The following is a 57,671-nucleotide window of genomic DNA, read 5'->3' as shown; positions in this document are numbered from 1 at the left end:
CTCGCACTGAGGCCCGTCGGGCTCTCATTGCGTTGCCTGCTGGGCGAGGCTGCGGGGCGGCCGTGGGCGTGCCAAGACCTCGAAGCGGGCCGGCGGAGGACGATGCTGCGCGTCTCAACCCGCCCTTCCAGGGCTGGCACTGGATACAGTCCTTTGAGGTACCTCGGAGGGAGTCTCATGCGCCGCCTGGCCGCCGTCCTGTTAGTTCTTTGCTCAGCCCTTGTCTCCTGTTCCTCGAAGGAGGGCGCGGCCTCCTCCACCTCGGCTTCGCCGTCAGTCGGCAAAGCTGATCTCAAGGCCGTGGAGCATCGGTGGGCGGGTCTCACGGAGCAGGAGCAGCAGCGCGTCTGTGCATACGCGGATGGAAACGCCGACATGGCTGCCGCGCTGGAGCAACTCCGAGAGTACGACTACAGCGAGGCTGAAGCCGCAGAGATGCTGCCGTATGTAGTGAACGAATGCACCTGACGCGACCAGGACAGTTGAGGCAGCGGCGGCTGGAGGCGGTGACATCAACCCTGCTTTGCCCACGATTGGTGACAGGTAGCGCGCCGTATCGGTGACAGCTACGGCGCTTCATCCGGGTGAAGTCGCAGCTCAGCGGCTCGCGATGGTGGTACCTATCGTGCTTCGACTCAGGTCACTGTACGAGCCGAGGAAGGCATCGGGGGTGAGGTGTGGCCGCAGGGGTGTTGCGAACCGTGCCGCTGGCCGGGGAGCTGACCGCGTCGCTGATCAGCCGGGTGGCTGCCCGCTACGGTCTCACAGCCAGCAGCGTGATGCGGCTGTGGGCGTGCCGCAACTCCTCCAGCCGGCACGATGGCGGCGGTGTGAGGGCAGATGCGGAGGTCGTCCTGAACGGGGCCGGGTGGGGTGTCCTCGCCGAGCTGTGCGGGGTGGAACCGGTGGTGCTGGTGCGCGCTCTTCTGTCGTTCACGGTGGACGATCCCAAGATCAGCAACAGCCGGGACGCCTCCCTGGCGCAGGCCCGGTGGCGGGTGGCGGCCGCGGTGGCGGGGGAAGCAGCGTTCGGCTGCCGCTTGTGCACAGCGCGGCGCACCGGGCAGGCGGTGCGGGCGGTGCGGTATCTGCCGCGCCGGCAGCGGGTCTGCCTGCGGCACGGGCGCTGGCTGCTGGACGCGGACGCCGACCAGCCGCTGGAACACCTCGATCTGCGCCTGCTGCCGGAGGTGGTGGCCGCGCAGCGGCGGTGGCCGGGCGTGGCACGGCGTGCGGTGCGCGCCGGGGTGGAGCCGGCGCAGGCGTTCACACTGGCGCATGCGGTGGTGGCCCGCTGGTGGGAGCAGGCTCTGTACTGGGAGCAGGGGGAGGTCTGGCCGCGCCGTCTGCACCACTTGGCGGGCGGCAACGCGGGATCACGGCTTGAGTGGTGGCGGGTCGTCGGCCGGGAACCGGCGATCTTCCCGGAGGTGACGGCCGTGGCACAGGCGCTGCTGGAGCCGGCCATGGCCGAGGTGGCCTGGCGGGCAAGCGGCGGGATGCAGCCTCGGGCGCGGGGCGCCGACGATGCGTTCTGTCACCGGCTGGGCGAGCTGGTAGGCCGCACATGGCTGGGACCCGAGGTTGCGGCTGACCACGGCAGCCCGCTGAACGACTGGAGGGGTGCGATCGTGCGCGCCCGCCGCCACGAGATGGGGCCGCCGGGGTGGCGGGAGGATCCGTGGCGGCTGAAGCGTGGGTGCCCCGCGCAGCCCAGCATCCGGCGGCTGCACCGATGTTGGATCAGCGACCGCCCCCGCGATGAACCCTACGGCTGGTGGAGCGAGTCCGAGCACTGGACGCGCCTGCGACGCTGTCTGCATGACGAGGCGCTGCCCCTGGATGTGCGGGTGACCGGGGCCCTCATGCTGCTGTACGGAATGCCGATCACACGCATCGCTGTTCTCATGCGCTCGGACCTCACGGGTGGCAGCACGCCTCATCCGCGCGTTGGTGAGCGTCCCGTGCCGCTGCCGCCCGCCGTCTGCCAGCTTCTGCAGCGTCAGGCCGACCGCACCGAGCCGATCTCGGCGGTGGGCCGTATCACGCCGCGTCCGGGCTGGCTTCTGCCCGGCTACGCCGCTGGAACTCACCACTCAGCTCCGGCCCTCGCGCGCAAGATGCGTCTCCACTGCTTGCCCGGCCGCCCCAGCCGGAGCACCGCTGTGCTCGCGCTGGCCGCGGACCTGCCCGCGTCAGTGCTCAGTGACACCCTCGGCATCAGCATCAGCGCAGCCCTGCAGTGGACCCGCAGAGCAGGCCCGCGACTGGAACAGCTACCTAGCAGCTCGCCCTACGGAGGAGACCGGTGCTGAGCGCCGTTTCACGGACCGTTTGTGCGAGTCCCTCAGGGGCATGCGGGTGATGCCTGCCCATTGCGATCGCCCTGCCTCGTAGGAGAGCTGGCAACGAGAGCGGGACAGACTTCACGCGCGCTTCTTCGGCAGAGAAGGGACGTGGCGGTGCAGGAACTCGATCTGGTCCGCGATGACGGTGGCGAACAGGGGCTCGACGTAGGGATCGAAGTGGCCACCCTCGTAGACGTGGACGGTGGAGTGCCGCATCTTGCCTGCTGCCCGTTCGGCGACGCGCTTGGGAGTGATCGCGTCCTGCGCGACGATCTGGACCAGGGCCGGGCACTGGATGTTCCCGGCCCAACGCTGGGGCGAGTAGAGGCCGATCTTCAACGCGATGCGGGCTGCGACGGTGTGGGGGTAGGCGTCCTCCTTCAGCCCCGATTCACGGAGGAGCGTGTGCATGCCCGGATAGGCGTCCGGCGAGGTCATCATCGCGGTGCGGCCGGGAAGACCGACGCTCTGGACGTACACGGGTTCACGACCGAGGCGGGAGGCGATCGCGTCACGCATCCCCGGCATGGTGACCCTGAGAGCGGCTCGCAGGCCGGTCGACCTCACCGCTGCCGGGCCGCTGACGTGCGGGACCTGAGCGATGACGGCGGCGAGGGGCTCTCCTTGGCCGGCGATGGTGATGACGTGACCGCCGGCGAACGAGGTACCCCACGCCACGACTCGGGTGTGGTCGATCCCCTCAAGTGACCTGGCGTAGCGGAGGGCGGCGCGCCAGTCCTCGTGCTGCATCGCGATGTCCAGGACCTGGCGCGGCTCACCCTCGCTCTCCCCGAAGTTGCGGTAGTCGAAGACCACGGCGGCGTATCCGGCGGCGGCGAAGCGCTCGGCGTAGGCGTAGAGCCGTAGCGCACGCACCGCGCCGAAGCCGTGTGCCATCACAATGACGGGCGACGGCTGATCTGCAGCGGTGGGCCGGTAGACGCGCGCGGCGCAGCGGGTGCCGCCGGAGTCGAACCACTCCTCCGACGTCGTGAACGTGCCGTCGAACGGCTCGGCCATGGTGCACTCCTCGTCTCGCTGTGTCGTCCTGCATGATGTCCAAGGCGATGGATGGGGCTCCAACGGTGGGCGCTGGTCCATGCCGCGAATGCGCGTCACGTCGGCAGTCGCCGCGCCACCGCGGCGTCATGGACGTTGCGGCGATCGTCCCGGAGGAGCCGGGAGCCCTCGCGAAGCACGCCCGTGTGCTGGTGGTTCTCGCGGTGCTGACAGCGTGACCTCCACCGTGGCGAGGCGCCCAGACTCGCTCGTGCAGACGAAGAAGTCGTCGGTCGGACAGAACAAAATGAGCGGCTGGCGCCGTGGTCGTGGACCAATTCGTCCTCAGCTGTACGGGGATCCGGTCGAGATCACGGAGATCGGGTGAGCACGGCAGGTCCGAGCCAGCGGCATGCGGCGAGCGCGAGCTCGAGGTCGAGCCGGTCCTCCTCGATCGGCCGCCCCCGCAGCTGTACTGCTTTGTCCACCCGGTACTTGACCGTGTTCTTGTGCAGGTGGACCTTCGCAGCGGTCGCGACAAAGCTCTGGTTCTGCTGAAGGAAGACGGTGAGAGTCTCCCGCAGCCGTGCGACACCTTCGTCGTCCTGCGCCAGCCCTCCGAGCATCGTGGTGACGAGGTCGCGGGCGAGGGCGAGGTCGCCTGCGAGGGCCGCGGCCGCCCTGACTCCGGGAGCGGTGAACGACGTGATCTGGTGGGCCCGTTCGGCCCCGATGACGGCGACCTGGTGAGCTCGCAGGGCCTGGCGGTGTGTCGCACGGAAGCCCGCGATTCCTGTCCCGACCGCGCCGACCGCGGCCTTCACTTCACTTCCTGCCTCACCGAGGACTCGGGTCAGGCGGTCGGGGTCGATGCTCGTGTCTGCTTGCAGTGGTATCCAGACCCAGCCGAGCGAGCGGTCCTGCGGGACGAACAGCGGCGAGGACTGCGAACCAACCTCCTGGGCTATGGAGCTGGTCAGCTGCCCGAGACGCTCCAGCGAGCCGGTTGATGTCATCCGTTCGTCCGCCCAGAGGACGAGTCCAAGGTGTTCCTGGCGGAGTCGGTAGCCAAGTACCTGCTCCGCCGCGACCACATCCATCTCGTCTCCGGCGAGGAGCGCGCTCAGCGTGGCCGTGCGGATCGTGTTGCGATTCGCCAGCCACCACTCCCGCTCGGTCTCGTACGCCTTGACGACCTGCTCGGAAACCCGGTCGATGTAGGCGAAGGCGGCGTCCTGGAGCATCTGCAACGCCGCGAAGGAGATCCTGCCGTCCGGCTCGACGCCGGCCAGTTCCCCGGCCACCCACTCAAGGGCGCGCCGGTGACCGAGGCGGTATGCGCGCAGCAGGGCGTTCGAGGAGATCTCGCGCTGCGCGAGGCGTCGCGCGTACTCGACGGCCGGCCACGGCGCCTCCACCGCATCGACCGAGACCCCGTACTGCGCGACGTGGAAGAACGTCTTCACGTTGCTCTCCACACTCGCGTAGAGGAGGTCGAGCATCAGCTGGTCTCCGCGAAGCTCCGAGATCGACTCGGCGAGCTCGGCCTGCAGCACGCGCGCCACCTCGTCGAGCTGCGTGCTGGAGGCCGCGGCGATGTCGGCGACGCGGGCGGCCGCACGGCGGGCGATGTCCTCGCGGTCCGCCCAGGGATCCATGGTTGACCTTTCAGCCCGTGTTGGTCCCCGGGCACAGGTGTAGGGGAGCGGTAGCCAGAAGCGGGAGGTACGGAGACCAATCCCTCCCCGCTCTTTTGGTTCGCGCGCACAGTGTCCCAGGTCTTCCCGTCTCCCTAAAGTCCGTGCGTCCGGATCGCGTGACGCGGCCTCGGAAGCCGACGGCGTGCCAACCCTGGCGGGCAGTGACCGATGCGTGCCGCCCGGGCCACCACCACGAGGAGCACCCATTGGGATTCATCAAACCGTCTCCGCAGCCGGTCGAGCCGACGGTGTTCCTGAGGCTTCCGCTGCGCGAACGTGTTCGCATCCTCAGCGCCCACTGGGTCGACGACGGCTTCGGCACACCGCGCGTGCTGCACATCGTGTACATCATCAAGATGCTCGGCCTCTACTTCGGCGTCGGCATCTGGATCGCGTCGGCGACGTCCGGGATCGAGTTCACCGACATCGGCAGCTGGTACCACAACATCGTCGTGTACCAGAAGCTCGCTGTGTGGCTGATGCTGTTGGAGGTGATCGGACTCGGCGGTGCGTTCGGTCCCCTGTGCGGCCACTTCCGCCCGATGATCGGCAACGTCCGGTACTGGATCCGTCCCGGCACCCTCCGCATGGCGCCCTGGGGCAGCCGCGTGCCGTTCACCGGCGGCGACGAGCGCACCTGGTTCGACGTCGCGCTCTTCGTCGGTGTGCTTGCCAGCCTCGCCTATCCGCTGGCCGCGCGGGCCGAGCCTGTGCCGAGCGAGTTCCTTCCGGCGGGCACCGGCACGCAGGAGCTCATCGCGCCGCACTGCTTCCTTCCGGTTCTCGTGCTCATGCCCCTGATGGGTCTGCGTGACAAGGTCGTCTTCCTGGCTGGCCGGTCCGAGCAGTACCTGCCGATCATGCTGTTCTCCGCGCTGCTGGGGACCGTCGGCAGCACCGCGGACTTCATCGGCCTCGTCGTGGTCTTCAAGATCGTGATCTGCGTCGTGTGGATCGGCGCCGGCGTGTCCAAGTTCGGTGCCCACTTCGAGAACGTCGTGCCGCCGATGGTCTCCAACAGCCCGGCCATGCCAGGACGAGCCGTCAAGCGTCTGCACTACCGAGACGCCCCGAACGATCTGCGCCCCTCCCGCGTCGCCTGGTTCATGGCGCACGTCGGCGGCACCGCCGTCGAGATCATCGTCCCGGTCATCCTGCTGCTCACGACGAGCGCGACTGTGGCGCTGATCGGCGCGCTGTGCATGCTGGCCTTCCACGTCTTCATCGCCTCGACGTTCCCGATCGCCGTCCCCCTGGAGTGGAATGTCTTCTTCGGGTTCATCGCGATCGTCCTGTGGGTCGGGTTCGATCCCGGCACGTACAACATCTGGAACTTCTCCGAGCCGCTCCTGCTCGTCCCGGTCTTCGCGCTGCTGATGTTCGGGCCGGTCCTGGGCAACCTGCGTCCCGACCTCGTCTCCTTCCTGCCCTCCATGCGCCAGTACGCCGGGAACTGGGCCTCGGCCGTGTGGGCGATGAAGCCCGGTGTGGAGGAGCGGCTCAACGAGCTGCCCGGCGTGGAGAACCAGATCGACCAGCTGCAGCGCATGGTCCCGACTCCGTACGAGCGTGACGATGCCGAGATGACGTTGCAGAAGGCACTCGCCTGGCGCTCGATGCACAGCCAGGGGCGCGGCCTGTTCTCGCTCCTGTACGCGCACCTCGACGACCTCGAGACACGCACCGTCCGCGAGGGGGAGTTCGTGTGCAACACCATCCTCGGTTTCAACTTCGGCGACGGCCACATGCACGACGCCCGCCTCGTCGCGGCCGTGCAAAAGCGCCTCGGCCTCGAGCCCGGCGACCTGGTCGTGGCCTGGGTCGAGTCCCAGCCCATCCACCGGCGCACCCAGCAGTACCAGGTGATCGACGCCGCGCTGGGCGTCGTCGAGCGGGGCACATGGAAGGTCGCCGACTGCGTGGCGCAGCAGCCGTGGCTGCCGGGCGGCCCCGTTCCGCTGAACGTCACCTGGACCGCCGCCGGCTACCACCGTCGGCAGCCGCTGGGAGCGAACGCGAACCGGTCCGACGAGACACCCGTCTGACCCCTCGCCGGCTGGCCCCTACCCTCGAAGGACGTTCCATGCACTTCGCATCTCTTCCCTCGGCGCGCGCCGACGCCCGGCCCGACAGCCCGTGTCTGTCCGACGAGACCGTCGGCACGCTCAGCAACCAGGCGTTCGCGGCACGGGTCGAGGCAGCGTCCTGCGTGTTCGCGGCCCACGGAGTGGCTCGCGGCGCGGTGGTCGCGGTCCGATTGCCGAACCGGACGGACCTCGTGGTCGCGATCTTCGCCGCCTGGCGCCTCGGTGCCGCCGTCACACCGGTGAACCCCGCCCTGGCCCGTGGTGAGGCCGAGTACCAGGTCGCCGACTCCGGGTCGCGCGTGCTGGTCACCCACGACGGCCTGTCGCCTAAGGGCGTCACGACGCTCGCGCCCGAGGACCTCACCGCGCCCGGTGCAGGAGTCGACGTGGGCCCGGCCGAACCGGACCTCGACGCCCTGGCCCTGCTCGTCTACACGAGTGGCACCACCGGACGCCCCAAGGGCGTCGAGCTCACCCACGCCAACCTCGACGCGATGACCGCGGCGATGGTCGAGGCGCTGGCGCTCGACGAGCACGACCACAGCCTGCTGATCCTGCCGCTGTTCCACGTGAACGGCATCGTGGTCAGCGTCCTGTCGCCCCTGCGCGCGGGCGGGCAGGCGACCATCGCCGGCCGCTTCGACCCTCAGACCTTCTTCGCGACCCTCGAGACCGCGCGTCCCACCTTCTTCTCCGGAGTCCCGGCGATCTACACGATGCTCGCGAACCTGCCCGCCGAGGTCGAACCGGACACCAGCTCGCTGCGCTTCGTCGCCTGCGGAGCGGCCCCGATGCCAGCCGCACTCATCGGTCGGGTCGAGGAACGCTTCGGCGTGGTGCTCATCGAGGGCTACGGCCTCTCCGAGGGCACCTGCGCCTCGACGAGCAACCCGCTCCACGGTGTCCGCAAGCCCGGTACGGTCGGCCTCGCCCTCCCCGGCCAGACGGTCGCCGTCATGGCCCCCGACGGCACCCTGGTGCCGCGGGGCGAGCGCGGCGAGGTCGTCGTCCAGGGGCCCACCGTGATGCGCGGCTACCTCAACAGGCCCGAGGAGACCGCCAAGGCCCTCAAAGGCGGCTGGCTGCACACCGGCGACGTCGGCGTCCTCGACGAGGACGGCTACCTGCGGATCGTCGACCGGGTGAAAGACATGATCATCCGCGGTGGCGAGAACATCTACCCCCAGGAGATCGAGCACGCCATCCACGCACACCCCGCCGTCCTCGAGGCCGCGGTGGTCGGCCGTCCCCACCCCGTCATGGGCGAGGAGCCCGTCGCGTTCGTCGCCCTGAAGGGCGGCGCGTTTCTCGACGAGGACGAACTCGTCGCGTTCCTGAGGCAGCGGATCGCGAAGTTCAAGCTGCCGACTTCGGTGACCTTCATCGACGAGGTGCCGAAGAACCCCGTCGGCAAGTTCGACAAACCGCGTCTGCGCACCACCACCGCGTCCACGGGCGCATCAGCCGTGAGCCGGGACGAGGAGACATCGTGACGACCGCTGTCGTCGTCGGCAGCGGTCCCAACGGCCTCGCGGCCGCGCTCGTACTGGCCGACGCCGGGATCCGGGTGTGTGTCATCGAGGCTGCCGACACCCTGGGGGGCGGCACACGCTCGGCGGAACTGACCCTTCCGGGACTCGTCCACGACGTGTGCGCAGCGATCCACCCCCTGGCGATCGCCACACGCTTCTCCAAGGCGTTCGACCTCGCCGAGCACGGCTTGTCCTGGGTGGAGCCGCCCGTGCAGTACTCCCACCCGCTCGACCACGGACGCGGCGCCGCCGCCTACCGCTCGGTCGAGGAGACCGGCCGCAACCTCGGCGGGCGCGACGGCCACACCTGGACCCGCGTGTTCGGCTCGCTGAACGACCGTTTCGACACGATCGCCGACGAGTTTCTGCAGCCGGTACTCCACGTCCCAAGGCATCCGCTCCACCTCGCCCGTTTCGGACTGTACGCCGGGCAACCCGCCTCGCTCCTGGCCCGACGCTGGCACCACGACGAGGCCCGCGCCCTGCTCGCCGGGCTCGCCGCGCACGCCTTCCGCCCGCTCGACGCCCTCGCGTCGTCCGCCATCGGCGTAGCGCTCGGCACCGCCGCCCACCGGTACGGCTGGGGTGCCGCCGTCGGAGGCTCGGCCGCCATCTCCACGGCGATGATCGCCGCAGCGCAGCAGCGGGGCGTGCTGTTCGAGACCGGACGCACAGTCACCAGCCTCGACGAGCTCGGACCCGTCGACCTCGTCATGCTCGACACCGCCCCCGGCGCCGCGGCCGACATCATCGGCGACCGACTCCCCCGGCGCATCGCGCGCGCGTACCGCGCCTACCGCCACGGCCCGGGCGCCTTCAAGGTCGACTTCGCCGTCGAGGGCGGTGTGCCATGGACGCACGAGCCGAGCCGGCACGCCGGCACGGTGCACGTCGGCGGGACGTTCGAGGAGATCGCGTCAGCCGAAATGGCCGTCGCCCGCGGTCGCATGCCGGACCGGCCATTCGTCCTGGCAGCGCAGCAGTACGTCGCCGACCCGTCGCGGTCCCTCGACGACGTGCACCCGTTCTACACCTACGCCCACGTGCCGGCCGGCTACACCGGGGACGCGACGGAGGCAATCGTCGCCCAGATCGAGCGCTTCGCACCCGGCTTCCGCGACCGTGTCCGCGGCACGGCCGTGTGCAGCACCACCGAGATGGCCCGCAAAAACGCCAACTACGTCGGCGGCGACATCGTGGCGGGCTCCAACCACCCGCTGCAGCTCGCGTTCCGTCCCCGCGTCACGCTGCACCCCTACGCCACCGGAGTCGACGGGGTCTTCATCTGCTCGGCCGCCACACCTCCTGGAGCCGGTGCACACGGTATGTCGGGATACTGGGCCGCACAGGCCGCCCTACGCAAGGTCAGAACCGCAAAGTAACGGCCCTCCGACGGGGCGGGAGCTGACGCTGAACTCGTCAACGAGACACGGCCACCAGGCCGCCGAGCCATGTCGCTGTATCCCGCACCTCAGTCTCAAACTCCAGCCAGGGCATGGTCGAAGGGGGTCGCAACGGGGACATCAGCGGCCCGACCACGCCGCACGCCGTGGTGGCCTCGGCGAACTCCGGAGCGCTGTGGAGGCCGACGCAACCCCTACCGCAACACGCAGCGCAACACTCGGTGCAACCTCTACCGCAACACGCAGCGCAACATGGCGCCCTATGCGGCGAAGCGGCTGTTGGGCGGGCTGGTCACGGTGTCGCCTGCGTGAGTCCCGAAGTGTGTGACTCCGGGACTCCCAGAGGGATTCCGGGCCCGGGCACTACTTGAGCAACAGGTGCAGGAGGCCCGCCACGCCGACGCCGACCAGGAGCGCGACGCCGACCGCGGGGTGAAGCAGGGCGATGTATGTGGCGATCCCGCTGGCCAGGAGCAGGAGCGCGGTACGCAGGTCGAGCCCGTTGCCGTTGTTCACTGGCCAACCGCCTTACGGGCGGCGGCACGGCCGTACAGGGCCTCGATCTCGCCCCGGGACGCCATGACCTTCGCGCGGGCGCGCAGGCGGGCCATGTGTCCCTCAACCATCCGGGACGTCATCCCGAGCTCGGCGCCGATCGCCTTCTGGGTCACCTTGGACTCCCAGATCAGACCGCAGATCGCGCGCACCTCGGGACCGGCGCCGTCCAGGATCCGCTGGATGGTCTCCTGGCTAGAGCTGGATGCAACTCCAGAGGATCCACGGCTTGCGCATCTGGGCCGGACCCGGATCGAGGCCGACGAGGACCGACGCCCACTGCCCCAGTTCGCCGTTGAAGGTGATGTGACCGTAGCCGACGCGCTCCTCGATCACTTCCAGTTCCCCTGCTCCGGAGAACAGCACCTGACCGTCGCGGGACACGAGTTGCTGCTCGTACGACCGTTCGGCGGTGCGGGTGAGGAACTCCTTCACGATGTGCAGATCCACGACGTAGATGCCGGTCATGGTGGGCTGCTTCATCGTCAGCTCGTATATGGTCCGCCGACCACCGCGCTCATTGGAGACCGCGACGGGAATCCAGAGGGCCGACCGTCCGAAGATCTCGCGTCGAACGGCGAGGTCGACCCCGAGGAGCGGCGCATCGCGGAACAGTGTCAGGGGGATGTCGACCGCCAGGTCGTTGGCCGTGAGGGTCATCTCTGCCTCCTGTCTCGGGTTCTCACCACTGGTAGAGGTACTGCCGCCACGAGCCGTGGTAGCCGGTCCCGTAGTAGGTCCAGGTGTCGGTGTCGAGCAGCAGGACGTGGCCGCCCCAGTACACGGACTCGTCGAGCTGGAAGACGGCCCACCATCCCGTGTGCGGCGTCGGTGTGTAGCTCGTGCGCACCGCTCGGTGCTGGAACCAGGCCCACATCTCCCGTGCCCGGATGGGCCGACGGGCGGGGGTGTAGCACCGGGCGTTGATGTAGGGGTTGGCGTTGGCGAGTTCCGTGTATCCCGCGCGGATGAACGCGTCCGACAGGAAGTGCGCGCAGTTGTTGGCGAACGTGTCGCCGCCCACACAGCGTCCCGTCCAGTGGCTGCCCACGGTGGAGAGGGCAGGGAGGACCATGAGGCCTTCCGCCTGGGCGATGTCCGGGCCCGCGTAGCGCGGGGCGCCCGGCAGGTTGTCGGACGGCGGTGGGGCGAGGTGCTCCATCTGCTCGGTGGCCGCCGCCGCGCCCGCCGGACCGGGGTCTCCCGCGCGTCGGGGGGAGGCCGGTGGTGCGATGTTCTCCATGGCGACGGTGAACGGGTCCGGGGGTTCTCCGGTCCGCACGCGGTTCATCCGGAAGGCGGTGGCTCCCGCCCGCACCCACACCCTGAGCCGGTCCTCGCCGAGCCGCTCGCGTTCCATGACGTCGGAGTTGGCGAACGAGTAGACGGTGTCCTCGGAGACCACCACCAGGATGTTCCCCGGGATGTTCCCGTCCTCGCGGCTGTATCCCTCGTAGGGAATGGTCGAACTGCGCTTCGACGCCTGTTCCATCAGCGTACTGAGGTCACTTCGTTGGGCCTTCGTGATGTTCTCAGCCATGCCCGGTGTCCTTCTCGTGGGGAGGTGCGTGGATCTTGATGGCCGTCACGGTCAGGTGGCCCCCTCTTCAGCGTGAACCCGCGCTCCGGGGTGCGCCACTCGGAGCAGTGTGCTTACCGTGGGCGGCTCGTGGCGCTTAGAGTTGTTGAAGCGTCATATGAGGCGGTGAAGTGGGTGACCGTCCCGGGGCGGGCGGGCGCCAGCTGGGTGAATTCCGTGCCGGACCGGCTCCGGCAGGCGGTTTCCGGCCGCTCGTGGCGCCGCCCCCGGCGCTAGCGTCGGACGCGTTTCGACCCCCCACCCGCTCTGACGGACCGCACACCTCTGGTGGTCGACGGGCGGAGATCGGCACCGACGACATGAACCCGCCCCGCCCCCTCACGGCCCGCTGATGACGGCGCCGCTGCCGCAGTTGGCGACCGAGCTCCGCACGGGACTCGGCCCCCTGCTGCCCCTCCTCCCCGGCATGTCCCAGACCGAGCGCAGGGAGCGGCTGGCGCAGGCCCTCGGGCTCTCGTCGCCCACGCTCACCCCGGACGACCTGCTGACACGGCTCGCCCTGCCGGACGTGGCGCCGCAGGGCGACCTGTGGCCGGTCCTCGTCGAGGTGCTGCGGGCGGCGCTGCGGAAAGCCCCGCCGGACTGGTCGCTGACGATCAGGAACGTGGTCTTCGCGAGCCCCGGCGAGGTGAAGCCGCTCGGCACCGTCGTGCCCGACACGATCGACGTCGGGTTCACGCTGAGCGGCCCGTTCCCGCTGGTGCCCGGTCTGGACGTACGCGACGGGGTGAGCCTCACGCTCTCGCTGCCCGCCGCCCAGCCGGACACGGCCGCGCTGTCGTTCCGCGCGGACGGCGTGGAACTGGCGTTCACCGGCCAGGAGTTGCTGAAGCTCCTCGTCCCCGGTGGTGTCGTCGTCAAGGGCTCCCTCGGGGCCCGGCTCGACAAGGACGGGTTGCGGCTGGAGGGCGGTGGCCGCGGCGGCAAGGGCGTCGCGCTGCCGGTCCACCGGGCCCCCGCCGGGCTGCGCGCGCCGTCGCTGTACGTGGCGGCGCACGACGGCGGGCTCCGGCTCACCATGTCCTTCCGTGCCTCGCTGCTCGGCGTCGCGGACGCGGCGGTCGACGACGCGGCGCTCGAAGTGCGCCCGACGGGCGGGGGTTACACCGCGACGCCGGTCGCCCCGAAGGGCGTCGGGCTCACCCTCGCCGTCGGACCGGCCAGGGGCGGGGGGTTCCTCGGCGAGCGGGACGGGGAGTACCGGGGCGCGCTCTCGCTGTCGCTGGGCGTCGTGGAGGTGAGGGCCTACGGCATTCTGCAACCGCGTCCGCCGTCGGTGCTGGTGGCGCTGAGCGCCGAGTTCACCCCGCCCGTCGAACTGGGTCTCGCCCTCACGCTCAACGCCGTCGGGGGGCTGCTCGGCATCGGGCGCGCCCTGGACCGTGACGGTCTGGCGGCCGTCGTGCAGGCCGGTCACCTGGACGACCTGCTCTTCCCTGCGGACGCCGCCGCGGCGGCGCCGCGCATCCTGGCCACGCTGGGCGCCGTCTTCCCGGCACGGCCCGGGAACACGGTGATCGGGCCGATGTTCCGGATCGGCTGGGGCCGCCCGGTCTCCTTCGTCACCGCCGATGTCGGGGTGGTCCTCGATCTGCCCGCCGGGGTGGTCGCCCTCCTCGGCCGGCTGCGGGTGGCGCTGCCCGCCCCGCAGGCTCCCGTCCTCGATCTGCGGGCCTCGATCGCCGGTGTCGTCGACGCCCCGAACGGCCTGGTCGAAGTCAACGCGAACCTCGCCGGTTCGCGGCTGCTGACATCGTCGGTGGAGGGCGGGCTGGCGCTGCGGGTGAAGACGGGGCAGGACGCCACGTTCATCCTCAGCGCGGGCGGCTTCCACCCCCGCTACACGCCGCCCGACGGCTTTCCGACGCCGAAGCGGCTCACGGTCCCGCTGGCGGACAGCCCTCTGCTGAAGGTCGTGTTCTCCGGGTACTTCGCGCTCACCCCCGGCACCGTCCAGGCCGGAGCGGAGCTGTCCGCCGTCATCGGTTCGCGGAGCACTGGCGTGTCCGGGCGGCTGTTCTTCGACGCGCTGGTGCGCTGGGAGCCCAGCTTCGGCGTGGTGCTCGACCTCGGCGGCGCCTTCGCGCTGCGCTTCGCCGGGGAGACGCTGTGCTCGGTCGGGCTGCGCGTCCGTGTGGAGGGGCCGACGCCGTGCTGGAACATCGCGGGCCGGGCCAGTGTGTCGTTCCTCTTCTTCGACGTCAGCTTCCCCTTCGACGAGCGCTGGAACTGCACCGGTGAGGCCAAGGCCCCGCCGCCCCCGGACGTCTGCCGGGCCCTGGAGCGGGCGCTGGACGATCCGCGCTCCTGGGAGCCGGTGCTGCCCGAGGGCGCCCGCGCCATGGTCTCGCTGCGCGCCGACGACGTGGGGGCCGCGGACCGTCTGCTGCACCCGCTCGGCCGACTGCGCTTCAGCCAGCGCGTCGTACCGCTCGGGACGCCCGTGGTTCGGTTCGGCCCGGGCCGACTGCCCAAGCCGCCGGACCAGGCTGGTCAGGTCTTCGACGTGGCGGTCAGCTTCCCCGCCGGGTCCGGGACCGTACAGCCGCTCACAGAGGATTTCGCGCGGGCCGACTTCTTCGACCTCACGGACGACGAGAAGCTCACCCAGCCCGCCTTCGAACGGCTGCGCTCGGGCAGCGAACTGACGCCGCCAGCAACGGCGGTGAACGCCACCCGGTACACCGTGCCGGTTGAATACGAGACGAAGTGGCTGGGCGGGGCGACGCCCACGCTGAGGCCCTCCTGGCCGATCACCGCCGCCGCCCTGAGCGCCGCGCTCCCCCACGGGGCCGTCGGCCGCAGCCTGGTGCACCGCCTGCGCAGCCGGTACGCCGTCCCCCCGCGCGAGCCGGTGCTGAAGGCGCGCGAGTACGCCATCGCGCACATCGGCACGCTCAAGGCGGAGACCGAGTTCCTGAAGAAGTCCACGTTCACCGAAGCCACCGCCCAGCTGAAGACCGTGACCGGCCGGTCCGGGCCGCTCCAGGTCGTACCGGCGCACGAGGTGAGGCCATGACCGCGTACACGTTCGCCTCCTGGGACCGGGCCGGTGCGGCGGCCTCGCTGACCGACGCCGATGACCTGATCCGCACCACCCCCGTACGCGGCTCGCTCGCGGCGACCGCCTCCGTGAACGGCCGCCCCGGGCGGCCGGTCCCGGTGCCCGCGCTGCGGCTGTACGGGCCCGGTGACGTCCGGGCGATCGTCCCCAACGAGATCGTGCGGGTCTTCCCGCTGCCCGGCACACCGGACGCGGAGACGACCCGTTTCCCGCTGCTGGAGTTCGAGCGCAGTGAACTGCCCTGGCTGTTCACCCCGCTCGCCCCCGGCCCGGCCGGACATCTGCGCCCCTGGCTCGCCCTGGTCTGCGTGCCCCTCGCGCAGGGCCGACCGCGGCGGAGACCGGGCGTACCGCTGCCGGTGCTGGAGGTCGACGGGACCGAACTGCCCGACCCCGCCACCCTGCACCTGTGGGCGCACGCGCAGACGCTCCCCGGGTACGAGAGCGACCCGCGGCGGTCGGTCTCCCGGCTGCTCGCGCCGCGCCGACTGCTGCCCCACACCGGCTACACGGCCTGCCTGGTCCCGTCCTTCGAGGTGGGCCGTCTGGCGGGACTCGGCGAACCGACCACCGGCGCCACCCTGTCCCCCTCGTGGGTGACCACCCCCGGCACCCGCTGTGAGCTGCCGGTCTACTTCTCGTGGACGTTCACCACCGGTGAGGCAGGGGACTTCGAGACGCTGGCCACCCGGCTGCAGGCACACCCGCTTCCGCCACGCGCGGGTCGTCGGCCGCTGGACGTGAGCCGCCCGGGACTGTTCGCCGACGGTCCGGGCCCGGTCGTCCAGGAGGTGGAGAGCGCCCTGCGTGCCCCCGGTACCCTGGCCCGGGACCCGTGGCCCACCGGTCAGCAGAGCGCACAGTGGCAGCGGCGGCTCGCCGACGCGCTGGTCCCGGTCGGCGACGGCACCGGCGACGAGGACCCGGACGTCCTGCCGCCGCTGTACGGCGGGTTCCACGCCCTGCGCGACAGTGCCGACCCGGCCTCGTCCGGCTGGCTCGACGCCCTCAACCTCGACCCCCGGTGGCGGGTCGCGGCCGGGCTGGGCACCCGAGCCGTCCAGGCCGACCAGGAGGCCCTCATGGCCTCCGCGTGGCGCCAGCTGGCGGACGTGCGGGCGGCCAACCGGTTCCTCGACCTGGCCCGGTTCGCCCGGCTGGTCGCGGGGCGGATGCATTTGCGCCATGTACGGCCGCTCTCCGCGGACGAGGTGCTGCGCCTGGCCACGCCGTTGCAGAGCCGGATCGCCCCGGGCGGCGCCACCACCCTGTGGGCGTCGGTCCGCGCGAGTCTGCTGCCGAACGCCATGGCCACCACGGTGTTCCACCGGGCGGTGCGTCCCATGGGCGTGCTCAGCCGACGGGTGGGACTGATCGCCGGGCGGGCGGCGGACGGGCCGCAGCCACCGCCGTTCGCCACGGTGCTGTCCCAGGTCGCCCCGGCCGGGCTCGCGGTGCCCCGACGCGACCCGGACGGCACGGTGGCCTTCGCCGTCGCACCGGAGCACGTCGTCGCGGCGGACCGACTGGCCGCCGTACGGAAGGTGTTCGCGCCCGACGACGGAGCGCCGGACGCCTGGCGGCGGGTCGCGGCCGACGCGATCGCCCGTGACCAGCGGCGGGCCGTGAGCACCGAGCAGCTCGCCGCCACCCAGCCGCTGCCCGCCGTGGCCCTCAACCGTGTCTTCCGGCTCGGCGCCCTGCCCGAAGTGGAGGCGCCCCGGGACTACCTGACGAGGACCAGGGTCGACCAGCACGGTGATCTGGTCTTCCCCACCACACCCCCGAGGACCGCGCCCGCCGGGCTCGGCCTGTTCACCCAGGCGACGGCCACGGGCACACCCCCAGGTCGGTTCACCGGCTCGTGGAGCGGGCCGTGGGACGGCGTCGGCGGCAAGGGCGGCGAGCCCGCGGGCCGCTGGCGGGGCTCGTGCTCCGGCACCTTCGAGGCGGGCCCCGAGCGGTCGGGGAGCTGGCGGGGCGTTTTCGAGGGCACCTGGAGCAACTACCCCGGCATTGGCGGCGGCGACGCCACCTGGCTGGCCCTGTACACGGGCACCTGGGAGTGCGGCGAGGAACGCGGGGTGTGGCGCGGCGTGTGCACCGGCACCTGGGACGGCGCCAACCTCTCCTCGGACGGCGTGTTCACGGGCACCTGGCGGTCCGGCCTCCGGCATGGCACGTTCCGTGGCGGCTGCCCGGGCAACTGGGACTGGGACACCCTCCCCAACAACGCGTCCGGCGAGTGGTGGGCGGACTGCTACGGCGAGATCCGCGTCGTCGGCGACGGCCCCGGCCCACAGCAGGACCCCTGGGAGCCGGAGCGCCTGAAGGATCTCGTGGCGGGCTGGCACGCCGACAACGGGTTCCCGCTGGACGCCTTCACCGGCGGGGGCCTGCTCGACCGGCAGCAGGACCTGCTGCCCGCACCCGCCGTGCTCGACGCCAGACCCGAGGACGTCAAGGACATGGTCGTCTCCGCGCACGACCGGGTCCTCGCGCCCACGGACGCCCCGGCGGTCCCACCCCGTGACCCCTTCCCCACCGGCAGCTCCCAGAGCGCGGTGGTGCGTTTGACGGACCCCTCGGTCACCGTGCCCGCGGTGGTGGACTCGCGGGTCGACCGGCCGTCCGGCGGCGCCGGGGACGCGCCCGTGCAGTGGGCGCCGGTCTTCCCCGACGCCATGTGGCCGCCCCTGTCCGAGCAGTCCGACGAATGGGTCTTCGGCGGGCTGGAGCACATCCCCGCGGACTCGGCGGTCCTCGCCCTCACCAACGCGCCCTTCGTGGCGGCGTACATGGTCGGCCTCAACCACGAGCTCGCGCGCGAGCTGCGCTGGCGCGAGTACCCGACCGACCAGCGCGGCACCTGCTTCGCGTCGTTCTGGGGGCACGGAACGGACCTGCCGCCCCTGCACACCTGGAACCCTGCCCTGCCGCTGGGCGCCCATCTCACCGCCCCGCCCGACCGGGTGGTCCTGCTGCTGCGCAGCGCCCTGCTGCGCCGCTACCCCGGCGCGATCATCTACGCGGCCCCGCTGCTGGGCACCGAACCCGACGAGGCCGGTGCCCGGCATCCGATCTTCCGCGGCGGCCTCGACCCCGAGACGGCCATGGTGGGCTTCGACCTCACCGAAACCGAGCTGAAGGCGTCCGCCTGGTGCTTCGTGATCGCCGAGCAGCCGACCGAGCCCCGGTTCGGCGTGGACGACCCGCCCGACGCGGCGCTCAGCGACCCGCCCACCCCGGACCTGTGGGGCCGCCGCTACAAGGCGCCCGACACCCCGGGCACCAGCGCGGACGACTGGAACAACCTCGACTGGACCCACCTCTTCGACACCAAGGACGCCTACCTGCGCGCCGCCCACGCCCCGGGGGCGGTGCGGCCCGGCGTCGTCGTCCCCGAGCAGCCCGAACTCGTGTGGGGCACGAGTGCCGCGGGCACCGCCCGACAGTGCTTCCAGCAGCCCGTCCGGGTCGTGCTGCCCGCCGACCAGTTGCTGGCCCCCTGAGGAGAGACCGACCGATGACAGATCTCGGCGCCCTGCGCCAGGCCGCCGCCACGGCCGAACGGCACCGCGCCCTGCTCGACGCCCGGGCCACCGACGACCAACGGCGCACCGCCCGGTCCCGGCTCCGCGACGCCCGGCGGGCTGTGGACGAGGAGGTGCGGGCCCGCGCCTCACGGGGGTTCGCGCCGCTGCTGCGCCAGGTGGACCCCGAGGTGCCGCTGGTGCTGCTGCCCGTGCGGCTGGAGACACGGCTGTGCCTGGACGGTCCGGGACCGGACCGGCTCCTCGTCCGTGTCTTCCCGGACGACCTCCACGTCGAGCAGCACGAGCCGCACCCCACCGACGGGGAGGTGCGGCAGGCCCGCCGCTACTGGCGGATGGTGTGGCGGGCGGGCCGCTCGGAGAACGCGGACGGTGACCGGGAGCGGCTGCTGCTCGCCGCCTGGGGGCAGTTGACGGGCGCGGTGGGCGCGCCCCGGGCACGGTGGCTCGTCCGGCGGCTGACGCCGCCGTCGGACACCCGGCCGCAGTCGCCCGTACCGGCCGCCGACGATCCGGTGCCAGAGCCGTCCTGGCCCGAGGTGCCGGTCCGCGGCCGGGGCTGGAACCGGGCGGCGACCGCCTCGACGCTGCCGGACATGTTCGTCGTACGGGCCTACCAGGGCGAGCGGCTGGTGGGCGAGCGGACCGGACGGGCGGTGCCGGACGTGGTGCAGCTGGGCCCCGACCCGGACGCCGTCCCCGCACCCGGCGGACCCGTCCTGGATCCGGCGCTGCGGTGGTTGACGGAGTACGGCGTGGCGGAGCAGCAGGGGCTGGCCGTCACGGTGGAGCTGCTCCCGGAGAACGGCTACGAGCCGGACCTGCGGCCCCTGCTGACCCGGGTGGTCGCCTTCGGGGTGTCGGCGTCGCTCGGCCCGGACGAGTCCGCCGCCCGGCTCGCGGCCCTGCTGACCGGCCGGGACGGGGACGGCGAGGCCGCCTTCGTGCTTCAGGGCACGCCGACCAACAACCTCCCGGGCGCCGGCGCGGTGGAGGTGGCGCCACCGGACGTCGACCGGCTGCTCGGGGTCGTGCCCGCCGCCCCGGCGGACCCGTGGGCGAACGGTGCCCGCAGCGCCGCCGCGCTCGGGGTGCCGGTCGGCACGCTCGACGCGCTGCCCGGCGCCGACGAGCCGGAGCAGGCCGACGCGCGCGCCCTGCAACTGGCGCTGTGGAGCGCGACCGGGGACTTCTACCTCGACGAACTCCTGGAGCAGGACAAGGGCGGTGCCGAACTCGACATCGACCGGAGCTGGCTGCGCCGCCACCATGTGGAGCACGTCCGCGCGCGTGGCCCGCTGCCGGTGCTCCGCGTGGGCCGCCAGCCCTACGGACTGCTGCCGGTGACCGCGACCGCGCGCTGGCGGGCCGATCCACGCGAACCGGCGGGCCTCGCGGGCCTGCACCGCGTCCTCGGCGTGCTGCGCCCGTTCTGGGAGGTGGGCGTGGGCACTCTCCCCCGCGTCGGCGGGCCGCGCCAGCCCGGGGAGACCCTCCCGTTGCCTCAGCCGGAACTGGACGTGCTGCGGGCGTTGGGCATGGCACCGGTGTCCCGGACGGTGTCGGTGCGCTCGGTCCAGGGCGGGGTGCTCGCCTGCTTCAAGGATCTCGGGCTCGGCATCCCGGGGATGAGTCTCAACGTGGGCGGGCAGTGCTTCGGGGGCACCGTGGAGGACCTGCACTCGCGGGCCCTCAACGAGGCGCTGGGCATCCGCCACCGGCCCCGGATCAGCCACCACGTCAACGGCCGGGCCACCCGGCTCTGGCTGCCGTACGCGCGCCCGTACCTGGCGGAGGGCGACCCGGTCGCCGCGCTGACCGACTTCCTGCACGGTGTCGTCGAGCGGTTCGAGCTGCGCAGGCTGAAGGTCGGCGACGACGCCCGCACCCTGCTGGAGGCGCTGCTGCGGCACAGCGCCAACCTGGAGTACGGGCGCGCCGCCGCCGGTGTGCGGGACCCCGGGCTGCGCTGGCCGCGGCTGCCCGTCGCCGACGTGCTGCTCCACCCGGACCGGGAGGTGACGACGATCGGCGCCGCCGGGCTCACGGCGCGGCCCTTCACCCTCTCCAAGATCATGCGGCTGGCCGTCGGCGCGGACGGTACGAGTGGTGCGGACCGGGGGACGACCGTGTTCCAGTCCATCGTCGACGCCCGGGTCTCCCTGGCCGGGCAGGTGCTGGAGGCGGCGACCCGCGGCCGGGGTGTCCTCGCCCTGCTGGGGACCGAGCGGCCGTGGAGCGTACGGCTCGGGGAGATCGACGCCGCGCTCCAGTACCTGGCCCGGCGGGTGGAGACCTGGCACCGGCGCGGGGACGCCTTCGGGCCGGTGGAGCGGCTGCTCGGCGAGTGCCTCGACCTGGTCTCCCACCGGCTCGACGCCTGGCTCACCTCCCTGGCTACCGCGCGGCTCCGCGCGGTGCGCGACCGGCGTCCGGCCGGTGTGCAGCTGGGCGCCTACGGGTGGGTGGAGAACCTGTCGCCGCACCCCGGCCACCGCAGCCGGGGCTGGGTGCTGGCGCCGTCACTGCCCCAGGCGGCCACGGCGGCGATCCTGCACAGCGGCTACCTGTCGCACCCGACGGACCCCGGCGCCTTCGCCGTCGACCTGTCCTCGCGCCGGATGCGTGTGGCGACGACCGTCCTGGAGGGGGTCGCCCAGGGGCAGCCGCTCGGAGCGCTGCTGGGGTACCGGCTCGAACGGCGCCTGCACGACGCGCGCGAGAACACCGACGCCCCGCTGGAACTGGACCGGTTCATCGCCCCGCTGCGCGCCAAGTGGTCGGTGCAGGGCCCGCAGCACCCGGGGCCGGGGGCGCAGGAGTTCATCGGCGCCCACGACGTGACGGACGGCGCGCGGCTCGCCGAGGTGCCGGAGGGCGAGGTGATCACCTACCTGCGGGCGAACTCCGGTACTCCGGCGATGACCGCCGTCGAGGAGAAGGCCGTACGACGTCATCTCACGGCGTTGCGGGACGACCTGGACGCGGTCGCGGACCTCCTTCTCGCCGAGAGTGTCCACCAGTTGGCGCAGGGCAATCCCGACCGGGCCGGTGCCACCGTGGAGTCGCTGGCGGCGGGTGGGCACGCGCCGCCCCGACCGCAGGTCCTCGACACCCCCCGGCGCGGTGTGCCGGTGGGCCATCGGGTCCTGGTCGTCGTACCGGAGGGAGCCGCCCGCGCGGCGGGCTGGGACGGTGCGGCACAGCTCGACCGGCCCCGGGCGAAGGCGGAACCGCACCTGGACACCTGGGCCGGGCACCAGTTGGGGGCCACCGCGCGCATCCGGATGCGGGCCGCTTGGGTACGGCCGGGGCAGGACCCCGGCGCGGGAACGGCGACTGTCACCGAGCACGCCTGGCCGCTGAGCGGGTACTGCGCCCTGGACGTGGTGGTGCTCGCCGCCGCGGGGCAGTTGCGGGCCGTGCTCGAACACGAGCTGCTCGACGAGCGGCCCGCGCACGTACCCGCCGGCGCCGTGCCGGTCCTCAAGTCCGGGCGGGCGCAGGGCTGGGCCCGCGGCGTCCTCGGCCTGGGCCAGGTCGAAGCCCTCGCAACGGCGGTCGCCGGGGTCCTCGCCGCCGCCCGGCCCGGGACGGCGGCCGATCTGGGCGCCGCGCACGACGGCGGGGCACCGGCCCCCGACCCGGATCTGGCGCGCCGGGCGACGGAAGCCCGCGACGGCCTCAAGGCGGCTCTGGCGTCCGGGAGCCTGGAGCGGTTGTCCGCGTACGGGGTGACCGCCCCGCCGTCCGGGGCCGCCGGGGAGCCCGCCGACCAGCTGGCCGGTGCGCGGCGCAAGGCCGAGGAGCGGCTCGCGCTGGCGGAGCGGTTGGCCGCCGACGGGGGTCCGGGTGCCGACTCGGCGGTGCTGGAGGCGGTCTTCGGCAGCGGTTTCCGGGCGGTGGCCCTCACACAGGTCCCGAACGCGGACGACCTGGACGCCTCCTTCGGACCGGACCTGGACCGCGGGGGCGACGCGCGGCTCGTCCCCGGCGACTGGGTGGAGCAGATGGGCACGGTCCGGCCGGGCACCGGCGCCCTCGCGGACCTGCTGCTGCACAGCGGGGCGGCCGGGACCGGCACAGGCCACGGCCTGCGGATCGGGCAGGTGCCGTTCGCGCCGCACGACCGCTGGGTGGGCGCCGGGCGCACACCGCAGGACGAGGACAAGCCCGCCACCGGGCTGGTCGTGCACGGCCCCACCCAGTCGCTCGCGGCGGGCAGGGCGGCCGTGTGCGTGGTGGACGAGTGGTCGGAGCTGATCCCCGCGCAGCGGCACACCGCGGGCGCCACCTTCCACTACGACGCGCCCGGTGCGCGCGCCCCGCAGGCCGTGCTGCTCGCCGTACCGCCCGTCATGCGGGAGCCCTGGACGCCGGACGTGCTGGCCGACACCGTCGGCGAGGCCCTGGACCTGGCCAGACTGCGGCTCGTGGACCTGGACGCGCTGGGCTGGCTGGGTCGCTATCTGCCCGCGGTCTACCTGCCGGAGACCGCGCTGGGCACGGCCCCCAGCGTGAGCGTGAAGGACCTGATGAAGCGGGCGGACCTGAAGCCCATCGTGAAGCTGTTGAGCGACGAGGAGTCCTGACGGTGTTCGATGTCCTGCACTTCGGCCAGTTCCACCGCGTGGAGCCGGTGGTCAGGCCGAGCGGCACCGGCGGCCAGCTCGACGACGCCCTGGCGGCCCGGGTCGCCGATCCGCTGTTCCTGCTGGCCCGGCAGTGGCAGGTGGCGGAGTTCGCGGGCGAGGACGGCGGCTCGCCCGTGTGGTGCGAGATCAGCACGGAGAGCGCGCCGCTCGGTTCGTTCCGGCCCTCGGGCACCGGGGCGCCCGTGCCGCTGCCGAAGGGCGTGCCGCTGGAGTTCCTGGCGGAGGCCGGGGCGACGGCGGGCGAGGCCGCGCGGCAGCTGACGCTGCGGGCCGTGGCCCGCGCGGGACGGCGCTTCCTCGCCACGCTGCGCACGGTGGGGCTGCCCGCCCCCGTCCTGGACGATGTCGACGCCGCGGTCCTCGCCAAGGCACCGCTGCCCAAGGCTCCCAGTGACCCCGCCGAGGACCCGCTGGGCCGTGACCCCGCCGGACGGGCGCTGCGCGAGGTACTCGCCCCGGGGGCGCCCGACGGGGCCGCGCTCGCCGGTCACCTGGGCGACGGCTGGCGGCCGCCCGGGCTCACCGGGGCCCAGCGGACCGCCTTCGACCAGGCCGCGCGGTCCTGGCTGGCCTGGTTCGAGGACCAGTACGTGCCGCCGGTGCCGTCCAGTTGGGCGCGGGAGCGGCTGGAGCACCGGTTCGCGGTGACCGGCTCGGTCGGTGACCGCCAGGTGACGCTGGAGGCGCCCGAGTACACCGGCGGCGCCGCCGACACCTACCACTTCGACCTCGACACCGGCGGCAGCGCGCTGCCCGCGTCCGGCGGTGACGGGTCCGTCGGTGTCCTGCCCACCCGGGTCACCTACCCCGGTATGCCCGCGGAGCGCTGGTGGGAGTTCGAGGACTCCGACGTCAACCTGCCCGCCATCGGCGCGGGTGCCCCGGACCTGGCCCGGCTGCTGGTGGTCGAGTTCGCCAACCTGTACGGCAACGACCACTGGATGGTCCCGCTGGAACTGGCCACGGGCGCCCTGCACCGGATCGCCTCACTGAAGGTCGTCGACACCTTCGAGGAGACGACCGTGATCGGCCCGGCCGACGACGCCCACTGGTCGGTCTTCCGGCTGACCGACGCCCGCAGCGGCACGCCCGGGCCGCCGCTGCTGCCGCTGCTGCCGACCGCCTCGGCCCGGCTGGAGGGCGACCCCGTCGAGGAAGTCCTGTTCGCCCGCGACGAGATGGCCAACCTGGGGTTCGCCATCGAGCGGATCGTGCAGAGCGCCACCGGCCGGCCCCGGGTACGGGGCGACGAACCGCCCGACGACGATCCGCAGGTCCCGCCCGCCGACCCGGCGGCGCTCGCCTACCGGCTGGTGTCGTCCGTCCCGGCGCACTGGATCCCGCTGGTCCCGGTGCCCCTGGAGGCCGGGTCGGCGGCGGTCTGTCTGCGGCGCGGGCAGATCCCCCGCTTCCGGCCGGACGGCACTCGGCTGCCCCAGGTCAGGGCCGCGGGCAGGATCCTGGAACCGGAGGTGAAGCGGGTGTTCTTCCGCGACGAGGAGGTCCCGCGCTCCGGGGTGACGGTGAGCCGGGTGCCGGTGGTGGCCCGCGGCGAGGACGGCCGGGTCCACCAGTGGGTGGGGCGGCGCGTCCGCGCCGGACGGGGAGAGGCGTCCAGCGCTCTGGCGTTCGACGCGGCCCTCCCGCCGAGAGGGCCGCGATGAGCCCGGAACGGCGCCCGCGGATCGTCAGGCGCCCGGTGGAGGACTCCGGGGCCGTGTTCCGGGTGGTCGGCGAGGTGGGCACGGGCGACGCCGAGTTGGTGGTCTTCGTCCTGACCTCGGACGACGCGGAGATCGTCGGTCTGGACTTCCTGGGGAAGGGCTACCGCTGGGACCGGCTGCTGGGACACCGGCTGTCCGGCCCGGTCCCCCTGGACGGCCGGACCGTCTGGGCGGTACTGCTCACCCCCGACGACCGGGAGATCGTCATCGGGTGCGGCGACGGCACCGTACGCCGCCTCGACCGGGTGTCCGGCAGCCCCCTGGCCGAGCCGTTCACCGCCCACCCGAGCCGGATCCGGGGCCTGGCCCGCACGCGCGACGGCGCCGAGGTCGTCACCGCCTCCCAGGACGGCACGGCCCGCCGCTGGAGCCGCGAGACGGGCGCCCCGCTCGGCGACCCGCTGCGGGGACACGCCGGTACGGTGCGGGCGGTCGCCCTCACCCCCGACGAGGACGAGGTCGTCACCGCCGGGCAGGACGGCACCGTACGGCGCTGGAGCCGCCCGGCGGACATCCCCGTCGGCCCGCCGCTCCTCGGCCACGGCGGGCCCGTGCAGGCACTCGCGGTCGCCCCGGACGGGCAGGTGATCGCCTCCGGCGGCCAGGACGGCACGGTCCGCCGCTGGAGCCGCGACACCGGCGGGACGCTCGGCGCTCCCCTCGTCACCGGCGCTCCTGTGTGGGATGTGCTGCTCACCAGCGACGGCGAGGTCACGGCGGGCTGCGCCGACGGCACCCTGCACCGCTGGGACCGCACGGGGCAGCGGATCGGCGCGGTCCTCGCGGCCCACGCCTACGGTCTGCCGTCGCTGGCGGTCACCCGCGACGAGACCGAACTGCTCACCTACGGCTGGGACGGGGCGATCCGCCGCTGGGAGCGCGTCACCGGCGTGCCCACCCGGCAGGCGCGCGGGCAGACCCGGATCGACCTCGTCCCCCGCCTGGAGATCAGCGGCACGACGCCGTTCTGACGCCCTGGATTCCGACCATCGACCCGGGAGAGCCGATGCCGTCCATCACCCTCGATGCGTCCGAGCTGACGTATCCCCTCGTCGCGGTCACCGGTGGCGGGACCGACTACCTCGCGGACGGTGCCGGTCCGCGGCCTGAGGTGACGCTCGCGCCCCGCGCGGGATACCGGCTGCGGCTGGGCGACAGCACGGTCGCCGCCGTGAGCTTCGAGGTGCGGGAGGACGGCGGCATCGACTTCGACCCGGCGTTCGACGCCTTCCTCGAGGGGCGCGGCGGGCGACGGCTGACCGTGCGCGGTGTCCCGGTCACCGTCGACGCGCGGTCACTGGACCATCCGCTCGTCCTCGACCTGCCCGAGGCGGCTCCTCTCGCTCAGCACCGGGTCCATGAACTCCGGCTGCTGCCCGCCGACGGGTACCGCCTGAAGGCGGCGGCCGGTACCGCCGACAGCTGTCTCGCCTTCTCCGTCTCGGGCGACGGCCGGGTACGGCTCGACCCGGCCGTCACGGACGGCGGCTACGCCGACGCCGCCGGGCGCACGCTCACGGTGCGCGGACGCACCATCGTCGTCGACGGGCGGTCCCTGTCGCACGGGCTGCTGCCCGTCGGCGCACCGGTGACCGGCACCGGCTTCCTGCCGCGCACGTCGGTGCACCGGCTCACACTGCTGCCGGGCTCCGGTTACCGCTTCCAGGCGGGTCCCGGTGTGAGCGCCGACTTCACGTACACCGTGGGCGCGGACGGTACGGTCGACTACCCGCGGTCCTGCGACGCGTTCCTGGCCGGGCGCGGCACGGACACCCTGGTGGTGGGCGGGTTCCCGGTGCTGCTGTCGACGGTCCGGGCCGACAGCGACCTGGGGGGTGTCACTGCTGTCGACGACCTCCCCCAGGCGCCCCGGGAACTGGCCGCCGTCCTGACCCCCGCGACGGGCTACTTCGCGCGGACGGCGCACGGCCTGTGCAGCGCCTTCCGGGTCGCCCGTGACGGCTCCCTCACCTTCGAGGACACGGGCGTCGCCTCGTTCACCGTCGGACACCCGGTCTCCGTGCCGCCGGAGGACTCCGACGAGCGGCCCACGACGCTGACGGTGCGGGTCGCGGCGGCGGTCCCGGGCGGCCGCCCGCCCCGGGGCGAGGTCACCTTCCGTGCCGGCGGACGGGTGCTGGGCACCGTACGCCTCGACGACGTCGGTGTGGCGACGCTGCGTACGGCAAAGCTGCCGACGGACGGCGCGGGGATCACCGTCTTCTACGAGGGGGACGACGAGCACCGCCCCGTCACCGCGACCGTGCCGTCCGACGACGCGGCGACGGCTCAGCAGTTGAGTCCGCCCGGGCCGCCGAAGAACAGGTAACTGCCCCACGACGAGCCGGAGTGGTTGGTCACCTCGAGGCCGTAGCAGTTCACGGACGTGGGCTCGGGCGTCAGGTTGGCGGACTCCGCTCCCGTGGGCAGGGCGATGACCACGTCGTGCTGGTAGGCGGCGTGACCGTACCCCGCGGGGGGACGCTTCCCCGATCCCATCGACGGGAACGACGTCCCCACCCCGCCCACCTCGCCGCCGAAACCGGCCCCGGCCGCCTTGGTGGCCAGCACGCCCGAGCCGAAGGTGGTGGTCGGGTAGTAGCCGACCCAGGCGCCGCCGACGCTGAACCACCAGCCGCCGCCCGTCAGGAAGAAGCCCATGCGGTACTGCACCGGGGCGCCCGGCCGGGAGGCGGTGAGCACCGTGCCGAGGACGTGCGAGGCGCCGTCCGCGTACACCCACCGACCGAGGTGGTTGTCGTTGTAGAACCAGGTGCTGTAGCCGTCCGGTGTGTAGAACACGAACAGGCGGGGCTTGTTGTCGAAGGGCGGGCCCAGCCGGTAGCCGCACTCCACGGTCTGGAAGGGGCTGGAGTGGGCGCCCGAGGTGTACCACTGCTGCGAGGCCGAGGACTCGACGCCGAACACCTGCGGGGACCACACGTTGATCCCGCTGGCGCCGCCGTGGTTGTCGCGCATGTCGTAGGCGTTGCCCCAGATCTTCCCGAACGGGTGCGCCACACCCGCCTCGTCACGCCGTACGCGCAGACCGCCCCGGAGGTAGTCCGTGAGCGTGGGGAAACCGACGAGCCGTTCGAGGGTGAGCCGGAGCATGGGTACGGTGCCCCGCGGGCACAGCATCTGATTGCCGTAGCGGTCGCGGCGGTCGGGCCGCAGCTGCGGGGGCGGCGCATGGGGCGGCTCGGTCACGAACTCCGGGGCGTCGGCGTGTTGTCTCCGGAGTTCGTACGGCGGGTCAGGGGTGGGCAGCGTCTTGGCACCGGTCCTCGCCAGGCCCGGCTGCCGCTCGGTCGGTACGCAGTCGACGATGTCGCCGTCGGTCTCCGTGAAGGAGTGCACGGCCTCCAGCGAGGCGTTCCGGTCGATCAGGTAGCGGCGCATCTCCTCGAATGCCGCAGCGTCCCGCACGGCGCTGTCGGGCCGCGAGGCGTATGCCTCGAATTCGGCCGTGTACAACGAAGCGACGAATTCGGAAAAGGTGGGTATCGCGGTGTGAACTGCCATGACGGGGTGTCCTGTTCGGCGTTTCGACCGCGTCTCGCGCGGAGCCCGTGCTGCGCCCCGGCACCTGCCGGTTCCTCGCCCGCCGGGCGCACCCTGCCGGTTCCTTCAGCGTACTGCGCGGTCCGGTGCCGGGCCATCGCGGCGGGGACGGCTCGGATGCGGCGTACCGCCCGCCGTGTCAATCTGAAGTTCGGGGCATGTGACGCGCAGGAAATCCGGGGGCCTGACGCGCAAACAGTTCGAGGAACTGACGCGTAGAAAAGTTGAACTTGAGACAGAGGTCGTCATGACAATGTCCAATGGTTCAGAGTCCAACGGTTCGGAATTCCCGCCCCCGCGCCCCGGTCGGCCCCAGCCCGCGCAGGAGCCGTCGTTCGCGCCCCGGGGCCGCCGGAGCGAGTTTCCCGTCCAGGGGCACGGCGAGATCCCCGACATCCTGCGCCTCACCGTCAGCCGTATGTCGGCGTCGGGGCCCCATGCCGAGACCTCGTACCAGCGGGCGCTCGGCCTCGCCCGCGGTCAGGACGGCACGGATGTCGCACGGGTGCTGTCGGAAGCCGTACGGGCGCTGCCGGAGGACGCCTACCTGGATCGGCTCTCCCTGACCCAGGTCGCCACGGACCTGCGGGACCCGGCGCTGGAGGAGTTCCTGCGGCGGACCGTGACGGCACAACTGCCTCCGGAACGCGGTACGGCCGACGGTCACGGCTTCAGCACCCGGGCCCGTGAAGTCCTCATCCGGATGGTCGCCGTGGAAGGGCTCGCAAGGCTGGCCGCGGACGGCTCGGACACCGCCGCGGCGAGCCTGCTGGACGCGGTCGGCCACGAGAACCGGACGGTCCGGGGCGCGGCCGTCGCCGCGGTGCGCGGGCTGGACGGCGACTACACGGGCGACCTGCGCGAACGCCTCGGGCCCGACGACGGGGACCTGCTGCAGACGCGCCGACTGCGGATCGAGGATGTCCCGCAGCCCACGGGCGGCACCTACGTCAACCACCCCGGCGCCGGAGACGGCATCCCCCCGCCGGACATCCCGTGACGGCGGCGCACCCCACCGCCGCCGCAGCCAGGAAGTGATGACCATGGCAGTGTGCGGAGCCACGGTGCCGAGCAAGGCCCTCAGTGGCGACGACTTCTACGGCCCGCTGATCGCCAGCCAGGCGATGGTGAGCTTCTTCTGGAACACGTACGGCTTCAAGGACTCGTCGGCGGCGGCGACCTGGAAGAACGGGTGGGGCTACGAGGACCCCTACAACACGGATCTGCCGCTGGCCCGGACGTTCACCGCCCTGTACGCGCTCACCTACTCGGCGCCGGACTGGCAGAACGACTCCTACACCAGCACGATGCTCAACTTCGCCCGGCGCTACGTACGGGAGAACATCGACGACCTCCGTGCCCGCTGCGGCGACGGCACCGCCGCGGCGCACTCGTTCTACGGCCCGCTGTACGACGACCGGGTCGAACTCTACAAGGGCTACTGGTACACGTCGGTGGTGGTGGAGCGGGCGTCCACGCTGCTCCACGAGGCCCGGCACATGGGCGGCAAGAGCCACAACGCCAGCTTCCCGCCGTGGTCCGTCTACTCGGGGAGCGGCGCGGACACCAACTGGGCCTACGACGGCGCCTGGGCCTATGACACCAACTACCTGTGGTGGTTCTCCTCCCACGGCACGAACACGACGTCGGGAATGAAGAACATCGCGAAGCAACTGGGCAACTTCATGATCCAGAACTGCTTCGCGACCAGGCCGCCCTTCGTCATCGTCTGACGGCGCCGCCCCGAGGAGGTCCCCGATGAACACCTACGTCACCGCGCGGAAGGACAGGATCGTCTCCTTGCTCGACCAGCCCGTCGAACAGCGTGACGTGGTCTGGCTGAAGGAGGCGGCCCAGCAGGCGATCCTCCTGGAACTCGCCACCCTGCCCCCCTATCTGTGCGGCCTGTGGTCGATCGACGACACAGGCGGCGACGAGCAGGTCCCCGAGGCACTGCGGGCCGTCGTCTTCGACGAGATGTCCCACCTGGGGCTCGCCTGCAACCTGCTCACCACGATCGGCGGCACACCCCGCCTGGCCGACGCGTCCGTGGTGCCGACGTATCCCGGACCGCTGCCCGGGGGCGTACGGCCCACCCTCAACGTCACCCTCGGCGGACTGACCCGGGAGTCGGCGGGGATGTACGCGCGCATCGAGGAACCGGACGACCCGGTCGTACGCGGCGGCATCGCGGCGCACACCTCCATCGGAGCCTTCTACACGGCGGTCCTGGAAGCCTTCCGCGCCCATCCCGAACTGATCCGGGGAACACGGCAGCTGACCCGAAACATGGCACACCACGGCTCCGGCAACAACGTGGAATCCCTCAACTCGCTGGCGGCCGTCGAGTCGGCGATCGGCGTCATCAAGGAGCAGGGGGAGGGCACTTCGGCGTCACCCGAGAACCCCCACCCCGGTGAGCAGGGCGAACTCGCCCACTTCTACGTCTTCCGCGCGATCCACCTCGGCCGCGAGCTGGTGGAGGACCCCGAGTACCCCGGGCAGTGGGCCTTCAACGGACCGGAGATCCCCCTGCCCCGCACCCTGCCCATGGGCCTCGTACCGAGCGGCGGCTGGCCCCGCAAGGGGCCCGCTGCCGCGGACCCCGAAACGGCGGAACTGCTCGACGGCTTCAACCGCTCCTACAACACCATGCTCGAACTGCTGGAGAAGGCTTGGCAGCAGGACGTGCCCGCCAAGGCCAAGGAGTTGCTCGGCAAGGCGGTGGTCCAGATGTTCACGCTCCAGGAGCCCGCGCGACTTCTGATGCGCAGGCCGCTCCCGGACGGCAGCGGACAAACCTACGGGCCGGAGTTCCGCCACGTCTCCATCTGAGCCCCGCACACGCTCACGCCGCGACCCTGCTCGGCCGGTCCTCGGGACGGCCACCGCGACGAAGGCGTCCCGCGGGTGCTGGACGGAGGCGAGGGAGACCAGGTTCCTGCCGAACAGCGCGTCGGTCAGCCAGATGGCGAGTACGCGCACCTTGCGTTCCCAGGTGGACACGGCCAGGACGCGGTGGCCGCGGTGCATCAGCCAGGTGAGAAGTCCCTTGATGACGATCCGCTTGTACTGGAAGATGCCATGGCCGATGCCCGGCGTGGCGACCACTCCCAGGCTGCTGTGGCGGTAGTCCACGGGCGCGCCGTCGGTGCCGACCCGCAGGTCGGGGCGTACGACGAGCAGGCCGCGCTCGTCGACAGGCAGGTCGGTGTGGTGGTGGACGACCAGGTTGGAGCCGTTGCCCGCGGTCCACACGGTCTGCTCGGAATCGAACTCCGTTCCGTCGGAGAGCACCACGTGCCCGTCCTCGGCGGACCGGAGCTGGCTGTTCAGGTGGACGTGCGCGCCACAGCGTTCGAGGGAGCGGACCACCCATGCGCCGGGCCCGTCGCTGGCCTGCGGACCTTCCAGCAGGAAGTCACAGGAATAGTGGACGGCCGCGTGGACGTGCGCGGCCCAGCCGAGACCGCCCTCGAACAAACCACCTGCGGGCCGCGTTCGCCGCCGGTGTGCTGTCGGAAGGTGACCTCCCGCATCTCACCCTGCAGGGGGACACGATCTACACCGATTGGGACGGCGAGGGGAGCACCGCCGACATGGCGGATGAGATCACCTGGCCGATGCTGTGGACGCCCTGCGCAAGGAGGTCCGCAGGTGGCGAGCCGACGATGGGCGATGGCCCACGGCCAACAGCAGGCCGAGCGCGTCAGTAACGAGTACCTCGTGCGCCCCCTGGCCTCCTTGCCCGCACAACTGCCACCAGGCGCAGCCAGTCCGCACCACGGAGAAGACCGCGTCCACGATCCGACGCCGCGGATACCTCTCTCGCCACCCGCCCTTCGGTCCCACCCGCGCCGACGACAGAAACGGCTACCGCCAGAGCCCACTGTTCATCCGTCAGGTCCGACGGACACCCACCACGGATTTCCTCTCGAAGGCGCAACGGCAGGCTTACCCCTGGGGCACGGCAGCTGCTTCCCCACCTGAGAGTCCGCCGGCCCGCCTCCCCCGGCACGGGGTTCGTTGAGGTTTCCGTCACGGCGGTGCCGTTGGGCCTTCGTGCCTGTGGTGCTCGGCGAGACGTCGCGCGTGCGGGTCGTCGGGTTCCGTGCCGGTGGCGTAGCGGCCGCGGTGGCTCGCGCCTCCGCGGTCAGGGGCGTCTACGGGTGGTGGGTCGAGTCCGCCGACACCGGCCGGTCTAGCCGAGGGGTACCGGGCGGTCGTAGACGTTGTCGGGGGTCACGATCTCCGTGATGGCGCGAGCGACCAGGGAGGACGGTTCCTGGCCCTCGTAGGTGATGTCCGTGTTGAGCATCAGGACCAGGGTGGCCTTCTTGGAGGGGAGGTAGACCGTCACCGTCTCGTAGCCGGGGATGGAGCCGTTGTGGCCGATCCAGCCTCCGGAGTCGAAGATGCCGAGGCCGTAGCTGGTGCCGGGGTGGCCGGTGGGGAGGGTCCGCAGACGTTCCTGCTGGGTCCGGGGGGTGAGCAGGGTGCCGGTGGCGACGATCCTGGCCCAGCGGCGCAGGTCGTGCAGGTTGGAGATCATCGCGCCCGCCGACCAGGCCCAGCTGGGGTTCCAGTCGGTGGCGTCCTCGACCTCGCCGGTCAGGGTCTGGTTGGTGTAGCCGCGGGGGTGTGGTTCGGGGAACTCGGCGCCCTCGGGGAAGAGGGTGTGGTCCAGGTGGGCCGGGCGGAGCACCCGTTCCGTGATGAAGTCGGCGACGCGCCTGCCGCTGACCTTCTCGATGACCAGGCCGAGGAGGACCAGGTTGCTGTTGGAGTACTGGAACTCGGTGCCCGGCGCGAAGGTGTTCTCGTGCCGGTAGCCGTACGCCAGTACCTGCTTCGGGGTCCAGGTGCGGTACGGGTCGCTCAGCAGGGCCCGTACGAAGTCCGGGTCCTCCGTGTACGGGAACAGGCCGCTGCGCATCCCGGCGAGGTGGCGGAGCGTGATGCGGTCGCCGTTCGGCACCCCGCGGACGTAGGCGGAGATCGGGTCGTCGAGCCGGATCCGCCCGTCGTCCACGAGCTTCAGCAGCGCGGTGACCGTGAAGGTCTTGGTCTCGCTGCCGATCCTGACGAACGGGTCGGTGCTCATCGGCCTGCCGGTGGCGGTGTCGGCGACCCCGGTGGCCCGGACGTACTCGCCCTTGCCCGGCATCCACAGGCCGACGACCAGACCGGGGATGCCCGCCTCCCGGCGTACTTCCTCGATCGCCTCGTCCAGGCGGGCGGTCAGCTCGTGGCCGAGGCCGTCCGGGTGGGGGTGGACGTGTTGGTGGCGGGGGCCGTGCGCGGCGGGGGTGGCGGAGACCGCGGTGGGGACCGCCGCCGTCATCGATGCCAGGAGTGACGCCATCAGCAGTGCGGTGGAGAGCAGGAGGCGTCGCCCCCGGGGCCGCGCGGTGCGTCTCGGCGGGAGTGTCCGAAGGGGGTGCGGCCAGTGGCTCATAGTGCCTCTCTTCCAGAGGAGGTCAGGACGAGGCAACGGCACCATTCGCCGACCGGGTTCACGGTGTCCTGGCGTGCGCCGGTCGGAAGAGTCCACTCGATCGGGCCCTGGGAGACGGCCGCGTCTGGGGTTGGGCGGGCGTCAGCGGCGGCGGACTGCGGCGACATCCAGCAACCGCATGTGGTCCCGACGTACGAGGCGGGAACGGACTCCTGCAGCGGGTGGCGCGGGGTTGGAATCCTGCCGGAGGCGCTGCTGGCTCAGTACGGCGCTCCTGTGCCGTTGAGAGAGATTTTCGGCGTCTCAACTCAGCGGCTTGGGAGCCTCGTTGGTTCCCTGTCCTGCCGCACTCGACCTCCCGTACGTCCTGGTTGAGTGGGGAACCATGCTCATCGTCACCCGTGAGGGTGACCGCCGCGTGCTCTCGTCGGCTTGATCTACCTTCGCCGACACGACACGACACGCTCGCGCAGATCGCCGCCGGTTTCGGCATGTCCGTCGGTACTGCCCGCACCTACGTCGCCGCCGTTGTCGGCCATCTGTCCTGCCGGGCGCCCGGGCTGCTGCGGGTCCTGCGGGAGACGGGTCCCGATCATGTCCTACTCGACGGAACGCTCGCCGAATGTGACCGGGTCGGTGGCAGCCGGGACGACTTCTCCCAGAAGCACCGCCGCCGCCACGGCGTGAACGAGTGGGGCGGTAAGTGGCCGCCTATGGGGTTTTCCATGGCCGCCGTCAGGTTGGCGTGAGAATCGGCGTTTCATGCCGCCGATCCAGCTCTGTTCGACGTGGTGGGCGTCGAAATAGCTGCCGCCGTCTGTGAGCCCGTCCGCTGTCAGGTGGCTGGTGGCTGGTGGCTGGTGGCTGGTGGCTGGTGGCTGGTGGCTGGTGGAGAGGATCAGCCACCCCTCCGGGACGAGGACGCGGTGGAGTTCTCGCAGGGCCGCTACGCGGTTGTGGACATAGTGGCTGACCGGCGTGGCGAGGACGCATGTGGAGGCTGTACCCCGGATCCGGTTGCGGGGCGACGGGTGGTTCCGGATCCGGGGTGGCTGGTGGCCGTGTCGGCTACTTCACGGCGCCGGCGGTCAGGCCGCGGGTGAGTGAGCGCTGGAAGATGAGGAAGAAGACGATCATCGGGATGACGCCGAGGAGGGCGGCGGCGCTCATGGCGGTGGGGTCGCTGGTGTACTGGCCCTGCATGACGGACAGCCCCAGGGGGACGGTCTGCTGGTCGTTGGAGATGAGCAGGACGAGTGGGTAGAGGAACTCGTTCCAGCTCCAGACGAAGAAGAACACGCACATCACCGACAAGGTGGGCCAGCTCATCGGCAGGATGATGCGCCACAGGATGGTCCAGCGGCCCGCGCCGTCCAGGGAGGCCGCTTCGATGAGTTCACGCGGGAAGCTGCTGAAGACGGAGGACAGCAGGTAGGTGCCGAAGGCGCTGTAGGTGATGCCGACCAGGATGGTGTAGCCGAGTTTTCCGTCGTACAGGCCCATCTCCTTGAAGAGGTAGTAGATGGGGTAGACCAGGCCCTCCTGCGGCAGGACGTTGACGCCGAGGAAGAACACCAGGAAGGCGGTGCGCCACCGTATGCGGCCGATGCCGATGGCGTAGGCGTTGAAGAGGGCCAGGGCGACGGCGATGACGACGACGCCGAGGCTGATCTGGATGCTGTTGATGAGTTTCTGGGTGAAGTCGACGCGCTCCCAGACGTCGGCGACGATGTCCCAGTTCCACTGTTCGGGCCAGGACAGGGAGCCGTTGGCGCGGTAGTCGGCACTGGTCTTGAAGGAGTTGATCAGGATGATGCCGAAGGGTGCGAGGAAGGCGAGGACGAAGACGGTGACCGCGGCCACGACGGCGTAGGAGCCTGCGCCGCGCTTGCCGGGCGTTCGCTGCTTCCGGTCTCGTCGGGTGGAGGTACGGCCGGGGGTGTCCGTCTTGTGGACGGGCGGCGCGCTGGGGGTGGTGGTGTCGGTGGTCATGGTCATCCGTCCTCGCGGGCCTGGCGGGTGAGCATCGTTGCGGCGATGATCAGCACGAGGAGGGTGATGGTGCTGGAGATCGCGGAGCCGTAGCCGACGTCGGCGCGTTCGAAGAAGTTCTGGTAGGCGAAGTAGGCGGGGACGAGGGTGGAGTTGCCGGGTCCGCCGCCGGTGAGGACGAAGATCTGGGCGAAGACCTTCAGGCCGGCGATGGTGGTGGTGACCAGGACGACGTAGACCTCGGGCCGCAGGATGGGGACGGTGATGCGGGTGAAGCGCTGCCACCAGGAGGCGCCGTCGAGTGCGGCGGCTTCGTAGAGTTCGGGGTCGATGCGTTGCAGGCCGGACATGAACAGCACCAGCGGGTAGCCGAGTTGCATCCAGACCAGGACGCCCAGGACGACCCACAGGGCGAGGTCGGGGTCGCCGAGCCAGTTCTGGGCGAGGGAGGAGAGCCCGATGGTGTCGAGGATGCTGTTGACGGCGCCTTCGGGGGCGAGGATCCAGCCCCACATCAGGCCGGTGACGGCGACGGGGATGACCTGGGGCAGGTACAGGCCGGAGCGGAAGACGCTGACGACTGTGTCGCCGTGCTTCTTGCCGATGTAGTCGAAGAGCAGGGCGGCGAGGAACAGGCCGAGGAGGGTGGGCACGATCGCGATGCCGACGATGACGAAGGCGATGTTGCGGAACGAGGCCCAGAAGTCGGCGTCCTGGAAGAGGCGGGTGTAGTTGTCCAGGCCGATGAAGGTGGGGTCGCCGATGCCCTGCCACTGGGTGAGGCTGTAGTAGAAGGTCATCACCAGCGGGACGACGAGGAAGAGCAGACTCAGCAGCAGGCCCGGCGCGAGGAAGACGGCATAGCCCGTGGCCCGCGGGTGACGTGTGGTTCTCACTGTTGCTCCTAGGTGGGCGGGACAGCGGCCTTGGCGGCACCGTGGCCGCCGTCCCCGGAACGCGTGGTGTCCGGCCGCCGGGAGACGGCGGCCGGGTGGTGACGTCAGGACCTGGTCGCGCGGTACTTCTCGTAGGGGCCGGCCAGTTCGTCGAGGACGGCCTCGGGCTTGCCGCCGTTCATGAGGTTCTGGGTGGCGGCGACCCAGGTGTCGTAGTAGCCCGCGACCGGCCAGTCGGGGTAGAAGGACAGGCCGCCGTTGTCCTGGCTCTGGTGGAAGGCGTTGATGAGCTGGCGGGACTTGGCGTTGGTGATGTCGTCGGGCTTGGCGGCGAGCGGGATGTTTCCTTCTTCACCGATCAGCTTCTGGATCTTGTCCGACATGGTGATGTCGATGAAGTCCTCGGCGAGTTCCTTGTTCTTGGCCTTGGTGGGGATGACCCAGTGGTTGCCGCCGGAGCCGAGGGTGTCGTCGCTGCCGGGGTAGGGGGCGGTGGACCACGCGAAGTCCGTGATGTCGGTGGTGAGGCTGCCGAACCACCAGTTGCCGCCGACCATGATGGGCCGCTTCTGGGAGACGAACTGCTCGGTCATGTCGCTGCCCTTGAGGCCGACGTCCTTCTTCTCGAAGTAGCCCTTGTCGAGCCACTCCTGGTACTTGTCGACGGCGTAGGTCATCTCGGGGCCGTGGAAGTCGACCTTGCCCTGGTACAGCTGGTAGTCGTCGACCCAGGTGGCGTTCGCCTTGGAGAGGGCGAGCAGGTACAGCCAGTGTCCGGCGGGGTGGTCGTTGCCCGCGTTGGCGAGCGGGGTGATACCGGCTGCCTTGAACTTGGCGAGCGCGGCCTCGAAGCTCGCGAGGTCGGTGGGCTTGTCGACGTCGTGCTTCTTGAACAGGTCGTCGTTGTAGTAGGTGAGGACGAACTCGCCGTAGTTGGGTATGCCGTACCACTGCTCGCCGCCCATCTCGCCGTCCTCGTTGTAGCGGGCGGTGACGGAGGCGTCCTCGCTGATCTTCCTGTCCCAGCCGTGTTCCTTCACGAGGGGGGTGAGGTCGGTGAGCAGTCCCTGCTTGGCGAGCAGGCCGGTGGTGGCGTTGCCCTTGTTGTACTCCATGACGTCCGGCGCCTTGTCGGAGTTGAGGATCATGCCGGCGTTCTGCTGGATCTGCTCGAACGTCTTGCGCTCGAAGACGACCTTGACGTCCGGGTGGGTCCTCTTGAACTCGGCGATGGCGGCGTCCCATGCCTTGCTCAGGGCGCCGTCCTCCTGCTCGTAGTGCCACAGTCGCAGGGTCTTGCCGTCGCCCGCGCCGGTGCCGGAGCCGCCGCAGGCGGTCAGCGGGGCCAGCAGGGCGAGGGTGGAGGCCGCCAGGAGGAGGTTCCTTCTGCGGACGGTGCGGGTGCGCGGGCTGTTCATGGCTGGTTCCTTGGTGTGCGTCGTTGCGACAAGGGCGGATGTCAGGCGGTGCTGCGGCGGTGGACGCGTGCCTCCCACGGGCGCAGGGTGTAGGCGCCGGTGAGAGGTGAGGTGGCCGGAAGGTTGGCGATGAGCGTGTCGCTGTCCTCCCAGCCGTCGGGCAGGTCGACGGTGAGGTCGGTGCCGCCGAAGTTGGCGATCACCAGCAGTTCGGTGCCGGATGCGGCCTCGTGCCGGGTGAAGGCGTAGAGCTGCTCGTGGTCGGGGTGGAGCATGTGGAAGTCGCCGTGGGTGACGGCGGGCTCGGTGTGCCGCAGTTCGATCAGGCGCCGGTAGTAGTGGAAGACCGAGTCGGGATCGGCGACCTGCGCTTTGGCGTTGACGTCGACGTAGTCGGGGTTGACGGCGATCCAGGGTGTGCCGGCGGTGAAGCCGGCGTGCTGGGTGGCGTCCCACTGCATCGGGGTGCGGGCGTTGTCGCGGCTGCGGTGCCGCAGCCCTTCGAGGATGTGCCGTTCGTCGGTTGCGAGGGCGAGCTGGTCGCGGTAGTGGTTCAGGGACTCGATGTCGCGGAAGTCGTCGATGGAGGCGAACGGGGCGTTGGCCATCGCCAGTTCTTCGCCCTGGTAGACGAACGGCGTGCCGCGGTGCAGGTGCAGCACGGTGGCCAGCAGCTTGGCCGAGCGGTCGCGGTAGGCCGGGGTGTCGTCGCCGAAGCGGGACACCACACGGGGCTGGTCGTGGTTGCTGAAGTACAGGCTGTTCCAGCCGGTCTTGCCGAGTCCGGTCTGCCAGCGGCCGAGGCTGGCTTTGAGGTCGGTGAGTGTGAGGGGCCGGACGTCGAACTTGCCGCCGGGGCCCTGGTCGAGGCCGACGTGCTCGAACTGGAAGACCATGTCCAGCTCGCGGCGGGCGGGGGCGGTGAAGCGCCTCGCCTCCTCGACCGTGACACCGGGCATCTCGCCCACGGTCAGCAGCGGGCGCGGACGACCGGCGAAGACCTCGCGGTGCATCTCGGCGATGTACTCGTGGATGCGCGGGCCGCAGACGTAGTACGGGTGGCCGAGGCCGAAGCGGGCGCCCTCGGGCACGATGCCGTCGGGCAGGGCCGGGTCCTTGGAGATCAGGTTGATGACATCCATGCGGAAGCCGTCCACACCGCGCTCCAGCCACCAGCGCATCATGGCGTGCACGGCTTGGCGGACCTCGGGGTTGTCCCAGTTCAGGTCGGGCTGCTTGCGGGAGAAGGTGTGCAGGTAGTACTCGCCGGAGCTTTCGTCGTAGGTCCAGGCGGGGCCGGAGAACCACGACTCCCAGTTGTTCGGTTCCGCTCCCGGTGTCCCGGGCTCCATGCCGGTACGGGGCGGACGCCAGATGTACCAGTCGCGCTTGTCACCGCCCGGTCCGCCGTCGCGGGAGGCGGTGAACCAGGCGTGTTCGTCGCTGGTGTGGTTGACGACGAGGTCCATCACCAGCTTCATGCCGCGCTCGTGCACGCCCGCCAGCAGCCGGTCGAAGTCGGCGAGCGTGCCGAACAGCGGGTCGATGTCCTGGTAGTCGCTGATGTCGTAGCCGTTGTCGTCGTGCGGCGAGGGGTACACCGGGGAGAGCCACAGCACGTCGACACCGAGCTGGGACAGGTAGTCGAGTCGCTCGATGATGCCCTGGAGGTCTCCGATGCCGTCCGCGTTGGAGTCGGCGAAGCTGCGGGGATAGATCTGGTAGACCACCGCGTCGCTCCACCAGGAGTCGGCGGGACCGGCCACGTTTTCGGGCACGTCAAAACCTCGTCGTGTGTCTCGGGTACGTGAGTGATGTCGTGGAGATGAGCTGGGTCAGGACAGAGCCGCGCCGACCGCGTCCTGGATCACCAGGCAGGCGGCGCCCCGGGCCCACAGGTCGTGGTGGACGGGATCGAGGTGGATGTCGCAGTCGTGGGCGGCGGTGGAGAAGGCGTGGGCCTGCAGCGCCTGGGACATCGCGGGGCCGAACAGGTCGTAGGCCACCGCGCCCTCACCGGCAATGATGATCTTCTGTAGGTTCAGCAGGTTGCACATGCCGGCCAGTCCCCTTCCCAGGGCGTCTCCCGCTTCGGCGAACGCCGAGCGGGCGACCGTCTGCGCGGAGCCGCCGGAGGAGCGGGCGAGGTCGATGGCTTCGGAGATCGTGGTGCAGGGGACACCGCCGTCCTGCAGGTGCCGCAGGACGGCCCGGTCCCCGGCGAGAGCCTCCAGGCAGCCGCGGCGGCCGCAGCTGCACATCGGGCCCGTCGGGTCGAGGGGCAGGTGGCCGAGTTCTCCCGCCAGGCCGGTGGCGCCGGAGAAGAGGGCTCCGTCGAGCAGGAGACCGCAGCCGATGCCGGGGCCGACCGTGACGACGGCGAAGGAGTCGATGTCACGGCCCTGCCCGAACCAGCGCTCGGCGACGACGAGGGTGTTGACGTCGTTGTTGACGACGACCGGCAGGCCGGTCGCCTCGCGCAGGGGGCCGGCCACGTCGACCTTGTTCCAGTCGAGGAGGGCCGAGTAGCGGCAGATCCCGGCAGCGGAGTCGACGTGACCGCTGACTCCGACTCCCAGTCCCAGTACCCTGTCCGCCGCTTCGGGCGCCTCGGAGAGGAGCCTGCTGGTCAGGGCCGCGACGGCGGACAGGGCGGTCTCGGGGGTGCGGTCGGGGATCGGTTCCTCCGCGCGGGCCAGGACCTTGGCCGCCATGTCGGTGACCACTGCGGAGACCTGTGCGGGGCCGATCTTCGTGCCGACGACGATGTGTTTGTCCGGATTGACCTGGAGCATCTTCTGCGGTCGGCCACGTCCCTGGGGAACGGCGTCCGATTCGCGCAGGTAGTCGTGCTCCAGGAGCGGAGGAAGCATCCGGGTCACGCTCGAGGGGGCGAGACCCAGGCGCTGGGCGAGCTGGGTACGCGAGAGGGGACCCGCGGTGAGGACCGTCGCGAAGATCTCCGCCCGGGTCTGCTCAGCGACAAGCTCCGAAAAACGGATCTTGGACGGGCTCATCACGCGCGCCTCCAGAGGTGTGGTCGGTCAAAGGCCGGTCTGTCCGGTCCGCTTCCATCGAACCCGATGCGGTGCGTGCCGTCGCCCATGACGCCGAGCCGTGGCACGACCAGGGACAGGAAGAACACCGTTCTCTCCTCCCGCCTCATTCCGGGAGCCGGTCCGGTGGCCGGGGCCAGCTCGACATGACGGGAGTCTGTCCCCCCAATTTTCGTGCGTCAAGAAAGAAAACGGCGTGTTACGCAACCGTAATCACCCCCCGCACGCCTGCCGCCTGGGTGAGAAGTCCCGGTCTGGGGCCTCGGTTTGGCCACAGGGGAGGCTGGGCCGTGACGAATCTTGCTCATTTCGTTGACACGGAGAAGAAATGACGGGACGTTATCCGGCGACCCCGCAGCGCTGGGCTCAACATCCGGTGCTCGGGCGGCACCCCAGGGGCCCGTTGTCTGCGCCGTTGGCGCGCTCAGCGGAGTGCGTGCTGCGCCCACCGGCCCGGGCGGGCGGAGAACCGGAGTATCCCGGCCGTCTCGGATGAACCCGGCGCACACGCCACCCGCTCTTGCCTACCGAAGGGAGGAAACCCGCACCGGCCCGGTCACCGGTCCGCGACGAGGCCGTGGCCAGCCCACCCGCCGGGTAACCGGCCATCCACACCTACGTAGCCCCGACCGGCGAGGCGCACACGGACTCCGCCTCCACCACACCTGTACCAACCCGCCGGTGGCCGCCCCGGCCGCGCTTCCCCCTGACGCGCGGTCTCGCTGGCCTGCGCGCTGACCGAGCCGCCCGAACGAACCGCTTGGAACGCGCGGAGCCGTCGGTGGACCCCCTGTTGCCAAGGAGAAGGACAATCAGCATGCCCGCAACAGCACTGAGACGACTGGCGGCGATCGCCGTCGGCCTGGCGCTGGCACTGGCCTCGGTCCTCGTGCCCGTCAGCACGGCCACCGCCGGGACGCCCCCGGCCCGGCCCGCCCCCGATGCCCGGGCCGCCTCGGCGGCTGAGCCGACGCCTGCGGACAGTGCCGCCCTGAAGACGTGGTGGCACGACAACTACGAGTTCAACACCACCAGCCCGGTGGCGAACGACAAGGTCCGGCGGTCGTCGTTCTACGACGTGAAGGTCGCCACCGCGGCGGCCCCGACGACGAAGTACGACTCCTTCGCCTACATGAGCATCCCGCGCAGCGGCAAGGGCAAGATCGGCTACACCAAGGAGGACGGGGCCGAGTTCTCCTCGGCCGCGAACCTCACCATGAGCTGGTCGTCCTTCCAGTACACCGCCGACGTGTGGGTCGACGTCTCGCTGCGCACCGGGCAGACGATCTCCTCGGCCGACCAGGTGAAGGTCAAGCCGAGCAGCCTGAACTTCGCCAAGGAACTGGTCGACAGCGACACCGTGCGCGTCAAGGTGCCCTACAGCTCGGCCGGTTACCGGTTCTCCGTCGAGTTCGACCCGCAGCTGTACACGGCCTACAACGACATGTCCGGCCCCGCGAACGACGCCGGGAAGCTGACCACGCAGGGCGGCGGCGGCAACCGGGCCATCCACACCGAGCCCCGCAACTCCATGATGATCTTCGCCGAGCCGGTCCCGACGGGCGCGGAGAAGGACCGGCTGGTGCCCACGTCCGCCTCCGGCAGCATCCACTACCCGCAGCAGGGCCAGGTCACCCACCTCAACACGATCAGCGAGGAGATCGTGTACTTCAGGCCCGGCACCTACTACATGACCTCCAAGTACCACGCGCTGCTGCCCAAGCAGGTCAAGTGGGTCTACCTGGCCCCCGGCGCGTACGTGAAGGGCGCCATCCGGTTCCCCGACGACAGCCAGGGCCTGTACAAGGTGACCGGCCAGGGCGTGCTCTCCGGTGAGCAGTACGTCTACGAGGCGGACACCAACAACAACTACGACCACCTCTCCGGCGCGTCCAACTGCCACTCCAGCTGCGTGAAGATGCTGCAGTTCCAGTCGGCGCAGGGCCGCCAGCAGCACCTGGACCTGCAAGGCGTCACCATCAACGAGCCGCCCTACCACTCCTTCGTCGTCTACGGCGACGAGCAGACCTTCGGCATGCGGGTCGACAACTACAAGCAGGTCGGCTCCTGGTACTGGCAGACCGACGGCATCGAGCTGTACCGCGGCAGCACCATGAAGAACACGTTCTTCAACGCCAACGACGACGTGCTGAAGATGTACCACAGCGATGTCAGCATCGATAACACCGTCGTCTGGAAGAACGAGAACGGCCCCGTCATCCAGTGGGGCTGGACCCCGCGCAACATCGACAACGTGCGGGTCAGCAACACCCACGTCATCCACAACCGGATGTACTGGAAGGACGTCAAGTACAACACCTGCATCCTCAACTCCTCCTCGCACTGGGAGGACATGGGCTCGACCACCAAGGCCGATCCGGGCGCGTGGGTGAAGAACATGACTTTCGAGAACATCACCGTCGAGGGCATGACCAACTGCGCGATCCGCGTCTTCGCCCTGTCCAGTACCGAGAACATCCACGTCAAGAACCTCAAGATCGACGCCTGGAACCAGTTGGACGCCTCCTCACAGGTCAGCCTTCTCAAGCGGTACAGCAACAGCGCCGGGCAGAAGGTGACCCTCGGCAACGAGACGCGGGACAGCCGCGGCCTGAAGCTGGAGAACTACACCGTCGGCGGCACCGTCATCAGCAAGTCCGGCAGCAACTGGGCCGCCGACAAGCTCGGCCGGATCGGCTTCGACGCCGAGAACTGGGACAACTGGAACGCCTGGGGGCCGGGCGGCGGCAACCCCGATCCCGACCCGGGCACCGGCGGCACGATCGTCAACGGTGCGACCTCCAAGTGCGTCGACCGCGCCGGCGGCTCCACCGCCAACGGCACCGCCGTCCAGCAGTGGGCCTGCGCCAACGTGGCTTCGATGGCCTGGGCCCTCGACGGACAGCAGCTCAAGTCCGGCGGCAAGTGCCTCGACGTCGAAGGCGGCCACACCGCCAACGGCACCAAGGCCCACCTGTGGGACTGCGGCACCTGGGACAGCCAGAAGTGGGCCTTCCAGTCCAACGGCACTTTGAAGAACCTCAAGTCCGGCCGCTGCCTGGACGTCGAGGGCCAGAGCACCGCCGACGGCGCCCGGCTGCACCTGTGGGACTGCGGCACCTGGGCCAGCCAGAAGTGGACCCTCACTTCCTGAGCCATCGCGGTGGCCGTCGGCGGCCAACCACTGTCGGCGGCCAACCGCTGTCGGCGGCCACCGATCCCCCCACCCCGCTTTCCTCCGCATGCAGCGTCTCTCTCCCCCGCTCGCCGCTGAGAAAGGGCATCACCATGGAGACACCCTCCAGGTACCAGGGGCCGGTGCTGGGCCTGTTCCGGATCGTGCTCGGGCTGTTGTTCGCCTGCCACGGGGCCGCCACGCTCTTCGACGTGCTCGGCGGGCCGCACGGACGGCCCCCCGGCACCGGCCAGTGGCCCGGGTGGTGGGCGGCGGTGATCCAGCTGGTCGGCGGCGCCCTCGTTCTGCTCGGCCTGGGCACGCGGTCGGCCGCCACCCTGTGCTCGGGCTCCATGGCCTACGCCTACTTCGTCCACCACCAGCCCGACGGACTCTTCCCGCTCGAGAACGGCGGCGAGCAGGCAGCCCTGTTCTGCTGGGCCTTCCTGCTGATCGCCGTCCTCGGCCCCGGCCGGTGGTCCGCGACCGAGCTGCTCACCCTCTCCACCCACCGCGAGCAGCGTTCACGAAAGGAGGTGAGCGGCACGCACAGCATCTGACCCCCCACCACAGACTGTCATGAGCACGTAAAAAAAATCACTGTCATGCGCAGCCTGTGATGCCCCAACGAACACAAAGGAAGAGGACCATGGACCGCGTACCCGCAACCGCATCCGGCCGCACCGCACTGGGCGCCGCTGTACTGGCCACCAGCCTGCTCAGCGTGCTCGCCCAAGCGCCGACGGCCTCCGCACACGGCACGGTCATCACTCCCGAGACCCGCAACTACGGCTGCCTGCAGCGCTGGGGCTACAACGAGCCCAACGAGGCGCAGGACCCCATGTGCTACCGCACCTACCACGAGAACCCCAACGCCATCGCCGCGTGGAAGGCCGTCTACGCCAACAACACCGGCGACAACTACCAGCAGGTCATCCCCGACGGACAGATCTGCAGCGCCGGCGGCCAGGGCGAGACGAACTACCGGCCGCTCGACCGGCCCGGCCCGTGGAAGACGACCGACATCGGCCCCAACTTCACCGTCGACCTCTACGACGAGGCCCGGCACGGCGCGGACTGGCTCGAGGTCTACGTCACCAAGCAGGGCTTCAACCCCGAGTACGAGCTGATCGGCTGGGACGACCTCGAACTGGTGAAGAAGACCGGCCGCTACCCCTACCAGGCCCACTACGTCACCGACGTCAGTACGTCGGGCTACAGCGGACGGCACGTCGTGGTGACCGTCTGGAAGGCGTCCCACATGGACCAGAAGTACTTCCTGTGCAGCGACGTCAACTTCCGCTGACACCAGCGGGACCCAGCTGAACGACACCACGGCACAGCGGCCCCGCGAGGCGCACACCTCGCGGGGCCTTCCGCCCTCCCTCTCACCGGTCGACCGCCGAGGCCGGACCGGTCGCCTCACGGAGGAACCATGCTCCTGACCAGCCACCCCCGCCGCCTGCTGCGCGACCGGCTCCTTCCCGCCGTGCGCACCCCATCGGCCCGAAGGACAGCCACACAGCGCGCGGTCGAGCACTACCGGGCGCGAAGCACCGCGGTTCTGCGCATCAGCGTCGGTGTCCTCTACTGCTGGTTCGGGGTGCTCAAGATCTTCCCTGCCGGGAGCCCGGCCGAGGAGATCGCGGCCGCCGCCATGACGAAGCTCACCGGTGGCCTGCTGCCCACCACCGTGTCCATGCCGCTACTGGGCACCGCGGAGATCCTGATCGGACTCGCCCTGGTCACCGGCCTGTCGCTCCGACCCGCCTTGACCCTGTTCTTCGGGCACATGGCCGGGGTCTTCACCTCCCTCGCGCTGCTGCCCGGCCAGATGTGGAACCACGGCGTACCCACGCTCGAAGGCCAGTACGTCCTGAAGAACCTGGTCCTGGTGGCCGCCTGCCTGGCCGTCGCAGCCGACGAACTCTCCGGTTGACGCTCCCCAACCCCCGCTACGCAGCGGCGCGAGGGTTCCTTCGTCGCGCCAGGCGGCGTAGTAGGCATAGGCGGTGCGACCAACGCCCGACCTCATCTACGCAGGGCAGCAGGTCACCGTGCCCAGAGTCCAGGCCGACCCACCATCCCGAGACCAGCACCAAGAGGGAGAGCCGGGCAGACAGGAGACCACTCCCCCGGCCAACCAGAACCCCGGCGGCACGCCCACGCCGGGCGACGGCACGGGGAAGGCACCAGAACCTGCGCCCCCTGCTTCCCCACACACGGCCCCGGCAATCCCTGTGATGGCTCGTCCTCGCCCGCTGCCCCGCGGGGCTGTCGTGCCGACATCGGCACACAAGAACCCGCGCACCGATGCCGTCTGCCGACCGACCACCGGCATAAGCAACTCGGCCGTAGCAGCAGGACAGGAGGCCGGTTTGGAGCACGCCCGCCCCCCCCAGTCCGTCCACGGACGCCGTCCCGACCCGCTACGGCGACACCACGTCCCGTTCCCGGCTCGAGGCCGACTGGACCGCCACCCTCGGCGGCAACGGCATCCGGTGGGAGTACAAACCCGACACGATCACCCTGAACTCCGGCACCCTCTACTCTGGCTGCCCGCACTTGGCACGCGGCTCGAGGTCAAAGGCCGTGCATACCGCGTATCGAAAAGACGGAAGAACTGGCCCGCACCCGTGTCTGCCGGTGAGAGTTCCTGCACCTGCCGGTGCCCCGGAGGCGAGTTCGTCCTCCTCGGCAAGCCGTCCCTGGCCTCCGACTGGGACGGGCCCGGCCACCGGCCCCGCAGCGGTTATGCGAACTGGGCGACTCCCTTCGGGCCGACCGCGTACTTCTTGACGTGCCCTGCGTGAACACGAGCACAGTGGATCACGCTCCGGCGTCCGTGGCGCTGCCGTGCCTGTCAGGCGCTGTTGGAGAGAGAACAGATCCACCGGCCTGTCGGCCGGTTCGTCCGCTTCGTCGAGACCAGTACCCGCATAGGTCTCTTCGCCATGCCCGATCTGGGCGAGCCCTTCACCGACGCGGAACTCGGCCTGCCCGACGGCTCCGAGGATGACGTTCTGTGATCAGTACGCCCCCCCCTGGAGCGGGGCCCGGCCCGGCGGCAGTGAGCCGCAGGACCGCCGCCCGCGGGTGGCGCCACGTCGGCCAATCCTTCCCGGCAGAGCGCAGGGGCAGTTGACGGACAGAGGAAAGGGGCGTCCTGGCCGACCTGGAGCCGGCGCCCTGCCAGGGTGCCTCGCGCACCCGCAGCCTTCGCCGCCCGGCAGTGCCTCCCAAGGCACTGCCGGGAGCGGGTAACACGGGCACGGAAGGTTCTGTATAGGGCAGTTCACTCCTCCGCGAGTAGCCTCTCTCGTAGCTGGGCCAGTGTGCGCGCCAGTAGCCGGGAGACGTGCATCTGGGAGATGCCGACCTCCTGTGCGATCTGCGATTGGGTCATGTTGCCGAAGAAGCGCAGCATCAGGATCCGCTTTTCGCGCGGTGGGAGGCTTTCCAGCAACGGCTTGAGGGACTCGCGGTATTCGACGCCCTCGAGTGCCTCTTCCTCGACTCCCAGGGTGTCCGCGACCGCCGGGGACTCGTCGTCGGTGTCGGGGATGTCCAACGATAGTGTGGAGTACGCGTTCGCGGACTCTAGGCCCTCCAGGACCTCCTCCTCCGAGATCGCCAGCTTCGTGGCCAGCTCGTGGACCGTGGGCGGTCGGCCTTGTTCCTGCGACAGCTCCGCAGTGGCCGTGGTGAGCGCAAGGCGCAGTTCCTGAAGGCGCCTGGGTACACGCACTGCCCAGCCCTTGTCACGGAAGTGGCGTTTGATCTCACCGACCACCGTCGGGGTCGCGTACGTGGAGAACTCCACGCCGCGCTCCGGGTCGAAACGGTCGACCGACTTGATCAGACCGATGGTGGCGACCTGGGTGAGGTCGTCCAGCGGCTCACCGCGGTTGCGGAAGCGGCGTGCGAGGTGCTCCACGAGCGGCAGATGCATCCGGACCAGACGGTTACGCAGCTCGGCGTACTCCGGGCTGCCGCCTTGCATCGCGCGCAGTTGGAGGAACATCGCTCGCGCGTCACTACGGTCGGCGGCGGGCGACGTAGTGCGATGGGGCGGCTGGGGGGTGGGCTGTGTCTTGGTCCGCCGCTTGACTCTGGCCAGCGCGGACTCGACGTCCTGGGTCGTGGCCACGAGCGATCCGATCGGTCCTTCACTGGCCATGAGGGTTTCGCGCAGCGCGGCAATGTCGTCCTTGTCGTGGTGGTCGGCCGTCACCGCCTCCCGCCCGCGACGGACCGCCCCTGCAGGCAGTGCGGCAACTTCATCCTCGTCGTGGTGGCCGGTCATCACTGCCTCCCCTCGCCCATGTCAATCACACCCAGCTCCTGCAGCTGGCTTCGTACATCTTCCAGCGCCTGGCGGGCGCGGTGCAGATGCACGCGCGCGGTCGCGACCTGGATTCGCATCTCCTTCGCGGCATCCCCCAGCGGCTGTCCGGCAATCGCGCAGCGGCTCATGACTTCGCGCTGTTTGTCACTGAGGGACACGATGCGCTCCAGCACCGTGCGGTAGGCGCCGCGCGCATCCATCCAGGACGCCAGGTCCACCTCCGCCGCGGCCCGGTCGTGGTGCTCTGTATCGAAACCGATCGAGCCGGCTTCCTTCTGCAGTCGCAGCACCTCCCGCACGACGGTGGTGCGTAGCCATGCGGGCCAGGCCCTGACCGGTTCCAAGTGCGGGGCGTTCCAGCGCTGCCAGCATTGCAGGAAGGCCTCCTGCACCGCGTCGTCGGCCAAAGTGCGGCGCCCTCCGGAGACGAAGATCGCCTGCGCCAGAAGGGGCCGGTACCACGTACGGAACAGGGCGTCGAACTCCTCCTCCGGCGGGGCCGTCATTGAGGATCCTGCTCGTCCAGGCGGACGCTCCATGCGGTGCCGTCCTGGTCGCTCACCTCGGCCCTCCCCCCGCGGACGGACAGCTCACGTGCCATCCGGACCATAGCCCGGGCACGCACCCGCTCTCTGAGCAGGTACCCGCAGGTCCGTACAGCCGCGCCCGCAGCAGCAGCCCCGGTGCCCACTATCACCCAACTCCACTGCTCTGTCACGGCGTTGGCCTCCCGAGGCTCGATGTGCTTTCACCAGGTAGAGGAATCAGGCGCCGAAAACGTGTACACGCCCCGCCGACTCCAGCCGAGAGGTAACTGGACGATCCTTCTGGCTCGGACGAGTTGGCCTGCAAACCGCTGTACAACCGAGTACCGGCGCCGGAGGGACAAGCCGAAGGCTTCGGCTGGCAGAGTTCCTGTCGCCTGATCGTCCGCGCCCAACGTCCAGCTCGGCGGCCCGATCGTCTTGGTCAGGTCCTCGTTGGCGATCTCGTTGGTGATCAGTGAGTACGTGGTGTGGCTCTCGTCGGTGGCGTCGGCGTAGATGCCGATGGAGCGTCTCCAGCGGATGACGGCCAGGACGGCGTTGAGATCCGCCGTCTGGAGTTGCGTGCGTAGGCGTCGCGTTCGGGCGCCGGGCTGCCCGCACGGAGCCGTGAAGCTCGCGAAGCCGAGCAGCGATGGCTTTCGTTGCGACCTGGTTGGCTTCGAAGAAATCGCGGCGGAAGCCAGCCTGTCCCGCACCGCAATCAATCCACACCCGACATCAAATGAGCACTCAATGAGGCTTTTCAGCGTGGCCTCTGATCGGGTGACGACGCAGGCGTCCGCAACGGACAAGGCTCCCGTGCCGTTGAGGGAGGTGTTCGACATCTCAACTCTCCGGCACAGGAGCCCTGTTGGTGCCCGATCCTGCCGCACGCGACCTCTCGCATGCGCTGGTTGAGTGGGTCACCATGCTGATCGTCACCCGCGAGGGTGACCGCCGTTGCAAGCACCCGCCGCACCAGCGTGCGCCGGTCGCCCTGGTGTACCTCCGCAAGCACGACACCTTCGAGCAGATCGCGGCGGGTTCTGGCATCTCGGTGGGCACCGCCCACGCCTACACCACCGCGGTGATCGGCCTGCTTGCCGATCGTGCACCGGGCCTGCTCAAGGTGCTGCGCGAGACCGATCCCGACTACGTCCTGCTCGACGGCACGCTCGCGGAGTGCGACAGGTCGGCGACGGCCGGGCCGACTACTCCCACAAGCACCGCCGACATGGCGTGAACGTGCAGCTGGTGACCGATCCGGACGGTCGGCCGCTGTGGATTTCACCCGCACTGCCCGGCCGTGCGCACGACTTGACCGCGGCCCGCACCCACCGGATTATCCGGATCTGCGAACGCCAGGGCATCCCGGTCCTCGCCGACCGTGCCTACATGGGAGCTGGCCCATGGGTGACGACAGCCCTCAGGCGCCCGCCGGGCCGTGATCTCACGCCCACCCAACAGACCGTCGACCGCGCACTGTCTGCGGCACGGGCGCCGGTCGAACGCGGTGTCGCACGACTGAAGTCGTGGCGGATCTTCCGCAGAGCCCGATGCAGCCCGAATCGAATGTCGTCAATCTGCGCAGCTGTCCTCACCCTGGAGCGGCAACGCTGAAAGAGCTCAGTCGGCCCGCTCCTGCGCGTTGAACGGCGGGCTCCGGTAACTGTCCGTCGCGCCGGGAAGGTTGGCGACCTGCATGCGGATGTCCCGCAGGGCCGGGGAGACGATGTCGTCGCTGGCGAGGGGGTAGTAGTCCTGTTTGGGGCCGCTGCCGGGCAGCCGCGTCAGTGGGTTCGTGCTTGCCTCGGCCGCCTCGCGGCGCAGCTCCGAGATCGCCGAGACGATGTCGACACGTTGGATGAAACCCGTGCGGACATCCGGTGGCGGTTCCAGCAGTTGGCGGTGCGGCGCGGAGTCGTCCTCGCGCAGCGCGGTATGGAGAGCGAGCCAGGAGGACGGCGGCCTGCCGACGGTGCAGCGGACGGCTCGGTCGTGGACCGGGAGCAGTCGGGGTCGCTTGCGGGCCAGGTTTTTCCCGGCGATGGTCCAGTGGGTTGCCGGAAGGCTTCGGTCGACGGGCTTGGTCTGCGGTCCGGGATCGTGGTTGCCGACCAGCTCACTGCGGTGTGGGCAGGCACTCGGCGAGCAGGTCGACAATGTCCCGCCAAGCTCGCTGGGCGTGCTGCGGGTGGTAGCCGACGCCGGGGAGCACGGTGTGGTCGACCGGTGGGTGGTGGAAGGCGTGCACGGCGCCGCCGTAGACCACGAGGCGCCAGTCGACGCCCGCAGCCTGCATTTCGGTGGTGAACGCGTCCCGTTGCGCGGGCGGCATGATCGGGTCTTCCGATCCGACCCCGGCCCACACCGGGCAGTGAATGCGCGCCGTCTCGCCTGGCCTGCCTGTGGTCAGTCCGTTGACTGTCGCGATCGCGCGCAGGTCGACGCCGTCGCGCCCGAGTTCCAGCGCGATGGCGCCCCCGGTGCCGTAGCCGATGGCGGCGATCCGGTCCGGGTCGGTCCGCGGCTCGGCTCGGAGCACGTCGAGCGCCGCGTGGCCGATGCCTCGCATCCGGTCGGGGTCGGCGAGTAGCGGCATGCAACGGGCCAGCATCTCCTCAGGGTCGCTCAAATAGCGCCCGCCGTGGAGGTCGAAGGCCAGGGCCACGTATCCCAGCTCGGCGAGCGCATCGGCCCGGCGGCGCTCGACGTCGCTGAGCCCCACCCCTTCGGGCCCGACCAGGACCGCGGGTCGGCGGTCGACATCGGCCGGGAGCGCGAGGTGCCCGATCATCGTCAGGCCGTCGGCCGCGTAGTCGATCGTGCGCGTTGCAACTGTCGTCATGAGCCTGGACTGTAGTGATCGTCGAGCCCGGTCGGGCCGGTGTTCTGCCGCTGGCAGAAGGCAGGTCTGTGGCATATTGCGGAACCACCCCGTCAGGGGTTCAGCCGGGAGGGGCCGGGCATCGCCGCGGTGGCCTGCCCGGGGTCACGGCGAACGCCCTCGCGTTCCCCGCAAGTGCCCGGGCGACGCGTGAAGGAGCGACGACCGGCGCTGTGGCCGTTGCGGGCAGTGGCTCATGTGAGCGGGTGTCCGGCGCTGTCGGTGTGGCCTGCTTGGCTGGAGAACTTGTTGAGGAAGACGTCGTAGCGGCCGTCGGGACGGTGGGTGATCGTGGCCCCGTCCTGCCAGATGCCGTTCTCCGGCCACCACGGAGAGCCCGCCGGGTCGCCCTGGTTCTGGTGGATGTTGTGCATGCCGACGTCTCCGTGGGACCCCGGACCGAAGGGCTCGCCGAAGACGAGAATGCGCTGCCCGGGGGCGAGGATGCCCTCCAGCGCGGTGGCGGCCTCGGTGTTGCTGCCTGCGTGCCACGGCCGGGAGCCGAACAGGTCGAGGAGTTCCTGGAGCCAGGACGGCGGGCGCCGCTCGAACAGGACGCCGGAGCGGTCCACCAGCGCGGGATGGCGCAGGTAGTCCAGGGCGCCGGAGGCCGGTCGGCGGTCCAGCTCGTGGTAGCCGGGAGGCAGTGTCACGGCCGGTTCCAGGGCGGCGGCGTCCAGGGTGAACGTCTTCCACCGCACGCCCACGGCGGACTTGTGGCTGTCGACGTCGACAGCGCAGTGGTAACGCCCGTCGGGCGCGTCCACCTCCAGGTTGACGTGGAACCAGCGGCCCTGGTCGTCCGGCTGGTCGCGATGGTGTCCGTGCAGGGTTCCCGAAAGCACGCCGTAGTGGTCGAAAGGCATGCCGTCAGTGAATCATCATCCGCACGCTGCGCATCGTCATGATCGCTCTCCGTGCGGTATGGCGGAGGGGTGTCGGCCCGGTCGTGCAGCCAGGACGCCCGCCCGCTCAGGCCTTGGGTGCGGCCCCGAATCGCATCGTCTCCCGGGCACGGGCACGGACCCGGACACGGACACTCGGCCGGTCACGGCCGGAGGGAGCCGACACGGTCAGCTCGCAGGACGGCCTGTCTCCCCGCTGACCAGGGGTCGGGCGGAAAAGGACGTCAACGCGGGGAAGAGCAAGCCCGGCCCGGTCAGAAGCCGGAGCCGACACGGCCAGCGACGGGAGGGTGCCGGGGCCCAGGGCACCTGCCCGTGAGGCGCGACGTGACAAGCGGGGCGCCGAGCGGGGCGCCGTCGTGCGCCTGCGACCGGCGCCAGCACTCCCGCCCCGTCACCGGCGGGTGCGCAGCCTGCTCAGGAACCGCTGGGCCTGGGCGCGACGGCGCGGATCGGCGGCGGTGCGGCGGGCGTGGCCCATCGCGCGCTGACCCTGCGGGCTCCTCGCGAACCGCTTGATCTTCTCGAGTAGTGCGGACACGTCCATCCTCCCCTCGGGGCGCCCGGCTCCTCGCCGGACTGCGTGGGGTTACGGATACCCCGCGACGGACGGTCCAGCCCTTGCGGGGTCCGGGGCCCCGCGCTCCCCCGATGGCTGCCCGGCGGCGTCCCGCCACGGCGCCCGCTCGGTCGGTGACTCCGATGGCTTCGTCCGCTCCCTGCAGCGACGGGCGCCGGGCCGCGCGCAGCACCCGGGGTCCGCCCGACAGCACCGGGATGCCATCCGCTGGGTCCAAGGTCTGCCAGCGACGGGAGTTGTCGGTGCTCGGCCTCGCCCGCCAGCTTCTGCTGGCCGTCGGCCGTCGTCGGGCTTCCGTCGGCGTGCCCTGCCGCCGCTGCGCGGTCAGGCCTCCGTGGCGGGCTGTCCGGACCGGTGTCCGTCTGCCGTGCGTGCCTGGCCGCCGCTCGTGAAGTGCCCGGCTGCGTGCGTGACCCGGTAGACGGCGCAGCCGTGCTCCATGTGCAGGGGGCGGGCGCCGTCCGCTGCGCTCACCTTGCCGCGGCCGGTCGCGGGCACGTGGACGTCGGCGACAGCGCCGACCGGCGCCCGCACGTCGATCCGGAAGGCCGCTGTGTGCGGGGACCACGCGGCGCTGGCGGTTGCCCGTACGGCGCGGATCGAGGTCCGTGCCCGGTCAACGCCGTCCGGGCGTCGAGCCGGACGGTGAACGCGGCACAGCCGGTGTCGCCGGGGCACAGTCCGGCGACGGTCTCGTACAGCCGCTGGGCCACGGTGCCCGGGACGTAGTGGCCGCGGGGAGCGGGAGCCGAGGGGCCGCGTCTCCCCCATGGTGTCCGCGCCGTTGTCGTGCCAGTAGCCCCGGGGTTTTCGCTGTGGCGCTCGGAGGGTCCTGCGGTTCCCGCTTGCGGGCATGTCTGGTCCCTTTGCTGCTCGCCGCGGCTGGACGAGGAGGGCGGGGCTGGCGGACACACCAGCCACGACCGCCCCGCGATGGGCGGTCCGGCTCGCCAGCAGCGGGACGGCGGTGCGGGGTCCGCCGGTGGGCGTGCGGGCCGGTGCGCCAAAGTCTCGTCCGGGCGCGCCCTTGCGTCTGGCCGTGCGGCCGGAGCCAAGGGGCTTGCGTTGCGGGGCGGTCGGGGCGGGTCGTTGCCGGGGGGCACGAGCCGCCGCTGGCGGCGTCCGGCGGCAGCGGGGCCTTCGGGCCGTCGGCGGCTGGGAGGCGGGCCGCCTCGGTGGTCGGCGTGGTTCCGCCCGCCGCGAGCGTCTTCGGCCTCTGCTCGATCGGCACGCTGACGCGCCCGCCCGCCGACACCGTCCTGTGCACCCGGTTCACCCGCGAGACCGCCGGGGCCGAAGCCGGGACACCCGGCCCTCGCGGTGGGGCCGTTCGCCTCTGCCCGTCACCCCACCCGGAAAAATACCCTCGGGGGTATCTATGAACGCGAGGAGCACTGCTGTGAAGGTCATCATCATCGGAGGCGTCGCCGGCGGAATGTCGGCCGCGACCCGCCTGCGCCGCCTGGACGAGCACGCCGACATCGTCGTCCTGGAGCGCGGGCACCACGTCTCCTACGCCAACTGCGGCCTGCCCTACCACCTCGGCGGGGTCATCCCCGACCGCGACGCCCTCCTCGTGCAGACCCCGCAGTCCCTTCACGACCGCTTCCGCATCGACGTCCGCACCCGCCACGAAGCCCTCGCCATTGACCCGGCCGCCCGCACCGTCACCATCCGCGACCTGGAAACCGGCGCCGAGACGACCGAACACTACGACCACCTGGTCCTCAGCCCCGGCGCCCGCCCGATCGTGCCGCCGCTGCCCGGAGCCGAACGCGGCCTGACCCTGCGCGACGTCACCGACACCGACACCATCCGAGGCGCCCTGGACGGCGGCGCGAGGACCGCCGTCGTGATCGGCGGCGGCTTCATCGGCGTCGAAGTCGCCGAGAACCTCCGTCACCGCGGCCTGGCCGTCACCCTCGTCGAACTCGCCGACCAGGTCCTGGCCCCCCTCGACCCCGAGATGGCCCGCCCCCTCGCCGACGAACTCACCGCCCACGGCATCGGTCTCCGCCTCGGCACGCAGGCCGCCAAGATCCTGCCCGACACCGTCGAACTCGCCGACGGCACCACCCTCCCCGCCGACCTCGTCATCTTCGCGATCGGTGTGCGCCCGGAAACCCGCCTCGCCCGCGAGGCCGGGCTCGCCATCGGCCCCCGCGGCGGCATCGCCGTCGACGAACGCCAGCGCACCAGCGACCCCCGCATCCACGCCGTCGGCGACGCCGCCGAGAAGACCGGCCACCTCACCGGCGAGCCCGTGCTGATCCCGCTGGCCAACCTCGCCAACCGGCACGGCCGCCTCGTCGCCGACGCCCTCACCGGCCGCCCCGTGCGCAGCCGCCCCGCCGTCGGCACCGCCATCGTCCAGGCCTTCACCCTCACCGCCGCCGTCACCGGCTGGAACGAGAAGCGCCTGCGCGCCGCAGGCCGCCCCCACCGCGTCCTCCACCTTCACCCCACCCACCACGCCGGGTACTACCCCGGCGCCGCCCACCTCGCTCTCAAACTCCTCATCGACCCCGCCACCGAAGCCATCCTCGGCGCCCAGGCCGTCGGCACCGAAGGTGTCGACAAGCGCATCGACGTCCTCGCCACCGCCATCACCGCCGGTCTGACCGCACCCGAACTCGCCGACCTCGAACTCGCCTACGCACCCCCTTACGGCTCCGCCAAAGACCCCGTCAACATGGCCGGGTACATCGCCGACAACCTCACCACCGGCACCGTGCGCACCCTCCAGTGGCACGAGCTGCCCGCCGCCACCGAAGCCGGAGCACTCCTGCTGGACGTGCGCACCGCCGCCGAGCACCAGGCCGGAGCCATCCCCGGCGCCCGCCACATCCCCCTCGACGACCTCCGCGACCGCCACACCGAACTCCCCACCGACCGGCAGATCGTCGTCTACTGCCACGCCGGACTCCGCGGCCACACCGCAACACGCCTCCTCACCCAGTACGGCCACACCGCCACCAACCTCGACGGCGGATACCTCACCTGGCACACCGCCACCCGCACACCCTGACCCCGTGAGCCTTCAGGGCCTGCTTGAGCCGAGCTGCGGGAAAAGCCCGCACGGCCGGTTCTGAGGGGGGACCGTTGCAGCACTGCGCGGGTCATCATCGATGCCGACACGCGCCTGGTCATCGCCTCGGCGCGGCCGACGCCCGGGAACAAGCCCGACGCCCACGTCTGGCGGGATTCCGACCTGCCAGCCGCGGCGACCAGGACCACGGTGCCCGCACACGGCGCCTCCCTCGGCACCGGCCTCATCGTCCCGCACCGCACAAGGACCGCACGTCCCCTCCTGCGCGGGCAGGAGGAGGACAACGCCGGACACCGCCGGGTCCGTGCCCGCGTCGAGCACACCTTCGCCCGCATGAAGAACTGGAAGATCCTCCGCGACCGCCGTCAAGAGGGCGACGGCCTTCACCACGCCGTCCAGGCCGCCGCCACCGTGCACAACCTCGCCCTCGCAGGGTGGAACACCAGGTCAGGCACCACTTTGACCTGCCCGAGAGGAACCTTCTGCAACACCCTTTAGCTCCAATGCCGTTGTTTTAGCCTGCGGGCGTACGCTGCTGCGTAGTGCTTCCCGGGGGTGGTGCGGGTGTCTGCGGATATCGGCGAGTTATCGGGGC

42 protein-coding genes and 4 pseudogenes are annotated in these 57,671 nt (G+C 71.0%); 23 read left to right on the top strand and 23 right to left on the bottom strand.

Annotated elements, in window-relative coordinates; genetic code table 11:
• Positions 1 to 177 precede the first annotated feature (177 nt).
• Positions 178 to 468 (top strand): hypothetical protein, encoded by a 291-nt coding sequence (locus ACFVQG_RS37190; protein WP_383392678.1) that lies wholly within the window; start codon positions 178 to 180, stop codon positions 466 to 468.
• 221 nt (positions 469 to 689) lie between these two features.
• Positions 690 to 2,315, top strand: coding sequence for a hypothetical protein (locus tag ACFVQG_RS37185; protein WP_383392675.1), 1,626 nt, complete (start codon positions 690 to 692; stop codon positions 2,313 to 2,315).
• Positions 2,316 to 2,426: 111 nt separating this feature from the next.
• Here ACFVQG_RS37185 and ACFVQG_RS37180 read toward each other — a convergent pair whose 3' ends face one another.
• Both ACFVQG_RS37180 and ACFVQG_RS37175 read right to left on the bottom strand, forming a co-directional pair.
• The gene (locus ACFVQG_RS37180; RefSeq protein WP_383392672.1) at positions 2,427 to 3,368 is read right to left on the bottom strand and encodes an alpha/beta hydrolase; all 942 of its coding nucleotides are present in this window, start codon (positions 3,366 to 3,368) and stop codon (positions 2,427 to 2,429) included.
• 350 nt (positions 3,369 to 3,718) lie between these two features.
• Positions 3,719 to 5,005: a PucR family transcriptional regulator gene (locus tag ACFVQG_RS37175; protein ID WP_383392669.1), complete on the bottom strand. Its 1,287-nt coding sequence runs from the start codon at positions 5,003 to 5,005 to the stop codon at positions 3,719 to 3,721.
• A 248-nt stretch (positions 5,006 to 5,253) separates the two neighbouring features.
• On the opposite strand from ACFVQG_RS37175, the gene ACFVQG_RS37170 reads away from it, so the two are divergent.
• Genes ACFVQG_RS37170 through ACFVQG_RS37160 form a run of 3 tightly spaced genes read left to right on the top strand, consistent with a single transcriptional unit; the run spans position 5,254 to position 10,048 of the window.
• Entirely contained in the window at positions 5,254 to 7,092 is a 1,839-nt protein-coding gene (locus ACFVQG_RS37170) for a DUF3556 domain-containing protein (RefSeq protein WP_383392666.1), read from the top strand.
• A 38-nt stretch (positions 7,093 to 7,130) separates the two neighbouring features.
• Complete coding sequence (locus ACFVQG_RS37165) at positions 7,131 to 8,627, top strand: class I adenylate-forming enzyme family protein (RefSeq protein ID WP_383392664.1); 1,497 nt, start codon at positions 7,131 to 7,133, stop codon at positions 8,625 to 8,627.
• Positions 8,624 to 10,048: a phytoene desaturase family protein gene (locus ACFVQG_RS37160; RefSeq protein ID WP_383392661.1), complete on the top strand. Its 1,425-nt coding sequence runs from the start codon at positions 8,624 to 8,626 to the stop codon at positions 10,046 to 10,048. The genes ACFVQG_RS37165 and ACFVQG_RS37160 overlap by 4 nt, the downstream gene beginning before the upstream one ends.
• 384 nt (positions 10,049 to 10,432) lie before the next feature.
• Here ACFVQG_RS37160 and ACFVQG_RS37155 read toward each other — a convergent pair whose 3' ends face one another.
• The 4 genes from ACFVQG_RS37155 to ACFVQG_RS37140 are packed head-to-tail and all read right to left on the bottom strand — an operon-like array spanning position 10,433 to position 12,164.
• Positions 10,433 to 10,585 carry a hypothetical protein gene (locus ACFVQG_RS37155; RefSeq protein WP_383392658.1) on the bottom strand — a complete coding sequence of 51 codons (153 nt, stop codon included), beginning with the start codon at positions 10,583 to 10,585 and terminating at the stop codon, positions 10,433 to 10,435.
• Entirely contained in the window at positions 10,582 to 10,776 is a 195-nt protein-coding gene (locus ACFVQG_RS37150) for a hypothetical protein (RefSeq protein WP_383392655.1), read from the bottom strand. Before ACFVQG_RS37150 ends, ACFVQG_RS37155 begins: the two co-directional genes overlap by 4 nt.
• A 43-nt stretch (positions 10,777 to 10,819) precedes the next feature.
• The gene (locus ACFVQG_RS37145; RefSeq protein WP_383392652.1) at positions 10,820 to 11,284 is read right to left on the bottom strand and encodes a hypothetical protein; all 465 of its coding nucleotides are present in this window, start codon (positions 11,282 to 11,284) and stop codon (positions 10,820 to 10,822) included.
• Between the two features lie 22 nt (positions 11,285 to 11,306).
• Complete coding sequence (locus ACFVQG_RS37140) at positions 11,307 to 12,164, bottom strand: hypothetical protein (RefSeq protein ID WP_383392649.1); 858 nt, start codon at positions 12,162 to 12,164, stop codon at positions 11,307 to 11,309.
• A 391-nt stretch (positions 12,165 to 12,555) separates the two neighbouring features.
• Between ACFVQG_RS37140 and ACFVQG_RS37135 the strand changes: the two genes are divergently transcribed.
• Genes ACFVQG_RS37135 through ACFVQG_RS37110 form a run of 6 tightly spaced genes read left to right on the top strand, consistent with a single transcriptional unit; the run spans position 12,556 to position 27,550 of the window.
• The gene (locus ACFVQG_RS37135; RefSeq protein ID WP_383392646.1) at positions 12,556 to 15,243 is read left to right on the top strand and encodes a DUF6603 domain-containing protein; all 2,688 of its coding nucleotides are present in this window, start codon (positions 12,556 to 12,558) and stop codon (positions 15,241 to 15,243) included.
• The gene (locus ACFVQG_RS37130) at positions 15,240 to 18,800 is read left to right on the top strand and encodes a hypothetical protein (protein WP_383392643.1); all 3,561 of its coding nucleotides are present in this window, start codon (positions 15,240 to 15,242) and stop codon (positions 18,798 to 18,800) included. Before ACFVQG_RS37135 ends, ACFVQG_RS37130 begins: the two co-directional genes overlap by 4 nt.
• A gap of 14 nt (positions 18,801 to 18,814) precedes the next feature.
• Positions 18,815 to 23,434, top strand: a complete 4,620-nt coding sequence (locus ACFVQG_RS37125) for a hypothetical protein (protein WP_383392640.1) — start codon at positions 18,815 to 18,817, stop codon at positions 23,432 to 23,434.
• Between the two features lie 2 nt (positions 23,435 to 23,436).
• Positions 23,437 to 25,161 (top strand): hypothetical protein, encoded by a 1,725-nt coding sequence (locus ACFVQG_RS37120; protein ID WP_383392637.1) that lies wholly within the window; start codon positions 23,437 to 23,439, stop codon positions 25,159 to 25,161.
• Positions 25,158 to 26,192 (top strand): WD40 repeat domain-containing protein, encoded by a 1,035-nt coding sequence (locus ACFVQG_RS37115; RefSeq protein ID WP_383392634.1) that lies wholly within the window; start codon positions 25,158 to 25,160, stop codon positions 26,190 to 26,192. Before ACFVQG_RS37120 ends, ACFVQG_RS37115 begins: the two co-directional genes overlap by 4 nt.
• A 35-nt stretch (positions 26,193 to 26,227) precedes the next feature.
• On the top strand, positions 26,228 to 27,550 hold the full coding sequence (locus ACFVQG_RS37110; RefSeq protein WP_383392632.1) for an Ig-like domain-containing protein: 1,323 nt from the start codon (positions 26,228 to 26,230) through the stop codon (positions 27,548 to 27,550).
• Here the strand turns inward: ACFVQG_RS37110 and ACFVQG_RS37105 are convergent.
• On the bottom strand, positions 27,511 to 28,746 hold the full coding sequence (locus ACFVQG_RS37105; protein ID WP_383392629.1) for a neprosin family prolyl endopeptidase: 1,236 nt from the start codon (positions 28,744 to 28,746) through the stop codon (positions 27,511 to 27,513). The genes ACFVQG_RS37110 and ACFVQG_RS37105 overlap by 40 nt on opposite strands.
• Positions 28,747 to 29,038: 292 nt before the next feature.
• Between ACFVQG_RS37105 and ACFVQG_RS37100 the strand changes: the two genes are divergently transcribed.
• From ACFVQG_RS37100 to ACFVQG_RS37090, 3 genes are read left to right on the top strand one after another with little or no spacing between them, the layout of a single operon-like run.
• The gene (locus ACFVQG_RS37100; protein WP_383392627.1) at positions 29,039 to 29,785 is read left to right on the top strand and encodes a hypothetical protein; all 747 of its coding nucleotides are present in this window, start codon (positions 29,039 to 29,041) and stop codon (positions 29,783 to 29,785) included.
• A 43-nt stretch (positions 29,786 to 29,828) separates the two neighbouring features.
• Positions 29,829 to 30,518: a hypothetical protein gene (locus ACFVQG_RS37095; RefSeq protein WP_383392624.1), complete on the top strand. Its 690-nt coding sequence runs from the start codon at positions 29,829 to 29,831 to the stop codon at positions 30,516 to 30,518.
• A gap of 25 nt (positions 30,519 to 30,543) precedes the next feature.
• Complete coding sequence (locus tag ACFVQG_RS37090; protein ID WP_383392621.1) at positions 30,544 to 31,620, top strand: ferritin-like protein; 1,077 nt, start codon at positions 30,544 to 30,546, stop codon at positions 31,618 to 31,620.
• Between the two features lie 33 nt (positions 31,621 to 31,653).
• Here ACFVQG_RS37090 and ACFVQG_RS37085 read toward each other — a convergent pair.
• Positions 31,654 to 32,190: pseudogene (locus ACFVQG_RS37085) on the bottom strand (NAD(P)/FAD-dependent oxidoreductase); the annotation flags it as partial.
• A gap of 796 nt (positions 32,191 to 32,986) precedes the next feature.
• Positions 32,987 to 34,150 carry a serine hydrolase domain-containing protein gene (locus ACFVQG_RS37080; RefSeq protein WP_383392619.1) on the bottom strand — a complete coding sequence of 388 codons (1,164 nt, stop codon included), beginning with the start codon at positions 34,148 to 34,150 and terminating at the stop codon, positions 32,987 to 32,989.
• A 421-nt stretch (positions 34,151 to 34,571) separates the two neighbouring features.
• On the opposite strand from ACFVQG_RS37080, the pseudogene ACFVQG_RS37075 reads away from it, so the two are divergent.
• Positions 34,572 to 34,932, top strand: a pseudogene (locus ACFVQG_RS37075) (IS5/IS1182 family transposase); the annotation flags it as partial.
• Here the strand turns inward: ACFVQG_RS37075 and ACFVQG_RS37070 are convergent.
• The 6 genes from ACFVQG_RS37070 to ACFVQG_RS37045 all read right to left on the bottom strand — a co-directional run bounded on the left by ACFVQG_RS37070 (position 34,843) and on the right by ACFVQG_RS37045 (position 41,566).
• Complete coding sequence (locus ACFVQG_RS37070) at positions 34,843 to 35,256, bottom strand: class I SAM-dependent methyltransferase (protein ID WP_383392754.1); 414 nt, start codon at positions 35,254 to 35,256, stop codon at positions 34,843 to 34,845. The pseudogene ACFVQG_RS37075 and the gene ACFVQG_RS37070 overlap by 90 nt on opposite strands.
• Before the next feature lie 55 nt (positions 35,257 to 35,311).
• A complete protein-coding gene (locus ACFVQG_RS37065) occupies positions 35,312 to 36,235 on the bottom strand; it encodes a carbohydrate ABC transporter permease (protein WP_383392616.1) in 924 nt (307 codons plus the stop codon).
• Positions 36,236 to 36,237: 2 nt separating this feature from the next.
• Entirely contained in the window at positions 36,238 to 37,131 is an 894-nt protein-coding gene (locus tag ACFVQG_RS37060) for a carbohydrate ABC transporter permease (RefSeq protein ID WP_383392615.1), read from the bottom strand.
• Between the two features lie 104 nt (positions 37,132 to 37,235).
• Entirely contained in the window at positions 37,236 to 38,549 is a 1,314-nt protein-coding gene (locus ACFVQG_RS37055; protein WP_383392612.1) for an ABC transporter substrate-binding protein, read from the bottom strand.
• 41 nt (positions 38,550 to 38,590) lie between these two features.
• Positions 38,591 to 40,327, bottom strand: a complete 1,737-nt coding sequence (locus ACFVQG_RS37050; RefSeq protein WP_383392609.1) for an alpha-glucosidase — start codon at positions 40,325 to 40,327, stop codon at positions 38,591 to 38,593.
• A gap of 57 nt (positions 40,328 to 40,384) precedes the next feature.
• Complete coding sequence (locus tag ACFVQG_RS37045) at positions 40,385 to 41,566, bottom strand: ROK family protein (protein ID WP_383392606.1); 1,182 nt, start codon at positions 41,564 to 41,566, stop codon at positions 40,385 to 40,387.
• An 856-nt stretch (positions 41,567 to 42,422) separates the two neighbouring features.
• Here ACFVQG_RS37045 and ACFVQG_RS37040 point away from each other — a divergent pair.
• The 5 genes from ACFVQG_RS37040 (at position 42,423) to ACFVQG_RS37020 (ending at position 47,809) form a co-directional block, all read left to right on the top strand.
• On the top strand, positions 42,423 to 44,759 hold the full coding sequence (locus tag ACFVQG_RS37040; protein ID WP_383392604.1) for a family 49 glycosyl hydrolase: 2,337 nt from the start codon (positions 42,423 to 42,425) through the stop codon (positions 44,757 to 44,759).
• A 134-nt stretch (positions 44,760 to 44,893) separates the two neighbouring features.
• Positions 44,894 to 45,340, top strand: a complete 447-nt coding sequence (locus tag ACFVQG_RS37035; protein WP_383392601.1) for a DoxX family protein — start codon at positions 44,894 to 44,896, stop codon at positions 45,338 to 45,340.
• A gap of 89 nt (positions 45,341 to 45,429) precedes the next feature.
• Positions 45,430 to 46,086 (top strand): lytic polysaccharide monooxygenase, encoded by a 657-nt coding sequence (locus ACFVQG_RS37030; RefSeq protein WP_383392599.1) that lies wholly within the window; start codon positions 45,430 to 45,432, stop codon positions 46,084 to 46,086.
• Positions 46,087 to 46,215: 129 nt separating this feature from the next.
• Entirely contained in the window at positions 46,216 to 46,719 is a 504-nt protein-coding gene (locus tag ACFVQG_RS37025; protein WP_383392597.1) for a hypothetical protein, read from the top strand.
• Positions 46,720 to 47,653: 934 nt separating this feature from the next.
• A complete protein-coding gene (locus ACFVQG_RS37020; protein WP_383392594.1) occupies positions 47,654 to 47,809 on the top strand; it encodes a hypothetical protein in 156 nt (51 codons plus the stop codon).
• Positions 47,810 to 48,075: 266 nt separating this feature from the next.
• Here ACFVQG_RS37020 and ACFVQG_RS37015 read toward each other — a convergent pair whose 3' ends face one another.
• From ACFVQG_RS37015 to ACFVQG_RS37005, 3 genes are all read right to left on the bottom strand, one after another.
• Positions 48,076 to 49,086 carry an RNA polymerase sigma factor SigF gene (locus tag ACFVQG_RS37015; protein ID WP_383392591.1) on the bottom strand — a complete coding sequence of 337 codons (1,011 nt, stop codon included), beginning with the start codon at positions 49,084 to 49,086 and terminating at the stop codon, positions 48,076 to 48,078.
• On the bottom strand, positions 49,086 to 49,634 hold the full coding sequence (locus ACFVQG_RS37010; protein WP_383392588.1) for an RNA polymerase sigma factor: 549 nt from the start codon (positions 49,632 to 49,634) through the stop codon (positions 49,086 to 49,088). The genes ACFVQG_RS37015 and ACFVQG_RS37010 overlap by 1 nt, the downstream gene beginning before the upstream one ends.
• Before the next feature lie 242 nt (positions 49,635 to 49,876).
• Complete coding sequence (locus ACFVQG_RS37005) at positions 49,877 to 50,500, bottom strand: hypothetical protein (protein ID WP_383392587.1); 624 nt, start codon at positions 50,498 to 50,500, stop codon at positions 49,877 to 49,879.
• 26 nt (positions 50,501 to 50,526) lie between these two features.
• Between ACFVQG_RS37005 and ACFVQG_RS37000 the strand changes: the two are divergent.
• Positions 50,527 to 51,275, top strand: a pseudogene (locus ACFVQG_RS37000) (transposase family protein).
• Positions 51,276 to 51,281: 6 nt separating this feature from the next.
• Here ACFVQG_RS37000 and ACFVQG_RS36995 read toward each other — a convergent pair.
• The 5 genes from ACFVQG_RS36995 to ACFVQG_RS36975 form a co-directional block, all read right to left on the bottom strand.
• A complete protein-coding gene (locus ACFVQG_RS36995; RefSeq protein ID WP_383392584.1) occupies positions 51,282 to 51,818 on the bottom strand; it encodes a DUF6308 family protein in 537 nt (178 codons plus the stop codon).
• Positions 51,778 to 52,503, bottom strand: a complete 726-nt coding sequence (locus ACFVQG_RS36990; protein ID WP_383392582.1) for a dienelactone hydrolase family protein — start codon at positions 52,501 to 52,503, stop codon at positions 51,778 to 51,780. The genes ACFVQG_RS36995 and ACFVQG_RS36990 overlap by 41 nt, the downstream gene beginning before the upstream one ends.
• A gap of 233 nt (positions 52,504 to 52,736) precedes the next feature.
• Complete coding sequence (locus ACFVQG_RS36985) at positions 52,737 to 53,408, bottom strand: DUF2278 family protein (RefSeq protein ID WP_383392579.1); 672 nt, start codon at positions 53,406 to 53,408, stop codon at positions 52,737 to 52,739.
• Positions 53,409 to 53,841: 433 nt separating this feature from the next.
• Positions 53,842 to 53,988, bottom strand: a complete 147-nt coding sequence (locus ACFVQG_RS36980; protein ID WP_383392577.1) for a hypothetical protein — start codon at positions 53,986 to 53,988, stop codon at positions 53,842 to 53,844.
• 363 nt (positions 53,989 to 54,351) lie between these two features.
• Positions 54,352 to 54,561: a hypothetical protein gene (locus tag ACFVQG_RS36975; protein WP_383392574.1), complete on the bottom strand. Its 210-nt coding sequence runs from the start codon at positions 54,559 to 54,561 to the stop codon at positions 54,352 to 54,354.
• Positions 54,562 to 55,426: 865 nt separating this feature from the next.
• Here ACFVQG_RS36975 and ACFVQG_RS36970 point away from each other — a divergent pair.
• Both ACFVQG_RS36970 and ACFVQG_RS36965 read left to right on the top strand, forming a co-directional pair.
• Positions 55,427 to 57,055, top strand: a complete 1,629-nt coding sequence (locus ACFVQG_RS36970) for an FAD-dependent oxidoreductase (RefSeq protein ID WP_383392572.1) — start codon at positions 55,427 to 55,429, stop codon at positions 57,053 to 57,055.
• Positions 57,056 to 57,133: 78 nt separating this feature from the next.
• Positions 57,134 to 57,511 (top strand): annotated as a pseudogene (locus ACFVQG_RS36965) (transposase family protein); the annotation flags it as partial.
• Positions 57,512 to 57,671: the final 160 nt, after the last annotated feature.

The sequence above is a fragment of the Streptomyces sp. NPDC057877 genome (assembly GCF_042796855.1).
Classification (GTDB): Bacteria; Actinomycetota; Actinomycetes; order Streptomycetales; family Streptomycetaceae; genus Streptomyces.
The sequence above is the reverse complement of the archived record's forward strand: the minus strand, read 5'-3'. Positions and strand labels throughout refer to the sequence as shown.

Coding starts and splice junctions, on each gene's coding strand:
- ACFVQG_RS37190 (WP_383392678.1), top strand. CDS start 178: ATGCGCCGCCTGGCCGCCGTCCTGTTAGTTCTTTGCTCAGCCCTTGTC.
- ACFVQG_RS37180 (WP_383392672.1), bottom strand. CDS start 3,368: ATGGCCGAGCCGTTCGACGGCACGTTCACGACGTCGGAGGAGTGGTTC.
- ACFVQG_RS37175 (WP_383392669.1), bottom strand. CDS start 5,005: ATGGATCCCTGGGCGGACCGCGAGGACATCGCCCGCCGTGCGGCCGCC.
- ACFVQG_RS37165 (WP_383392664.1), top strand. CDS start 7,131: ATGCACTTCGCATCTCTTCCCTCGGCGCGCGCCGACGCCCGGCCCGAC.
- ACFVQG_RS37145 (WP_383392652.1), bottom strand. CDS start 11,284: ATGACCCTCACGGCCAACGACCTGGCGGTCGACATCCCCCTGACACTG.
- ACFVQG_RS37140 (WP_383392649.1), bottom strand. CDS start 12,164: ATGGCTGAGAACATCACGAAGGCCCAACGAAGTGACCTCAGTACGCTG.
- ACFVQG_RS37135 (WP_383392646.1), top strand. CDS start 12,556: ATGACGGCGCCGCTGCCGCAGTTGGCGACCGAGCTCCGCACGGGACTC.
- ACFVQG_RS37130 (WP_383392643.1), top strand. CDS start 15,240: ATGACCGCGTACACGTTCGCCTCCTGGGACCGGGCCGGTGCGGCGGCC.
- ACFVQG_RS37125 (WP_383392640.1), top strand. CDS start 18,815: ATGACAGATCTCGGCGCCCTGCGCCAGGCCGCCGCCACGGCCGAACGG.
- ACFVQG_RS37115 (WP_383392634.1), top strand. CDS start 25,158: ATGAGCCCGGAACGGCGCCCGCGGATCGTCAGGCGCCCGGTGGAGGAC.
- ACFVQG_RS37110 (WP_383392632.1), top strand. CDS start 26,228: ATGCCGTCCATCACCCTCGATGCGTCCGAGCTGACGTATCCCCTCGTC.
- ACFVQG_RS37105 (WP_383392629.1), bottom strand. CDS start 28,746: ATGGCAGTTCACACCGCGATACCCACCTTTTCCGAATTCGTCGCTTCG.
- ACFVQG_RS37100 (WP_383392627.1), top strand. CDS start 29,039: ATGTCCAATGGTTCAGAGTCCAACGGTTCGGAATTCCCGCCCCCGCGC.
- ACFVQG_RS37095 (WP_383392624.1), top strand. CDS start 29,829: ATGGCAGTGTGCGGAGCCACGGTGCCGAGCAAGGCCCTCAGTGGCGAC.
- ACFVQG_RS37090 (WP_383392621.1), top strand. CDS start 30,544: ATGAACACCTACGTCACCGCGCGGAAGGACAGGATCGTCTCCTTGCTC.
- ACFVQG_RS37080 (WP_383392619.1), bottom strand. CDS start 34,150: ATGGCGTCACTCCTGGCATCGATGACGGCGGCGGTCCCCACCGCGGTC.
- ACFVQG_RS37065 (WP_383392616.1), bottom strand. CDS start 36,235: ATGACCACCGACACCACCACCCCCAGCGCGCCGCCCGTCCACAAGACG.
- ACFVQG_RS37055 (WP_383392612.1), bottom strand. CDS start 38,549: ATGAACAGCCCGCGCACCCGCACCGTCCGCAGAAGGAACCTCCTCCTG.
- ACFVQG_RS37045 (WP_383392606.1), bottom strand. CDS start 41,566: ATGAGCCCGTCCAAGATCCGTTTTTCGGAGCTTGTCGCTGAGCAGACC.
- ACFVQG_RS37040 (WP_383392604.1), top strand. CDS start 42,423: ATGCCCGCAACAGCACTGAGACGACTGGCGGCGATCGCCGTCGGCCTG.
- ACFVQG_RS37035 (WP_383392601.1), top strand. CDS start 44,894: ATGGAGACACCCTCCAGGTACCAGGGGCCGGTGCTGGGCCTGTTCCGG.
- ACFVQG_RS37030 (WP_383392599.1), top strand. CDS start 45,430: ATGGACCGCGTACCCGCAACCGCATCCGGCCGCACCGCACTGGGCGCC.
- ACFVQG_RS37025 (WP_383392597.1), top strand. CDS start 46,216: ATGCTCCTGACCAGCCACCCCCGCCGCCTGCTGCGCGACCGGCTCCTT.
- ACFVQG_RS37015 (WP_383392591.1), bottom strand. CDS start 49,086: ATGACCGGCCACCACGACGAGGATGAAGTTGCCGCACTGCCTGCAGGG.
- ACFVQG_RS37010 (WP_383392588.1), bottom strand. CDS start 49,634: ATGACGGCCCCGCCGGAGGAGGAGTTCGACGCCCTGTTCCGTACGTGG.
- ACFVQG_RS37005 (WP_383392587.1), bottom strand. CDS start 50,500: ATGTCGAACACCTCCCTCAACGGCACGGGAGCCTTGTCCGTTGCGGAC.
- ACFVQG_RS36990 (WP_383392582.1), bottom strand. CDS start 52,503: ATGACGACAGTTGCAACGCGCACGATCGACTACGCGGCCGACGGCCTG.
- ACFVQG_RS36985 (WP_383392579.1), bottom strand. CDS start 53,408: ATGCCTTTCGACCACTACGGCGTGCTTTCGGGAACCCTGCACGGACAC.